The organism is Sinorhizobium sp. GQ132, from assembly GCF_059758575.1.
The window spans coordinates 1-57671 of sequence record NZ_JCAXDX010000003.1 but is presented as its reverse complement, the minus strand read 5'-3'; the positions used below and the strand labels follow the sequence as shown (position 1 = coordinate 57671).

Annotated in this window: 49 protein-coding genes and 1 pseudogene (1 of these 50 running past the window's edge); 13 read left to right on the top strand and 37 right to left on the bottom strand. The window is 62.8% G+C overall.

The features are described from left to right. Together AC6CIG_RS08530 and AC6CIG_RS08525 are read left to right on the top strand one after the other, a co-directional pair. Positions 1 to 1222 carry the 3' end of a PAS domain S-box protein gene (locus tag AC6CIG_RS08530; protein ID WP_437408246.1) on the top strand. Its footprint begins 2174 nt before the window's first position, so the window shows 1222 of its 3396 coding nt (coding positions 2175-3396); the start codon falls outside the window, past its left edge; it ends in the stop codon at positions 1220 to 1222. A 122-nt stretch (positions 1223 to 1344) separates the two neighbouring features. Next, positions 1345 to 3027 carry an ABC transporter permease gene (locus tag AC6CIG_RS08525; RefSeq protein ID WP_100669503.1) on the top strand — a complete coding sequence of 561 codons (1683 nt, stop codon included), beginning with the start codon at positions 1345 to 1347 and terminating at the stop codon, positions 3025 to 3027. Positions 3028 to 3033: 6 nt separating this feature from the next. Here AC6CIG_RS08525 and AC6CIG_RS08520 read toward each other — a convergent pair whose 3' ends face one another. After that, entirely contained in the window at positions 3034 to 4986 is a 1953-nt protein-coding gene (locus AC6CIG_RS08520) for an acetoacetate--CoA ligase (RefSeq protein ID WP_437408245.1), read from the bottom strand. Positions 4987 to 5158: 172 nt separating this feature from the next. Here AC6CIG_RS08520 and AC6CIG_RS08515 point away from each other — a divergent pair, with 172 nt between their 5' ends. Beyond that, positions 5159 to 6985, top strand: coding sequence for an AsmA family protein (locus AC6CIG_RS08515; RefSeq protein ID WP_437408244.1), 1827 nt, complete (start codon positions 5159 to 5161; stop codon positions 6983 to 6985). A gap of 203 nt (positions 6986 to 7188) precedes the next feature. Here the strand turns inward: AC6CIG_RS08515 and AC6CIG_RS08510 are convergent, their stop codons facing one another. The 5 genes from AC6CIG_RS08510 to AC6CIG_RS08490 form a co-directional block, all read right to left on the bottom strand. Continuing rightward, positions 7189 to 8010 (bottom strand): ABC transporter permease subunit, encoded by an 822-nt coding sequence (locus AC6CIG_RS08510; RefSeq protein WP_100669509.1) that lies wholly within the window; start codon positions 8008 to 8010, stop codon positions 7189 to 7191. A 3-nt stretch (positions 8011 to 8013) separates the two neighbouring features. Next, on the bottom strand, positions 8014 to 8925 hold the full coding sequence (locus tag AC6CIG_RS08505; protein ID WP_018094269.1) for an ABC transporter permease subunit: 912 nt from the start codon (positions 8923 to 8925) through the stop codon (positions 8014 to 8016). 4 nt (positions 8926 to 8929) lie between these two features. Next, a complete protein-coding gene (locus AC6CIG_RS08500; protein ID WP_437408243.1) occupies positions 8930 to 10072 on the bottom strand; it encodes an ABC transporter ATP-binding protein in 1143 nt (380 codons plus the stop codon). Between the two features lie 112 nt (positions 10073 to 10184). After that, positions 10185 to 11279 carry a polyamine ABC transporter substrate-binding protein gene (locus tag AC6CIG_RS08495; protein WP_018094267.1) on the bottom strand — a complete coding sequence of 365 codons (1095 nt, stop codon included), beginning with the start codon at positions 11277 to 11279 and terminating at the stop codon, positions 10185 to 10187. Positions 11280 to 11555: 276 nt separating this feature from the next. Continuing rightward, complete coding sequence (locus AC6CIG_RS08490; protein WP_437408242.1) at positions 11556 to 12968, bottom strand: helix-turn-helix domain-containing protein; 1413 nt, start codon at positions 12966 to 12968, stop codon at positions 11556 to 11558. A gap of 228 nt (positions 12969 to 13196) precedes the next feature. Here AC6CIG_RS08490 and aceA point away from each other — a divergent pair, with 228 nt between their 5' ends. Both aceA and AC6CIG_RS08480 read left to right on the top strand, forming a co-directional pair. After that, entirely contained in the window at positions 13197 to 14486 is a 1290-nt protein-coding gene (aceA, locus tag AC6CIG_RS08485) for an isocitrate lyase (protein ID WP_100669517.1), read from the top strand. 109 nt (positions 14487 to 14595) lie between these two features. Then, positions 14596 to 14835 carry an SMc00767 family acetate metabolism repressor gene (locus tag AC6CIG_RS08480; protein WP_003527087.1) on the top strand — a complete coding sequence of 80 codons (240 nt, stop codon included), beginning with the start codon at positions 14596 to 14598 and terminating at the stop codon, positions 14833 to 14835. A 164-nt stretch (positions 14836 to 14999) separates the two neighbouring features. Here the strand turns inward: AC6CIG_RS08480 and AC6CIG_RS08475 are convergent, their stop codons facing one another. After that, positions 15000 to 15875 (bottom strand): LysR family transcriptional regulator, encoded by an 876-nt coding sequence (locus AC6CIG_RS08475; RefSeq protein WP_437408241.1) that lies wholly within the window; start codon positions 15873 to 15875, stop codon positions 15000 to 15002. Between the two features lie 104 nt (positions 15876 to 15979). On the opposite strand from AC6CIG_RS08475, the gene AC6CIG_RS08470 reads away from it, so the two are divergent. Next, positions 15980 to 16123 carry a hypothetical protein gene (locus AC6CIG_RS08470; protein ID WP_411934684.1) on the top strand — a complete coding sequence of 48 codons (144 nt, stop codon included), beginning with the start codon at positions 15980 to 15982 and terminating at the stop codon, positions 16121 to 16123. A gap of 101 nt (positions 16124 to 16224) precedes the next feature. Here the strand turns inward: AC6CIG_RS08470 and AC6CIG_RS08465 are convergent, their stop codons facing one another. Together AC6CIG_RS08465 and AC6CIG_RS08460 are read right to left on the bottom strand one after the other, a co-directional pair. Continuing rightward, positions 16225 to 18750 (bottom strand): methyl-accepting chemotaxis protein, encoded by a 2526-nt coding sequence (locus AC6CIG_RS08465; protein ID WP_437408240.1) that lies wholly within the window; start codon positions 18748 to 18750, stop codon positions 16225 to 16227. 748 nt (positions 18751 to 19498) lie between these two features. Continuing rightward, a complete protein-coding gene (locus AC6CIG_RS08460; protein WP_437408239.1) occupies positions 19499 to 20683 on the bottom strand; it encodes a BaiN/RdsA family NAD(P)/FAD-dependent oxidoreductase in 1185 nt (394 codons plus the stop codon). A gap of 124 nt (positions 20684 to 20807) precedes the next feature. Between AC6CIG_RS08460 and AC6CIG_RS08455 the strand changes: the two genes are divergently transcribed. The 5 genes from AC6CIG_RS08455 (at position 20808) to edd (ending at position 27849) form a co-directional block, all read left to right on the top strand. Beyond that, the gene (locus AC6CIG_RS08455) at positions 20808 to 22244 is read left to right on the top strand and encodes a glutamine synthetase family protein (RefSeq protein WP_411934686.1); all 1437 of its coding nucleotides are present in this window, start codon (positions 20808 to 20810) and stop codon (positions 22242 to 22244) included. 16 nt (positions 22245 to 22260) lie between these two features. Continuing rightward, positions 22261 to 23547 (top strand): NAD(P)/FAD-dependent oxidoreductase, encoded by a 1287-nt coding sequence (locus tag AC6CIG_RS08450; protein ID WP_437409577.1) that lies wholly within the window; start codon positions 22261 to 22263, stop codon positions 23545 to 23547. Between the two features lie 197 nt (positions 23548 to 23744). Beyond that, the gene (gene zwf, locus AC6CIG_RS08445; RefSeq protein ID WP_018094259.1) at positions 23745 to 25220 is read left to right on the top strand and encodes a glucose-6-phosphate dehydrogenase; all 1476 of its coding nucleotides are present in this window, start codon (positions 23745 to 23747) and stop codon (positions 25218 to 25220) included. A gap of 8 nt (positions 25221 to 25228) precedes the next feature. Next, on the top strand, positions 25229 to 25927 hold the full coding sequence (gene pgl, locus AC6CIG_RS08440) for a 6-phosphogluconolactonase (RefSeq protein WP_437409576.1): 699 nt from the start codon (positions 25229 to 25231) through the stop codon (positions 25925 to 25927). Between the two features lie 101 nt (positions 25928 to 26028). Continuing rightward, positions 26029 to 27849 (top strand): phosphogluconate dehydratase, encoded by a 1821-nt coding sequence (gene edd / locus AC6CIG_RS08435; protein WP_437409575.1) that lies wholly within the window; start codon positions 26029 to 26031, stop codon positions 27847 to 27849. Between the two features lie 768 nt (positions 27850 to 28617). Here edd and AC6CIG_RS08430 read toward each other — a convergent pair. From AC6CIG_RS08430 to AC6CIG_RS08405, 6 genes are all read right to left on the bottom strand, one after another. Continuing rightward, positions 28618 to 29028 (bottom strand): hypothetical protein, encoded by a 411-nt coding sequence (locus AC6CIG_RS08430; RefSeq protein WP_100669535.1) that lies wholly within the window; start codon positions 29026 to 29028, stop codon positions 28618 to 28620. A gap of 102 nt (positions 29029 to 29130) precedes the next feature. Further along, positions 29131 to 30219, bottom strand: coding sequence for an ABC transporter ATP-binding protein (locus AC6CIG_RS08425; RefSeq protein ID WP_437412881.1), 1089 nt, complete (start codon positions 30217 to 30219; stop codon positions 29131 to 29133). 19 nt (positions 30220 to 30238) lie between these two features. Continuing rightward, entirely contained in the window at positions 30239 to 31888 is a 1650-nt protein-coding gene (bglA, locus tag AC6CIG_RS08420; RefSeq protein WP_437412883.1) for a beta-galactosidase BglA, read from the bottom strand. Positions 31889 to 31923: 35 nt separating this feature from the next. Then, complete coding sequence (locus AC6CIG_RS08415; RefSeq protein ID WP_275596752.1) at positions 31924 to 33066, bottom strand: carbohydrate ABC transporter permease; 1143 nt, start codon at positions 33064 to 33066, stop codon at positions 31924 to 31926. 1 nt (position 33067) lies between these two features. Beyond that, entirely contained in the window at positions 33068 to 34078 is a 1011-nt protein-coding gene (locus tag AC6CIG_RS08410; protein WP_003529835.1) for a carbohydrate ABC transporter permease, read from the bottom strand. Positions 34079 to 34227: 149 nt separating this feature from the next. Next, entirely contained in the window at positions 34228 to 35586 is a 1359-nt protein-coding gene (locus tag AC6CIG_RS08405) for an ABC transporter substrate-binding protein (protein WP_018094251.1), read from the bottom strand. 317 nt (positions 35587 to 35903) lie between these two features. On the opposite strand from AC6CIG_RS08405, the gene AC6CIG_RS08400 reads away from it, so the two are divergent. After that, positions 35904 to 36935 (top strand): substrate-binding domain-containing protein, encoded by a 1032-nt coding sequence (locus AC6CIG_RS08400; protein WP_026168534.1) that lies wholly within the window; start codon positions 35904 to 35906, stop codon positions 36933 to 36935. Between the two features lie 94 nt (positions 36936 to 37029). Here AC6CIG_RS08400 and folD read toward each other — a convergent pair whose 3' ends face one another. Next, a complete protein-coding gene (gene folD / locus AC6CIG_RS08395; protein WP_026168533.1) occupies positions 37030 to 37929 on the bottom strand; it encodes a bifunctional methylenetetrahydrofolate dehydrogenase/methenyltetrahydrofolate cyclohydrolase FolD in 900 nt (299 codons plus the stop codon). A 318-nt stretch (positions 37930 to 38247) separates the two neighbouring features. On the opposite strand from folD, the gene AC6CIG_RS08390 reads away from it, so the two are divergent. Beyond that, on the top strand, positions 38248 to 39237 hold the full coding sequence (locus AC6CIG_RS08390) for a glycosyltransferase family 2 protein (RefSeq protein ID WP_437409442.1): 990 nt from the start codon (positions 38248 to 38250) through the stop codon (positions 39235 to 39237). Between the two features lie 35 nt (positions 39238 to 39272). Here the strand turns inward: AC6CIG_RS08390 and AC6CIG_RS08385 are convergent, their stop codons facing one another. From AC6CIG_RS08385 to AC6CIG_RS08285, 21 genes and pseudogenes are all read right to left on the bottom strand, one after another. Then, positions 39273 to 39839 carry a hypothetical protein gene (locus AC6CIG_RS08385; protein WP_275596755.1) on the bottom strand — a complete coding sequence of 189 codons (567 nt, stop codon included), beginning with the start codon at positions 39837 to 39839 and terminating at the stop codon, positions 39273 to 39275. Next, complete coding sequence (locus AC6CIG_RS08380; RefSeq protein ID WP_003529850.1) at positions 39839 to 40207, bottom strand: hypothetical protein; 369 nt, start codon at positions 40205 to 40207, stop codon at positions 39839 to 39841. Before AC6CIG_RS08380 ends, AC6CIG_RS08385 begins: the two co-directional genes overlap by 1 nt. A gap of 124 nt (positions 40208 to 40331) precedes the next feature. Beyond that, the gene (locus tag AC6CIG_RS08375; protein ID WP_018094248.1) at positions 40332 to 40886 is read right to left on the bottom strand and encodes a rod-binding protein; all 555 of its coding nucleotides are present in this window, start codon (positions 40884 to 40886) and stop codon (positions 40332 to 40334) included. Between the two features lie 101 nt (positions 40887 to 40987). After that, positions 40988 to 41396: pseudogene (locus tag AC6CIG_RS08370) on the bottom strand (hypothetical protein). A 4-nt stretch (positions 41397 to 41400) separates the two neighbouring features. Continuing rightward, positions 41401 to 42153, bottom strand: coding sequence for a flagellar biosynthetic protein FliR (fliR, locus tag AC6CIG_RS08365; protein WP_437409440.1), 753 nt, complete (start codon positions 42151 to 42153; stop codon positions 41401 to 41403). Beyond that, the gene (gene flhA / locus AC6CIG_RS08360) at positions 42150 to 44237 is read right to left on the bottom strand and encodes a flagellar biosynthesis protein FlhA (protein WP_018094246.1); all 2088 of its coding nucleotides are present in this window, start codon (positions 44235 to 44237) and stop codon (positions 42150 to 42152) included. The genes fliR and flhA overlap by 4 nt, the downstream gene beginning before the upstream one ends. 149 nt (positions 44238 to 44386) lie before the next feature. After that, positions 44387 to 44653 carry a flagellar biosynthesis protein FliQ gene (gene fliQ, locus AC6CIG_RS08355; RefSeq protein WP_018094245.1) on the bottom strand — a complete coding sequence of 89 codons (267 nt, stop codon included), beginning with the start codon at positions 44651 to 44653 and terminating at the stop codon, positions 44387 to 44389. A 6-nt stretch (positions 44654 to 44659) separates the two neighbouring features. Then, on the bottom strand, positions 44660 to 45076 hold the full coding sequence (flgD, locus tag AC6CIG_RS08350) for a flagellar hook assembly protein FlgD (RefSeq protein ID WP_018094244.1): 417 nt from the start codon (positions 45074 to 45076) through the stop codon (positions 44660 to 44662). Next, the gene (flbT, locus tag AC6CIG_RS08345) at positions 45067 to 45516 is read right to left on the bottom strand and encodes a flagellar biosynthesis repressor FlbT (RefSeq protein ID WP_003529861.1); all 450 of its coding nucleotides are present in this window, start codon (positions 45514 to 45516) and stop codon (positions 45067 to 45069) included. Before flbT ends, flgD begins: the two co-directional genes overlap by 10 nt. Further along, complete coding sequence (gene flaF / locus AC6CIG_RS08340; RefSeq protein WP_003529863.1) at positions 45513 to 45860, bottom strand: flagellar biosynthesis regulator FlaF; 348 nt, start codon at positions 45858 to 45860, stop codon at positions 45513 to 45515. The genes flbT and flaF overlap by 4 nt, the downstream gene beginning before the upstream one ends. A gap of 37 nt (positions 45861 to 45897) precedes the next feature. Continuing rightward, a complete protein-coding gene (locus AC6CIG_RS08335; protein ID WP_437409439.1) occupies positions 45898 to 46941 on the bottom strand; it encodes a flagellar hook-associated family protein in 1044 nt (347 codons plus the stop codon). Positions 46942 to 46943: 2 nt separating this feature from the next. Beyond that, entirely contained in the window at positions 46944 to 48362 is a 1419-nt protein-coding gene (gene flgK, locus AC6CIG_RS08330; protein WP_437409438.1) for a flagellar hook-associated protein FlgK, read from the bottom strand. An 84-nt stretch (positions 48363 to 48446) separates the two neighbouring features. Beyond that, on the bottom strand, positions 48447 to 49655 hold the full coding sequence (locus AC6CIG_RS08325; protein ID WP_437409437.1) for a flagellar hook protein FlgE: 1209 nt from the start codon (positions 49653 to 49655) through the stop codon (positions 48447 to 48449). A gap of 91 nt (positions 49656 to 49746) precedes the next feature. Further along, the gene (gene rem, locus AC6CIG_RS08320; RefSeq protein WP_018094240.1) at positions 49747 to 50418 is read right to left on the bottom strand and encodes a transcriptional activator Rem; all 672 of its coding nucleotides are present in this window, start codon (positions 50416 to 50418) and stop codon (positions 49747 to 49749) included. 271 nt (positions 50419 to 50689) lie between these two features. Then, positions 50690 to 51253, bottom strand: a complete 564-nt coding sequence (locus AC6CIG_RS08315) for a transglycosylase SLT domain-containing protein (RefSeq protein WP_033047239.1) — start codon at positions 51251 to 51253, stop codon at positions 50690 to 50692. Then, positions 51192 to 52631 carry a flagellar hook-length control protein FliK gene (locus AC6CIG_RS08310; protein ID WP_437409436.1) on the bottom strand — a complete coding sequence of 480 codons (1440 nt, stop codon included), beginning with the start codon at positions 52629 to 52631 and terminating at the stop codon, positions 51192 to 51194. Before AC6CIG_RS08310 ends, AC6CIG_RS08315 begins: the two co-directional genes overlap by 62 nt. Beyond that, entirely contained in the window at positions 52628 to 53947 is a 1320-nt protein-coding gene (gene motC, locus AC6CIG_RS08305; RefSeq protein WP_437409435.1) for a chemotaxis protein MotC, read from the bottom strand. Before motC ends, AC6CIG_RS08310 begins: the two co-directional genes overlap by 4 nt. A gap of 3 nt (positions 53948 to 53950) precedes the next feature. After that, positions 53951 to 55129 (bottom strand): flagellar motor protein MotB, encoded by a 1179-nt coding sequence (locus tag AC6CIG_RS08300; RefSeq protein WP_437409434.1) that lies wholly within the window; start codon positions 55127 to 55129, stop codon positions 53951 to 53953. Beyond that, positions 55126 to 55773, bottom strand: coding sequence for a hypothetical protein (locus AC6CIG_RS08295; protein ID WP_437409433.1), 648 nt, complete (start codon positions 55771 to 55773; stop codon positions 55126 to 55128). Before AC6CIG_RS08295 ends, AC6CIG_RS08300 begins: the two co-directional genes overlap by 4 nt. Positions 55774 to 56126: 353 nt before the next feature. Continuing rightward, the gene (locus AC6CIG_RS08290; protein ID WP_437409432.1) at positions 56127 to 57092 is read right to left on the bottom strand and encodes a flagellin N-terminal helical domain-containing protein; all 966 of its coding nucleotides are present in this window, start codon (positions 57090 to 57092) and stop codon (positions 56127 to 56129) included. A 294-nt stretch (positions 57093 to 57386) separates the two neighbouring features. After that, a partial coding sequence (locus tag AC6CIG_RS08285; RefSeq protein WP_498322616.1) for a flagellin occupies positions 57387 to 57671 on the bottom strand: 285 nt, incomplete at its 5' end.

Sequence of the window (57671 nt, the reverse complement as noted above, 5' to 3'; positions counted from 1 at the left end):
CTGGGAAGGAAAGAGCGCGCTGATGCTTGCGCTGACCCCGGCCGGCGCAAGCGAAGCGGAGAAGCAGGCGCTCGAAGACGAAGGAGCGGCAGAAGCAAGCCGGCTCCGGATGGAGATCGACGAGCTTCGATCGATTCTGGAGACCGCGACCGATGGGGTCGTGGTCCTCGGACGGGACGGCGACATCCGGACGATGAACCGCTCCGCAAGCGCGCTCTTCGACTATGACGAGGCCGATATGCGCGGAAAGCCGTTCGCCGCGCTCTTCGCCCATGAGAGCCAGAAGGCGGTGATCGACTATCTCCAAGGCCTTTCCGGCCACGGCGTCGCAAGCGTGCTCAACGATGGACGGGAAGTGATCGGCCGCGAGGCCGCCGGCGGCTTCATTCCGCTGTTCATGACCATCGGCCGGCTCTCCTCCTCCAACGGTTACTGCGCCGTCATCCGCGACATCACCCAGTGGAAGCGGACCGAAGAGGAACTTCGCAACGCCAAGCGCGCCGCCGAGACGGCAAATGCTCACAAGACGGAATTCCTGGCCCGGGTCAGCCACGAGATCCGCACGCCGCTCAACGCCATTATCGGGTTTTCCGACATGATGGCGAGCGAGCATTTCGGCCCCATCGGCCATCCGCGCTATATCGAATATGCCGGCGACATCGGCCGGTCGGGACGGCATGTCCTCGACATCGTCAACGATCTGCTCGACATCTCGAAGATCGAGGCCGGCGAGATGGATCTCGACTTCGGCGCCGTTGATCTCAATGAGGCCGTTTCCGAGGCCGTGTCGCTGGTGCAGCCGCAGGCCAATAGCCAGCGCGTGATCATCCGCACCTCGCTGTCGGGCTCCGTGCCCGAAGTCGTCGCCGACGACCGTTCGATCAAGCAGATCGCCCTGAACATCCTCGCGAATGCCATCCGCTTTACGCCGTCGGGCGGCCAGATCGTCGTGTCGACGTCCTACGAGGCCAATGGCAGCGTCATGCTGAGAATCCGCGACACCGGCATCGGCATGACCCGCAACGAGCTCGACCAGGCTATGAAGCCCTTCCGTCAGGTCACGACCGGCGGCCGCAAGCGTGGCGACGGCACCGGCCTCGGCCTGCCGCTGACGAAAGCGATGGCGGAAGCGAACCGAGCGCAGTTTGCCATCACTTCCGCCCCGAACGAGGGCACACTGGTGGAAATATCCTTTCCCTCACAACGCGTCTTGGCCAATTGAAACCGAATGCTGTAAGGAAATGTTGACCTGAAGGAACCAGTTTGTCGGTTCTCGAAGGTTGAGGAAACTGCGGGCCGTTTCCTCACTCGTCATTTCGATCGGCATTGCTTCGGACGGATCGTTTGCACTTCACCGCCAAAAGCCTCAAGCGGCGCTACGCCAGCTCCGGCACCGGCCTTCACCATCCGCTGCTCACCGGCTGGGCCGGACTCGCCTCCGCGGTCGTGCTCATGCCGATTCTTGCCATTGCGTGGCTCGCCATTTCCGGCGGCACCGCAGACTGGCCGCATCTCATCGAAAACGTCATCCCGCGCGCAACCGGTCGCACGCTTCTCCTGGTCCTGTTCACAGGCACCGCCACCGCCGTGATCGGCATCGTCACCGCCTGGCTGGTGGCAACCTATGAATTTCCGTTGCGGCGCTTCCTTTCCGCGGCCCTGGTGCTGCCGCTTGCCATACCGGCCTATCTTTCGGCCTATGCCTTCGGGGAGTTGCTCACCTTCACCGGCCCTGTGCAGGGGCTGATCCGAGCCCTCTTCGGATTTCAGACGAGCCGCGATTACTGGTTTCCCGACGTGCGCTCCCTTGGCGGCGCCGTGCTCGTGCTGAGCTCGGTGCTCTATCCCTATATCTATCTCGCCTGCCGCTCGATGTTCCTCATGCAGGGCCGCGCCGCCGCGGACGTGGCCCGGACGCTCGGCGCCGGACCGCTGAAGGTCTTCTTCCGCGTCCAGCTTCCGATGGCGCGGCCGGCGATCATGATCGGCCTCACGCTCGTTGCCATGGAAACGCTGAACGATATCGGGGCGGTCGAATTTCTCGGCGTGCAGACCCTGACCTTCTCCATCTTCGACACCTGGCTCAACCGCGGCAGCCTCGCCGGCGCGGCGCAGATCGCCTGCATCATGCTGGTTTTCGTCATTGGGCTGATGATGGTCGAGAGGGCGGCGCGCCGCAGACAGCGCTTTGCGAGCCAGAAGACCACGGCCGCAGTTCACGACGCCGCGAGGCTGAAACTTTCCGGCTGGAAGAAATGGGCAGCGACGGCCGCCTGCCTTTTGCCGACGCTGTCGGGCTTTGCCGTTCCATTCCTCGTTCTGGGCGACTATGCCCTGAAACGCCTCGACCAGTTCCTGGCACCCCGCCTCCTGAGTGCGCTGCTAAACAGCATCCTCGTCTCCGGACTGACGGCGTTTGCGACCGTGCTCCTGGGTTTCGTGCTCGCCTATGCCGCGCGCACCGGGCGTTCGCGCATCATCGATATCGCCGGGCGGCTCGCCTCCTTCGGCTATGGCGTGCCCGGAACGGTCCTGGCAATCGGGGTGCTCTTTCCGCTCGCGGCCCTGGACAATGCCATCGACGCCGAGATGCGGGGGCTTTTCGGGATTTCCACCGGCCTGCTCATGAGCGGCACCGGCTTTGCCATCATCTATGCCTGCACGGTCCGGTTCCTGACCATGGCGGAAGGGACGCTCGAAGCCGGCTTCCAGAAACTGTCGCCGCATCTGGACATGGCCGCACGCGCGCTCGGGCGCACGAGCGGCCAGACGCTGCGGGCGGTCCTCCTGCCCATGATGCGGCCCGCAGTGCTGACGGCCGCGCTCCTCGTCTTCATAGAGACGATGAAAGAGCTTTCCGCGACCATCATGCTGCGTCCGTTCAATTTCAATACGCTCGCGACGCTGGTCTACGAGGATGCCTCGCGGGCGAAGGTGGAAGACGCCTCCGTTGCGGCGATGATCATCGTCCTGGCCGGGATGGTCCCCGTCATCCTGGTGTCCCGGTCGCTCGAACGCAGGTCATAGACGAATTCAGCTCTTGAGTTCCTCCAGCCCCGCGAAGAGGTCGAGAGCGTCCGGGTTCGCCAGCGCTTCCTTGTTCTTGACCGGACGGCCGTGCACCACGTCGCGCACAGCCAGTTCGACGATCTTGCCGGACTTGGTGCGAGGTATGTCGGCGACGGCGATGATCTTCGCGGGCACGTGCCGCGGCGAGGCGCCGGACCGGATGCGGTTCCTGATCTCCCTTGTCAGTCCTTCGGTCAGCTCGACTCCGGAGGCCAGCCGCACGAACAGGACGACGCGGACATCGTCCTCCCAGTCCTGGCCGATGCACAGTGCTTCGGCGACTTCATCCATCTGTTCGACCTGATTGTAGATTTCCGCCGTGCCGATGCGCACGCCGCCGGGATTCAATGTCGCGTCGGAGCGGCCGTGGATGACGATGCCGCCATGCGGCGTCCATTCGGCAAAATCGCCGTGGCACCAGACGTTGTCGAAGCGGTCGAAATAGGCGGCTCGATACTTCGCACCGTCCGGATCGTTCCAGAACATGACTGGCATCGACGGAAACGCCCTGGTGCAGACGAGTTCGCCCTTTTCGCCGCGCACCGGCTTGCCTTCGTCGTTCCAGACATCGACGGCGAGGCCGAGGCCGGGGCCCTGGATCTCTCCGCGCCACACCGGCTTCAGCGGATTGCCGAGCACGAAGCAGGAGACGATGTCGGTGCCGCCGGAAATCGAGGCGAGCTGGACATCGGCCTTGATGCCGTCATAGACGAAGGAGAAGCCCTCCGGCGAAAGCGGCGAGCCGGTGGACGTGATGAGCCGCAAGGACGACAAGTCGTGCGTCTTTGCCGGGGTGAATCCACCCTTGCGCACGGCGTCGATATATTTCGCCGACGTGCCGAACACGGCAAAGCGTTCGGCGGCGGCATAATCGAAGAGTACGTTGCCGTCGGGGCAAAAAGGTGAGCCGTCGTAGAGGCACAGCGTTGCGCCTACGGCGAGGCCCGAGGCCAGCCAGTTCCACATCATCCAGCCGCAGGTGGTGAAATAGAACAGCCGCTCGCCGTCCCTCAGCCCGCAATGGAAGCGATGTTCCTTGAGGTGCTGCAGCAGCGTTCCGCCGGCAGAATGGACGATGCATTTGGGTACGCCGGTCGTGCCCGAGGAGAACAGTATATAGAGCGGGTGGCTGAACGGCAGGCGCTCGAAGGCAAGCGGTCCGGCCTGGAATTCGGCGATGAAATCGGCAAGCGTCACCCCGCCATCGACGGTCGGCGCAAGCGCGGCACTGTCTCCGGCATAGGGAACGATGACGGTCGGCGCCCCGAGCGCCTTGGCCACCGCACGCAGCTTCGCGTCCACGTCCTGCCGCTTGCCGTTATACCAGTAGCCGTCGCAAACGACGAAGAGCTTGGGGGCGATCTGGCCGAAGCGATCGAGAACGCCCTGCTCGCCGAAATCGGGCGAACAGGACGACCAGATCGCGCCGACCGAAGCGGTCGCAAGCATGAGGGCGATCGTCTCCGGCATATTCGGCATCATAGCGGCGACGCGGTCGCCGACGCCGATCCCCTGCGCCTTCAGCGCCTGTTGCAGACGCGACACCAGGGCGCGCAGTTCGTCCCAGGTCAGCCGATAGCTCACCTGGTCCTCGCCGCGGAAGATCAGGGCATCGCCGTTCCCCGACTTGCGCAGCAGGTTTTCGGCGAAATTGAGCTTCGCTTCCGGAAAGAAGCGGGCGTCGAGCATCCGGTCGCCGTCGACGAGAGCCCTTTCTCCGCCTTCGCCGATCACCTTGCAATGCTCCCATACGGCGGTCCAGAAATCGCCGCGCTCGGTCACCGACCAGTCATGAAAGGCATCATAGTCGGAAAAGCTGCGCCCGAAGCGCTCCCCGCACCAGGCGATGAACTCAGCCATCGGGCTGCGCTCGAGAATTTCCCTGTCCGGAATCCATAAAGGCCGTTCTGCTTGCATGCTTTCCTCCGCTCTTCGGACTTTTCTATATCATGCTGCAGCGCGGAACAAACAGTGCGGATGCGGCTCCGCATGATCGCGACGGCGACATTTCCATGTCAGCGGCATTTGCTTTATGCAGGCTGAAGTCCTATCCAAGCGGCTTACCCGAGGCGATGGCAGTCCGACCGAAATGACGAGGAAGATGTTCCAGATATTGGGCGATTCGCGCCTGTGGGCGCGGCTTCGCCGGCGCCACCTCGTTTGGTCGGCCGCCCTAGGCATCGCCCTCGCCGCCGCATACAATGCCGCGCTGCCGCTCGTGGTTTCGACGACCGAGGCCCGCGCGGCGATGGAGCGGATGCTCGACGACTGGTCGGGCGGGAAAAGCACGATCAGCGGCGAGCCGGAAGTCCGGTTCTGGCCGGAACCCGTGGTGACGCTCCCCGCAACGACGATCGTCTCCACCGGACCCGAGCCGCGCCCGCTCGCCGAGATCGGCCGCATCACCGCTTCGTTCAGCCTGCTTTCCGCACTTCGTGGCGAACAGGCTCTTGACGAGATCACGCTCGTCGATCCGGTCCTCACGCTCGAGCGCGGGGCCGACGGCGCGTTCAACTGGCAAAAACCGGACTGGCTGGTGCCGCCGGGCAATACCGTGCCGCGTGACGAGGCTCCCTTCGGAGACATCACCATCGAGAATGGCCGCTTCCGCGTCGTCGACCACATGGCGCCAACCGGTGAGGGCATAGACGTCGCGGGGATTTCGGGTACCCTCAAATGGCCTTCCTTCGGAGGGCGGCTGAGCGCACAATTCTCCGCGCTCATCGGCGGCGAAGCGGTGGGCTGGGCCTTCGTATGCGAGGAGCCGCTCGCCCTCTTCGCCAGGCGCAACGCCGCTCTCAAGACATCGCTCACCTCGGCTCCGTTGACCTTTTCCTTCGAGGGTATCGGCAATTTCTCCACCCAGCCTTTCGCCTTCGGCCATCTGCAGATGTCCGCACCTTCGCTGGCAGCGCTTGCCGCGTGGTACCGCGGGGCTCCGGATGCGGGATTGCCTCCGGGCGGGTTCAGTATCGATACGAGGGTGACCACCGGTGAGACGGCGTTGAAGCTCGAGGACCTGCAGCTGGCGGTCGGCGAAGCCACGGCGACGGGCGTTCTGGATGTGCAATTGCCCTCCGGCAAGGAGCCGCGCGTGGAAGGCACGCTCGCCTTCGACCGGATCGACCTCAACGGCTTGCCCCTGACAACGCTGAAGCCGGCACAGGAGGACGACCGCGGATGGCGGATGGCCCAGGCTCTTGTCGGGGGCTGGCGTCTGGATGTCCGGCTGTCGTCCCAAGAAGTCCTGGCCGGTCCGTTGCACCTGACCGATGTCGCTGCCGGAGTGATGATCGACGGAAGCCGGGTTTCGCTCGACATCGGCGACAGCACCTATGCGAATGGCAGGCTGAGCGGCCGCGCCGTGCTCTCAGAAAAAGGGGTGGGGCAAGGCGGCAAGCTGCAGATGAACCTGAAAGACGCCGACTTCGCTGCCGTCCTCGACAGCTTCGGCCTCAAGGGTCCCGTTCCGACCGGCCGGGGCGTTCTCAGCGTCGAACTTGCCACCGGCCGCCCCCTCTGGGAGACGGGGCTCGCCGATGTCTTCGGCCGTCTCGATTATTCGCTCACCAACGGCAGGCTCGCCGATTTCGACGTTCACGCCTTCACCGATCTCGTGCGCAAGGGGGAATTCTTCTCCCTGTCGCAGGCAAGCGACGGCACGCTCGAGTTCCAGACGGCGGACATCGAGACGAGCTTCGGCAGCGGCACCGCACGGCTGGACCGGGCCGCTTTCGTCGGCCCCGCCGGCAATATTTCGGTGACCGGCGTCGTCCCCTATCGAAGCGGCAGTCTGGCCCTGGCGGGAACGCTCGCGGACCCCGAGGCCAACAAGGAACCGCTGCAATTCTTCATCGGCGGCTCCTGGCCGAACGCAGTAATCTCACCGCTTTCGGTTCTCCTCAGTCCACAGTAACATCTTTGAGACAATGCACTTCCGGACGGAAAACCGTTACACACTTTTCGTGGAAGTGCTTTGAAGCCTGTTGAGATTGGTGGTTTTCGCAGCGGCTTGTTTGATCTCCTCCCCCCTGTGCTCGTGAGAGATGAGGAGGAAAAGAGATGGCACTCCTCCGAGCAGCCGTCACAAACGCGAGATGAACCTCAACACGCCCTCGCTCAACCAATCGCCGCGAAGGCTGCTCGCTCGTCCTTTTCGCGCTGGACTTCACGACGCTTCGTGACGATCGATGCGACGATCACACCCAAAGCGACGATACCGATCAGGATCGTGCAGATGGCATTGATTTCCGGCGTCACGCCCAGGCGGACCTGGCTATAGATCTTCATCGGCAGCGTCGTGGCGCCCGGCCCGGTCGTGAAGCTTGCAATCACGAGATCGTCGAGCGAAAGCGTGAAAGCGAGAATCCAGCCGGAAAAGACGGCCGGCGCGATCACCGGCAGCGTGATCGCGAAGAAGGTCCTGACCGGGGTCGCGCCGAGATCGAGCGCCGCCTCCTCGATCGACTGGTCGAAGCTCAGAAGACGCGACTGGACCACGACCGCGACGAAGCACATGGTGAAGGTGATATGGGCGAGCGTGATCGTCCAGAAACCGCGGTCGAACCCGATCGCCACGAAGAGCAGCAGCAGCGACAGGCCGGTGATCACCTCCGGCATCACCAGAGGCGCATAGACCATGCCGGAAAAGAGAACACGGCCGCGAAATCGGGTGTAGCGCACCAGCGCGAGTGCCGCCAGAGTTCCGAGGACGGTCGCACAGGTCGCCGAAAGGAGCGCCACCCGGATCGTTACCCAGGCCGCGTCCAGAAGGCCCTGGTTATGCCAGAGCTGACTGTACCACTTGGTCGAGAAGCCCGCCCAGACGGTGACCAGTTTCGACTCGTTGAAGGAGAAGATCACCAGGAGCACGATCGGCAGATAGAGAAAGCCGAAGCCTAGAACGACCGAGGCGATGTTGAAACGGGACCACTTCTCCATAGCTCACCTCCCCTCGCCGTCGGTTCTGGCCTGAATGTTCTGGAAATAGACGATGGGTATCACCAGGATCATGAGCAGGATGATCGCCACGGCAGACGAAACCGGCCAGTCGCGATTGGAATTGAACTCGCTCCACAAGGTCTTGCCGATCATCAGCGTTTCCGAGCCGCCGAGGAGGTCGGGAATCACGAACTCGCCGACAGCCGGAATGAAAACGAGCAGGCAGCCGGCCACGACGCCGGGGAGCGACAGGGGAAAGGTCACGCGCCAGAAGGCGGCGGCAGGCGTGCAGCCGAGGTCCTGGGCGGCCTCGGTCAGCGAATGGTCCATCTTCTCAAGCGCCGAGTAGATCGGCAGCACCATGAAGGGCAGATAGGAATAGACGATGCCGATATAGATCGCCCAATTGGTGTTGAGGATGATGAGCGGCTGATCGATCAGGCCGACCGCCGACAGAAACTGGTTGAGCAGGCCCTCCGGCTTCAGGATGGCGATCCAGGCATAGACGCGGATCAGAAAGCTCGTCCAGAAGGGCAGGATCACCATCATCAGCAGCGTGGGTCGCAGCGAACGCGGCGCTTTCGCCATGCCATAGGCGATCGGATAGCCGATCAGGAGCGTCAGCAGGGTCGAGATGGCGGCGATGACGACGCTCGATATATAGGCGTTGAAATAGAGGACGTCCTCGGTCAGCCATACGTAATTGTCGAGCGAGAATTCGCCGAGCTTCTCCACGATGCCGGAAAGGCCGCCCGCCAGGTCGAAGACTGGCATATAGGGCGGCATCGCGACGGCCGTCTGCGACAGCGAGATGCGGAAGACGATGAAGAAAGGAATGAGGAAGAAGAACAGGAGCCAGGCATAGGGAATGATTATGACCAGGCGGCTGACGATGGCTGAGGCGAGTTTCGCCATGGCTTCAATCCTTCAAAACGACGCCCGCATCTTCACCGAAGGAGATCCAGACCTGCTGGTCGTAACCGAGCGGGTCCTCGACCGCTCGCGCCGCGTTCAGCGATGACGCCTTGACGACCTTGCCGTCCTTCAGCCGGATGTGAAAAACCGTCATGTCGCCGAGATAGCCGATGTCCCATATCTCGCCCTCGGCGGCGTTCACCGGCGCATGCGCCGGCGGCTGTCGGCCAATTCTGATCTTCTCGGGCCGGATGGCGACGGCCGCCTTTGCGCCGTTTCCCGGCGTTTCCGGCGACGCCATCCGGACCGGTATACCGCCCGTCGTCTCGACACGTATATAGCCGTCTTCGGCCGAGGTGACCTTGCCGTCGAATATGTTCACGTCGCCGATGAAATCGGCGACGAAGCGCGAATTCGGCGCTTCGTAGATCTCCGCCGGCGTCGCCACCTGGACGACCTTGCCGTGGCTCATGACGGCGATGCGGTCCGCCATGGTCATCGCCTCTTCCTGATCGTGGGTGACGACGACGAAGGTGAGGCCGAGTTCCTGCTGGAGGTCCATGAGCTCGAATTGCGTTTCCTCGCGCAGCTTCTTGTCGAGCGCGCCGAGCGGTTCGTCGAGCAGCAGCACCTTCGGCCGCTTTGCCAGAGACCGGGCAAGGGCGACGCGCTGGCGCTGGCCGCCGGAAAGCTGATGCGGCTTGCGCCTGGCGAACTTCTCGAGCTTGACGAGCTTCAGCATCTGCCCGACGCGTTCGGCGATGTCCGCTTTCGGCATTCCGTCCTGCTTCAGGCCGAAGGCGACGTTGTTTTCGACCGTCATGTGCGGAAACAGCGCATAGGACTGGAACATCATATTGACGGGGCGGCGGTAGGGCGGGATGCCCGCCAGACTCTGGCCGTCGAGGATGATTTCGCCCGATGTCGGCTGCTCGAAACCGGCCAGCATCCGCAGGAGGGTGGATTTGCCGCAGCCCGAAGCGCCGAGCAGGGCGAAGAATTCGCGCGTGTAGATGTTCAGCGAAAGATCGTCCACGGCGGTGAAGTCACCGAACTTCTTGGTGACGTTCTTGACGGAAATGAAAGGCTTGGAGGCGGGGTCCGCCCATGGCGCGAAAGAACGCCGGATACTTCCGAGAGACTTCATCATCTATCCTCGAATGGCGCAGCCCACAAATGGCCGGCGCCGACACGTCGAGAGTTGAGCGCAGAAACATGCAGAAAATTGCCCGGATTTGAGGTCCGGGCAATTCGTTTTCCTACTGACCAGTGACGATCTTGGTCCAGAGCCGGGTCAATACCCTCTGCTCCTTGGCCTCGAAGGGCGTCGTGGTGAAGAGTTTCTGCATCACGGCATCGGATGGATAGATGGCGGTGTCTTCGAGCACTTCCTTGTCGAGGAACTCCTGCGAGGCCTTGTTGCCGTTGGCGTAGAACACGTAGTTCGAGGCCTTGGCGATGACTTCCGGCTTCATCATGTAGTTGATGAACTCATGCGCCTCGGCGACATGCGGCGCATCGGCGGGGATAGCCAGCATGTCGAACCACATCTGCGCGCCCTGCTCCGGGATCGAGTAGTCGACGGTCACGCCGGCCTTCGCCTCGGCCGCCCGGTCGCGCGCCTGGAAGACGTCGCCGGAGAAGCCGACGGCGAGGCAGATGTCGCCGTTCGCGAGCGCGTTGATATATTCGGACGAATGGAACTTGCGGATATTGGGCCGGACCTTCATCAGCAGGTCGGCTGCCTTTTCGAGGTCCGCCTGGTCGTGGCTGTCGGGATTGAGCCCCAGATAGGCGAGCGCCGAAGGCATGATGTCGGTGGGGGAATCGAGGAGATGGATGCCGCAGTCCTTGAACTTCGCCGCAATCTCCGGGTCGAAAATGACATCCCAGTTCGGCTTCTCGTCCGTGCCGAGAATCTCCTTCATCTTCTCGACATTGTAGCCGATGCCGGTCGTGCCCCACATGTAGTCGACGGCGTATTCGTTGCCGGGATCGTACTGCGCAGTACGCTCCATGACCATGTCCCACATGTTGGAAATGTTCGGCAGTTTCGACTTGTCGAGCTTCTGGAACACCCCGGCAGCAATCTGGCGCTGCAGGAAATAGGCCGTCGGAACGACGACGTCGTAACCGGAACCGCCGGCGAGCAGCTTCGTTTCCAGAATCTCGTTCGAGTCGAACACGTCATAGACGACCTTGATGCCGGTCTCCTTGGTGAAATCCTCGAGGATACTGTCATCGATATAGTCCGACCAGTTATAGACGTTGACGACCCGCTCCTGGGCCGAAGCCAGCATGGTCGATCCCGCAAGCACCGCGGTGGTCAAGGTTGCGACGATGAGTTTGGACATGCAACTCCCCTCTTGATTATCGGCTCGGGACAGTAATTTCTTCTCCAGTGCCGTTACGCCCCGTCTTTTGATTGTGCCGATGCGGAGGTTAGGCATCTTTCTCGATAAGCTCAAGGAGTTAGAGCGGTTCCAGGAAAAAAGTGGTTCGCGGTTTTTCACCCGAAAATTCCCTCCTCTTACCGCACCCTGTCCTTGTCGCAGGGATGGGGAGCGTTTCGGGGAGTTGCTGGCGTCATGACGACATCCGCTGCGGATTGCGTGCCATTTCGCGCAGGCTCACTGAAAGTCGAAGACGCTCAGCCCGGTGGCCATCTCGTCGAGACCGAGCGGTCGGGTGATCGGCGGTTCGGCGCGCGCCAGGCACCCCTGCCGCTCGCAAAGCCGGCAGGCCGGACCGATTGCGATCGCCGGCACGACCGCGGCGGCGCCATAGACCATCTCGCTCGCGAAGGCGGCCTCGCAACCGACGAGGATCGCCGTGCGCCGAACCCGTTCGTGGAAGGCGGCCTGCGGACCGTCGACGGTGCGTGCGACAGTGATGAATTCGGTGCCGTCAGGCATTCCGACGCGATCGACGAGAACCTGGCCCGGCACGGCAAAGGCAGCCTGGACGTTGAGCTTGGGACAGCCGCCGCCGAAGCGGGCATGGGGAAATCCCTGCGCTCCGGCGCGACGCAGCCTGTTGCCGGCGCTGTCGATCTCGATGAGAAAAAACGGAACCCCCGCCGCACCGGGCCGCTGCAGCATCGTCAGACGGTTGGCGACCTGCTCGTAGGAAACCTGGAAACGCGCCGCCAGGACAGCCACATCGTATTTCATCCGCTGCGCGGCGGCGAGAAATGCCGCATAGGGCATCATCAGCGCATGGGCAGCATAGCGCGCGAGTTCGAAGCGGCCGATGCGCCGCGCTTCGGCCGTGGCAAAGCGGAACTGCTCGAGCTCGGCGGCAATCGCCTCATGGCAGGCGATCGAAGCCACCTCGATCGCGATCTCGCGCAGCTGATCGAAGGGCGACAGGCGTTCGGAGACGAAGAGGCGCATCGAGTGGCGGTCGAAGCGGCGGCGCAGGGTGGGCATCACGTGCACCGGCAGCGTCCGCACCGCCAGGCCGTGCTCCCTTCTGAGCCAAGCCTTCATTGCGCCTGAAAGATCGTCTCCGGGCGAGAGGCTTGCATGCAGGGCCTCCGCCGCCTCCTCTATGCGGGCGAAGTGATTGGCCCGTGCCTCGAAAGCCTCGCGGACTTCGTCCATCGGCAGGCGCGTATCCGCAAGTGCCGCCATGTGTCCCTCGCCCGCCAGCAGGGCGGCGAGATCCCTCAGCCGCGACGCCTGTTCGCGGTAGGCGCGATGAAGTTTGACGATGCCACCGGAGACGTTCGGCGCCGCTTCGGCGACCTCCACCAACTCCTGATCCCCCGGCAGTTCGCCGGCAAGCAGCGGATCGGCAAAGACCTCGCGCAGCTGCGCAAGACCGCTGCCCGCCTCGCCCTGGAGCTCTTCGAGGTCGACCTTGTAGACGGAGGCCAGTTTCAAGAGCAGCTGCACCGTCAGCGGCCGCTGGTTGCGCTCGATGAGGTTCAGATAGGAAGGAGAGATGCCAAGCGCCTCGGCCATGGCCGTCTGCGTCAGCTGAAGGCCGTTTCGGATTCGCCTGACCCGCGGCCCGGCAAAGATCTTGTTCTCGGCCATTTGTAATTCCCTTTACAAATTCGGCAAATGATCCGCTTTGACATCTTTTACAAATTTACTTCCGCATACGGTCAAAGGCAAGACAAGCTAACCCGTTTCCAGCCGCTAGCTACGGGAATTCGATAGCAGGTTTATGCAGCGCAATGTAAAAACTGTCACATGATCTTTCGGCCTAGAGGCGCCGAAAGACGAAAGCCGAAGACGAAGCGATTTCACCAGGAGGCAAGTATGACTGATTTTTACAAGCTCGTTCCCAATGCGCCGGAGGGGCGCTTCGACGGAATCGAGCGGCCCTATTCCGCCGAGGACGTGAAGCGGCTCAGGGGCTCGGTGGAGATCCGTTATTCGCTTGCCGAAATGGGTGCGAACCGCCTCTGGAAGCTCATCCATGAGGAGGACTTCGTGAATGCACTCGGCGCGCTTTCCGGCAATCAGGCGATGCAGATGGTGCGCGCGGGCTTGAAGGCGATCTATCTCTCCGGCTGGCAGGTCGCAGCCGACGCCAACACCGCTTCCGCCATGTATCCGGACCAGTCGCTCTATCCGGCCAACGCGGCTCCGGAACTTGCCAAGCGCATCAATCGCACGCTTCAGCGCGCCGATCAGATCGAGACGGCGGAAGGCAAGGGTCTCTCCGTCGATACATGGTTCGCTCCGATCGTCGCCGATGCGGAAGCCGGCTTCGGCGGGCCGCTCAACGCCTTCGAGATCATGAAGGCCTTCATCGAAGCGGGTGCGGCGGGCGTCCACTACGAGGACCAGCTCGCGTCGGAAAAGAAGTGCGGCCATCTCGGCGGCAAGGTGCTGATCCCGACCGCGGCGCATATCCGCAATCTGAACGCGGCACGGCTTGCCGCCGACGTAATGGGTACGCCGACGCTGGTCATCGCCCGCACCGACGCGGAAGCGGCGAAGCTGCTCACCTCCGATATCGACGAGCGCGACCGCCCCTTCGTCGACTACGATGCCGGCCGCACCGTCGAGGGCTTTTACCAGGTGAAGAACGGCATCGAGCCCTGCATCGCCCGCGCGATCGCCTATGCACCGCATTGCGATCTCATCTGGTGCGAGACCTCCAAGCCCGATCTGGAGCAGGCGCGCAAGTTCGCCGAAGGCGTGCACAGGGCGCATCCGGGCAAGCTGCTCGCCTATAATTGCTCGCCGTCCTTCAACTGGAAAAAGAACCTCGACGACGCGACGATCGCCAAGTTCCAGCGCGAATTGGGCGCCATGGGCTACAAGTTCCAGTTCATCACGCTCGCCGGTTTCCACCAACTGAACTACGGCATGTTCGAACTGGCGCGCGGCTACAGGGACCGGCAGATGGCGGCCTATTCGGAACTGCAGGAAGCGGAATTCGCAGCCGAAGCCAACGGCTATACGGCGACCAAGCACCAGCGCGAAGTGGGGACCGGCTATTTCGATGCCGTGTCGGTCGCGATCACCGGCGGCCAGTCGTCGACCACGGCCATGAAGGAATCCACCGAGCACGATCAGTTCCGCCCGGCAGCAGAATGAACGAGCGGGACGCGCGGCACCCCTGCCCCGCCGCGCGTCCCCAACCAGACCTCGAAACTGAAGCGGGTAGAAGAAGTCCCCCGCGACCATCGCCCAAAGGAGCACTCCGATGACTGTACAGACACGCGTCAAGGAACGGGCCGAGGAACAATCGTCGGCCATGACACCGGAACAGCAGGCGGCGATCCGCATGGTCGCCAACGACCTGCATCGCCTCAACCAGGCGGTCATGAAGGCCGTGGACGCCGGCGTCTCCGTCGAACTGGTCCGTTCGGCCCGCCATCACGGCGGCGACGGCAACTGGGGCGATCTGCTGATCCCCGTCATCGTCACCCAGGGACGGCACTGATGGCTGTCGTCACCTGGACAACGGTAGCACTCATCCTTTCCGCCCTGAGTTGCAGCCACTTCAACAGGCAGAGGCCGGCGGTCCGCGAGGTCCGCGCTGGACGAGGTCGACACAAATGAAACGTGACCGGCCGGCCGCAGCGCCGGCCGGTCACGTTTGGAGGCTCATGCCGAATTGCGCGGCGGGCGCTTGCCGGCAAAAAGGTCCGTGTGGCTGCGCAGGAAACGCGTCATCCGGTCTACGACGGTTCGGATGTCGCGCCTGTAGCGATCCTCGTTGTTCATGACGATCCACTGCCGGTGTCTGAGCGGCTCGATCTCGTCTCCCACTCGCTCGAGCAAGGGATCGAGATCGCCGACGAAACAGGGCAGCACCGCCCGTCCCGCGCCGGCTCGCGCGAGGTCCAGCAACGAGCGAGGCCGTGTGACGGTTGCAACGATCCGGCCCGGCGCATGCTCGTGCGGCCATCTCAGATAGGCCGATATTGCATCCTCTTCGGCGACTGCGACCCAGCGTTCCACTCCGCCCGGCGCGTTCTTCTGCCGGTAGGCGGCATAGGCGACTTCGCCCACCGGCCGCGCCGCAAGATAGGTTTCCTCCGGTTCGAAGGCACGGATGCCGATATCGCTTTCGCGATAGGCCAGATTCGCTCGCGCCTCGCCGATCGTCAGAGAAAGGCCGAAAGCGTCCCTTTCCGTGCAGATGGCGGGAAAATTCTCGGCGATCAGCCAGGAGACCCATGTACCGGCCGCGATGCGGACGACGGTCGCCCCCTCGCCCTCCTTCTGCCAGCTTTCGACCTTGCGGGCCGCCGCCTCCATTTCCTGCAGCTGTTCGAAGAGAAAGCGACCGTCTCCCGTCAGCGTGTAGCCGGTCTGGCTGCGGATGAAGAGCGAGCGGCCGGTGCGCTCCTCGAGCTCCAGCATCCGCCGGCCCACCGTCGCGGGGCTGAGCCCCGTCGCCTGCGCCGCCCCCGTCAACCCGCCGGTACGCGCCACCGTGACGAAGCAGCGGTATATGTCCCAGTCCGTGTTTTTCATAGCTGAAAAACATATGGGGAAATCGGCTGTATGTAAAACAATTCCGGGTGCATAAAAAAGGGGATGCCCAAGAATGAAGGAGCATCACCATGGATATGATGGCAATGGCACTGCTGTTCGATATGGCTTCGAGGAACCGTCCCTGGGACGAGAGGTTCGAACCCCCACCGCAGAACCGGCGGCCGCGCTTCGCGAAACGCCTGTTCGCGGCAGTGTTCCGCAAGCGGCAACTGGCGGAAAACAAGTGATGGTTGCGCCGGCAGCTTTACTGTTTCCTGCGCCGGCGGCGTCAAATGAGAGCGCCGCGCATCCGGGATGCGCGGCGCCCCTTCGAAGCGTTTGAATCCGGTTAGGCCGCCCGGTAGCTGTGGTCGGCTGCGGCCGCCGGCTCGAGCCGGAATTGCTCGACGAGCATCATCAGCGTATCAGCCTGATTGGCGAGCGCCCGGCTGGTGCCGGTCGCCTCCTCGACCATCGAGGCGTTCTGCTGCGTCATCTGGTCCATCTGGTTGACGGAACCGTTTACCTCGTTCAGGGCTGCAGCCTGATCGCGGCTGGCGGTGGCGATCATCTCGACATGCTGGCTGATCGTCACGATCTCGGCGCTGATCGAGGCGAGCACCGCGCCCGTTTCCTTGACGAGACGTGAGCCGGAACTCACCTCTTCGGTCGATTTGTCGATCAGCCCCTTGATCTCTCGCGCCGCCTCGGCCGAGCGCTGCGCCAGTTCGCGTACTTCCTGCGCGACGACGGCAAAGCCCTTGCCCGCCTCGCCGGCACGCGCCGCTTCGATACCGGCATTGAGCGCCAGAAGGTTGGTCTGGAAGGCGATATCGTCGATCACTTCGATGATCTGCTCGATCTGACGGGAGGCCGCCTCGATGCGTCCCATGGCGGCGACGGCGCTGGTGACGACCGTTGCCGAACTGTCGGCGCTCCGCTTCGTATGAGACACGGCCTGGTTCGCCTCGTGCGCCCGCTCCGCCGAGGAGCGTACCGTCACGGTGATCTGGTCGACGGCCGCGGCAGTCTCCTCGAGCGAGGCGGCCTGAGCCTCCGTCCGTTTCGACAGCGCGTCGGCGGACCGATGCATGTCGGCGCCACCCTGCTGGATCGCCAGAGCATTGGCGCGAATCTGCGCCAGCGTGTCCTGAAGGCGGACGAGCGATCCGTTGAAGTCCAGCCGCAACTGTTCGAGGCGGCCGGCGAAGGGCACCTCGATCTGACGCGACAGGTCTCCCTGGGCCAGGCGTCCGAGTCCGGCTGCGAGCTCGCTCACCGCAAGATCGATCTGCCTGTCGAGCTCGCGCTTCTCCGCATCGTTGCGGCTGCGCTCGGCTTCCGCGCGGGCACGCTCTTCGGCGCTTTCCGCCTCGATGCGCACCTTGGAGAGCGCATTTTCCTTGAAGACGCCGAGAGCACGCGCCATGTCGCCGATCTCGTCGCGGCGCGTGCCGCCGTCGATCGACGTATCGAGCGCGCCGTCCGCCAACCGCCGCATGGCGGCCGTGATCTGGCCGATCGGCTTTTTCAGCGTGAGCGTGAGCGCTATGCCGGCCAGAAGCGCGATCACGACGCCGGTGATCGTCGCCGCAACGGAGATCTGATTGGCTTCCGCGCGTTCGCTGCCGGCGGCGACCTTCTGCTGCTCGGCAAAACCGGTGAGATCGCTCCAGATCTCGTTGATCGCGGCGCCTGCGGCCTCGAATTCCACAGTGCGCTTATCAGAGATCTCGACCAGCGCAAGGCCATCCTTCTTCATCCCCTCGATGATCGGCAGAAGTGCGCCGGCGGCCTGATCGAAGAAGGTCATGCCGCTCGCGATGCCGCGCAGAGTGGTGAGGTTGGACTGGACTGCAAGGAACTTGTCGAGGAGTTTCTTGCGGCTTTCCTCGCTCGTCGTTCCGAGAAATGCCGCGGCGGCGATCTGGATGTCGGTAAGCGATGTGGAGAGCCTGCGTGTCGCGGTCAGCACCGACTCGGTGCCCGCGATCTTGCCGTCGAGTTCGCTGAATATCTGCGTCGCCTCGCGCATCTTGCCGACGGAAGCTGCCTCCAACCGGAAACTGGCGGTGCGGAAACGGTCGACATATTTGGAAAGGCCGGCGAGCGTTTCGGGGCCGGGCGGCGTCTTGATAAGGGCGCCGATCGCCCCGGAAGCAGAATTGACGGTTTCGGCAAGAGATTTCTCGCCCTTCGGCAAAAGCACGAAGATATCCCGTTGCGTGCGGCCTATGGCCGGGTAGTGGCCCTCTGCGACCTTGAGCTTCTCCTCGACCGTTATCGCCCCGCTCACCTCGGTCGCGAATTCGGCATAGAAGCGGCTGGCGCGCATGAGTTTTTCGGCGTTGCGCAGCATCGTCTTCGCCGCATTCTCGTCCTTGCGCACCGCGTATTGCAGCCGGTTCGCCTCGTCGTTGATCTTCGCCTGTTCGGCCGCCAGACGCGCCAGACCGGATCTCGTGTCGGCCCGGAGCTTCTGCTCGCCTTCATGCAATGTCCAGAGCCCGTCGATGCGGGTCTCGATGTCGCTGGTCGCGGCAATGGCGGCAGCCAGCTCGTCCTGGCCGTTTCCGCCCGCAACCTGCGCCGCAGTTTCGGCCAGGACTTCCTTCTGCGTGACGATTGCATCCTTGAGCATCCGGCGACTTTCGTCGGTCGTCCGCTGCAGGAAGCTGTTCATCTGGGCATAGACGTCCTTGAAGCCGCTCAGCGTCTTGAGGACGCTGTTCGAAATCTCCATGCGGCCCTGCAGCAGTCCGGAGGCATAGAGTCCGGTTATCCCGACGGCCGAGATGCTGACGACGAAGGGCAGGATGAAGAACAGAACCTTCGTCTGAATCTTGAAGCGGGCAAGTATCCTGTCGATGAACATGGAAAACACCTTGGCTACAGCGCGCGTTCGCCTCCCCGATGGCTCGAAGCGCTCCGGGGCGCGTCAGGTGAACGCACCAAAGGCGCTCGGGCGCCACCCGATGCGCAAACAGGCTGATGTTTTTCGGAAAGTCATGCGGCGCACGCCGCCAGCCCGCCAGCAGTCATTGCGGGACCGCGCAGCCGGCTTGGCGGCGAGGACCTGGCGGTGCTCATTTGCTCGCCATAATCGTTTCAAACGATTAAGAATTCCATAAGCGGAATTGGCCCCGTGCGGACGGAATACCGGTCCCCCGGCGTATCGACCGGGCTCGTCGGAAGCGACGCTTTAAAGCCAGGAAAAGAGAGCAACGGCCGTGACGGCAAACAGAGCGAGCGTCGCGAGGTAAGCCGTCAATTCGTTCTGCCCGCGGCTTTTCTCTGCGCGGGCTATGGCTATTGCACGGGGACGGCGGCGTTGCTGGTTCATGGCCTCTTGTCCTTGTCGCTGCAGCACCGAGCGTCTCGGGCGCGCAAAGGTCGCTGCAGCACTACGAGTTGCCGGCAAAGACGGTCTGCCTTTGCCGTTACGATCATGGTGCATCCATCCTGCGGCTGAAGAAAGTCCCCGAAATGGAAACAATGTGGTTTCCGCTTGTTGACTTCCGCTGCCTTCGCGGCTGTCGCGCCATGATAAACAGGTTCAGTAATTTCCGTTATATTTCCCTTAAGAACGGCTGAAGAAGCAAATCACCAATTTTGCCGCACGGTTACACGTCTTGACCGGCGACGAAGCCCGACGCCCAGGCCCATTGGAAATTGTAACCTCCGAGCCAGCCGGTCACGTCGACACACTCGCCGACGAAGTAGAGGCCGGGGATCTCGTTTGCCTGCATGGTCCGGGAGTCGAGCGCACGCGTATCGACGCCGCCGAGCGTGACCTCGGCCGTTCGGTAGCCTTCCGATCCCGCCGGCTTCACCGCCCAGGCCTGGATGGAGCGGGAAAGCGCGTCGATCGCCTTGTCGGAAAGGTCGGCAAGCATGCGCCCCGTCAGCTTCGCTTCGTCCGCGAAGAACTGCGCGAGCCGGCGCGGCAGGATGTCGGCAAGTGCCGTCTGGACTGCCTGGCGGCCGTTCGTCCGGCGCATTCCCTTGAGGATCGAGGCGATATCGATGTCCGGCATCAGCCGGAGGACGATCTCCTCACCCTCACGCCAATAGGATGAAATCTGCAGGATTGCCGGCCCGCTCAAGCCGCGATGGGTGATGAGGACAGCTTCGCGGAAGGCGGCCTTTCCGAACCGCGCCTCGGCATCGGCCGCGACGCCGGCAAGCGCGCCGAGCTTGGTGAGCTGGGCCTGGTCGAGTGTCAGGGGAACCAGCGCCGGGCGGGTTTCGACAACCGGCAAGCCGAACTGCTCCGCGATGCGATAGGCAAGACCCGTCGCTCCCATTTTCGGGATGGACTTGCCGCCGCTTGCCACGACCAGCGAGGCGGCGTCGACCGCGCCGGCGCTCGTCGTCACACGGAACCCGGAGGCGGTCCTCTCAACCTCCCCGATGCTGGTTTCGAGCCTCAGTTGCACTCCCGCCGCCCTCATCTCCGCCATCAGCATGCGGATGATGTCCTTGGCCGAATGATCGCAGAAGAGCTGGCCGAGCGTTTTCTCGTGCCAGTCGATGCCATGGCGCTCGACCAAAGCGACGAAGTCCTGCGGCCGGTATCGGGCAAGCGCCGACTTGCAGAAATGCGGGTTGCCGGACAGGAAGTTCCTGGGGGACGCATGGATATTGGTGAAATTGCAGCGGCCGCCGCCGGAGATGCGGATCTTCTCGCCGGGCGCCCTGGCGTGGTCGATGACGAGCACCCGGCGCCCGCGCTTGCCCGCCTCGATGGCGCACATCATGCCGGCGGCGCCCGCCCCGATGATCACCACGTCCTGCATTTGCGCCACGGAAGCTCCCTTCTGTTTCCGTAACCTCCTTTCCGGTGAGCAGGGCGAATGTCAATCGCGGGCATCTAGCTAATTGTCGAACTGCGGCTATGATTGCGCTATCCGAAGCCAAACCCGGTGATTTATGTCTTCCAAGAGAAGTGTTGCCCAAGAGACAGCAAAGGTCAGCAAGAGTTCGAAGATACCCCTCGCCCTGCATGCCGCCCGTGGCGTGAAGACCTGGACCGAAGCGGTCGACTGGCTCAAGATCCGCGGCATCGAAGATATCGAGTGCATCACGCCCGACCTTGCGGGCGTTGCGCGCGGCAAGATGATGCCGACGTCCAAGTTCACGTCCAATACCTCCCTTGCCTTGCCTTCGGCGATCTACCGGCACACGATTTCCGGCGAATATCCGGAGGAGACAGGGCAATTCCGCTATGATTCCCGCGACAGCGACATCAAGCTCGTTCCGGACCTGTCCACCCTTTCCATCGTTCCATGGGAAAGCGACCCGACGGCCCAGGTCATCTGCGACATCGTCGGCTCCCAGGGCGAGCAGATCAGCTATACGCCGCGCAACGTGTTGAAGCGCGTCATCGAGCTCTACCGGCAGAAGGGCTGGAAACCGGTGGTCGCGCCGGAGATCGAATTCTATCTCGTCGCTCAGAACGACGATCCGGACTATCCGCTGCGGCCGCCGAAGGGCCGGTCCGGCCGCTCGATCCTCGGCGGCCAGGGCTATTCGATTGCGGGCATCAACGAGTTCGACGAGCTCATCGACGACATCTACCATTTCTCCGAAAAGCAAGGCCTCGAGATCGATACGCTGATCCACGAAGAGGGGCCGGCGCAGCTTGAGATCAACCTCAGGCACGGCGATCCGATCGAGCTTGCCGACCAGGTCTTCCTTTTCAAGCGGACCATCCGCGAAGCTGCGCTGAAGCACGGAATCTATGCGACATTCATGGCGAAGCCCATGCAGGGCCAGCCCGGCTCCGCCATGCATATCCACCAATCGGTGATCGACCTCGAGACCGGCCGCAATATCTTCTCCAATCCCGACGGCTCACCCTCCCAGGCGTTCTTTTCCTTCATAGGCGGCATGCAGCTTTACGTGCCGCGGACGTTGTCGATGATGGCGCCCTATGTGAATTCTTATCGGCGCCTCACGCCGGACATGTCGGCGCCGGTCAACACCGCCTGGGGCTATGACAACCGGACCACGGCGTTCCGCATCCCTGTCTCGGATCCGGTCGCCCGGCGCATCGAGAACCGCCTGCCGAGCTCGGATGCCAACCCCTATCTGGCGCTCGCGGCCTCGCTCGGCTGCGGCTATCTCGGCATCATCGAGGGCCTGCAGGCGACACCGCCCACGGAACACACCGCCAATGAGGGCGAAATCGAACTGCCGCGAGGGCTGCTCGAGGCCGTTTCGCTGCTCGAATCGGCTCCCGCGCTGGCGGAGGTCTTCAGCGCCGAGTTCATCGCCATCTATGCCGGCGTGAAGCGTGGCGAGTTCGAAACCTTCATGCAGGTCATCAGCCCGTGGGAACGCGAGTTCCTGCTCCTGAATGTCTGATCCGGAATAGGTTTCCATGACCTGGCAAAGCCCGATTTCGCCCGGATATTCCTGGTACGAGGCGACGACTCCCGAGCGGCCCGCCTTCCCGGTCATGCCGGGCTCCCGCAAGGCCGACGTCGCCATTATCGGCGGCGGCTATACCGGCCTGCAGGCCGCCTGCAATCTCGCCCGGAGCGGGACGGACGTCACCCTGATCGACGCCTGCCGCTTCGGCGACGGCGCCTCGGGCCGCAATGGCGGGCAGTTCGGCACCGGGCAACGTGTCTGGGCCGACGAAACGGAGGAGGTGCTCGGCCGCGAATGGGCGCAGCGGCTCTTCGATATGGCCGAGAACGCCAAGCGCTATGTCCTGGGATTTGCCGAAGAGCACGCGATCGACATCGAATTCATGCCGGGCCAGCTCTCGGTCGGCCACAAGGCAAGCCTCGAAAGGGACTATCGCAACCACGTCGAGGCGATGACCGAGCGCTACGGCTATCCGCACCTTTCCTTCATGGATCGCGAGGAAACCGTGAGCCGGCTCGGCTCCAGCCATTACCACTTCGGTATCCGCGATATCGGGACCGGCCACATCCACCCGATGAAGCTGGTTGTTGGGCTCGTCAGAGAGGCGGCGCTCGCCGGCGCCAATCTCTACGAGGGCACGAAGGCGCTCAAGATCGAGAAGAAGGGCGGCGCGGTCGTCATCGAGACGACGAGCGGCACGATCACGGCCGACCGGGCGCTGATCGCCTGCAACGGCTATATCGGCAATCTCGAGCCCGTGACCGCGAGCCACGTCATGCCGATCCGCTCCTTCATCGGCGCGACGACGGTGCTGCACGGCCATACCGGGATTCTGCCCGGGGGCGAATCGGTCGACGATTCGCGCTTCGTCGTACGCTATTTCCGAAAATCCAAAGACGGGCGACTGCTCTTCGGCGGGCGCGAGGCCTACACTGCCGACAATCCGCGCGACATTTCGGCGCACATACGCCGGCAGATCTGCGAAATTTACCCGGATCTCGCCGATGTGGAGATCACTCACGCCTGGGGCGGCTCGGTCGGCATCACCATGCCGCGCCAACCCTTCTGCCGCGAGGTCATGCCGGGTGTCACCACCATCGGCGGTTACTCCGGCCATGGCGTCATGCTCGCCAATTATTGCGGCAAACTCTATGCCGAGCTCGCGCTCGGCAAGGCCACCGAGCTCGATCTGCTGAAGCAGCTCAAAATACCGGCCTTCCCCGGCGGAACGCGGTTCCGCTCGGCACTCCTGTTCCTGGCGCTCAGCTGGTACGCACTGCGCGACCGGTTCTAAAGGGAAGGCCCTCCGAGATTCCAGACGGTGGGCGCAAAGTCATTGAAATGCTGCATATTTCTGTTCTCCGGGCGGTGATGATATAAGGAACGGTGTGTCGGCAGCCGTGCGGCCAGCCATTTTGTTGCGGTGCACCCTAGCCATTTTAAATCGATTAGATTATACCAGCCCAGACCTCAACGAGATCGAGACATCCCATGAGCAGCCAGATCATTCCCGTCGAACCGTTTGACTATGTGGTGTTCGGGGGCACCGGCGATCTTGCCGAGCGCAAGCTGCTGCCGGCACTCTACCACCGTCAGATGGAAGGTCAGTTCACGGAGCCGACGCGGATCATCGGCGCCTCGCGCGCGAGCCTTTCCCATGACGAATACCGCAAGTTCGCGAGCGACGCCCTGAAAGAACACCTGAAGGCCGGGGAGTTCAACGAGGCGGAAGTCGAGAAATTCACCTCGCGTCTCTACTACGTCTCCGTCGACGCCAAGTCCGAGCAGGGCTGGGACGATCTGAAGAAGCTTCTGGAAGAGGGCAAGGACCGTACCCGTGCCTTCTATCTCGCCGTCGGACCGGCGATCTTCAGCGACATTTCCGAAAAGATCCGCGATCACAAGCTCATCACCAGGAACACCCGCATCGTCGTCGAGAAGCCGATCGGCCGCGACCTCGCTTCCGCGACGGAGCTCAACGACACGATCGGCAAAGTCTTCCGCGAAGAGCAGATTTTCCGCATCGACCACTATCTCGGCAAGGAGACGGTGCAGAATCTGATGGCGTTGCGCTTTGCCAACGCGCTGTACGAGCCATTGTGGAATTCCGCCCACATCGACCACGTTCAGATCACCGTTTCCGAAGCCGTCGGGCTCGAGAATCGCGCAGGTTACTACGACAAGGCGGGCGCGCTGCGCGACATGGTGCAGAACCACATCCTCCAGCTCCTCTGTTTCGTCGCCATGGAGGCGCCGACGTCGATGGACGCGGAGGCCGTGCGCGACGAGAAGCTCAAGGTGCTTCGCGCGCTGAAGCCGATCACCGCCTCCAATGTCGAGCAGGTGACGGTCCGGGGCCAGTACCGCGCGGGCGCATCGTCCGGAGGCCCGGTCAAGGGCTATCTCGAAGAGCTCGAAGGAGGCGTTTCCAATACGGAAACCTTCGTCGCGATCAAGGCCGAAATAAGCAATTGGCGCTGGGCAGGCGTGCCCTTCTATCTGCGTACCGGAAAGCGCATGGCGGGCCGCATGTCGGAGATCGTCATCACCTTCAAGCAGATTCCGCACTCGATCTTCGATCAGAGCGCCGGCCGCATTTCGGCCAACCAGCTGATGATCCGCCTGCAGCCGAATGAAGGCGTCAAGCAGTCGCTGATGATCAAGGATCCCGGACCGGGCGGCATGCGGCTGAGAAACGTGCCCCTGGACATGAGCTTCGCCGAGGCCTTTGCGGTTCGCAATGCGGATGCCTATGAACGCCTGCTGCTGGACGTCATCCGCAACAACCAGACCCTGTTCGTGCGCCGCGACGAAGTGGAAGCGGCCTGGCAATGGATCGACCCGATCCTCAAGGCCTGGGAAGCAACCGGACAGCAGGTGCAAGGCTATACCGCCGGAACCTGGGGCCCGAGCCAATCGATCGCGCTGATCGAGCGCGACGGCCGTACTTGGAACGATGCGATCTAGGGCCGATCATGAGCGCGAACATGCACATATTCGAAAATCCGTCCGCATTGGCCGAGGCCCTCGCGGACGACGTCGGTGCAAGGCTCGCCGCCGCGATCGCTGCGAGAGGCACGGCAAGCTTCGCGGTATCGGGCGGCTCGACCCCGAAGGCCTTTTTCCGGTCGCTGTCGCGTCGCGAGCTCGATTGGTCGAAAGTGACGCTCACCCTCGTCGACGAGCGTTTCGTGCCACCGGAAAACGAGCGCTCCAACCATCGCCTGGTTGCCGACAACCTGCTCAAGGACCGGGCTGCGCAGGCGCGTTTCGTTCCGCTCTATCACCAGGCCGAGACTGCGGAAGCGGCCGCGGCGATCGCGAGCGACAGGACGGCAAGTCTCGGCGCACCCTTCGATGTCGTGGTGCTCGGCATGGGAACGGACGGGCATACGGCCTCGTTCTTTCCCGGGGGGACGCGCCTTGAAGAGGCGCTCGACCCCACGACGCCGCGCGGCGTGATCACCATGGAAGCGGAAGGAGCCGGCGAACCCCGCCTCACCTTCACCTTCTCCAGCCTGCAGGATGCCGGCTATCTGGTGCTGCATATCGAAGGCAGCGGCAAGAAAGAGGTGCTTGCCCAGGCCCAGGCGCCCGGCGACGAGGCAGAGATGCCCATCCGGGCCGTGCTTCGGCGGGCCACATCGCCGCTGCAGATTTACTGGGCGCCCTGAGGCGACCCGGAAAGCGCCGCAACGCTCCCCGCACGCTGTGGCGCTCAAAGCCGATGATCGATGAAGAAAGGAGTCGTAAGACTCCGGAAGAGGATGTGTCCATGTCCGCCGATTCCCGCATAGCCGCCATTACCGCCCGCATCGTCGAACGCTCGAAGCCCCACCGCGAGCCCTACCTCGATCGCGTCCGCAGCGCTGCTACGAACGGACCGCACCGGACCGTTCTCGGCTGCGGCAATCTTGCGCACGGATTTGCGGTCTGTTCCCCCGCCGAGAAGGTGGCGCTTGCGGGCGACCGCGTCCCCAACCTCGGCATCATCACCTCTTACAACGACATGCTTTCGGCGCATCAGCCGTTCGAAACCTATCCGGCACTGATCCGGGAGGCCGCGCACGAGGCGGGCGGCGTCGCTCAGGTCGCCGGCGGCGTTCCGGCAATGTGCGACGGCGTCACCCAAGGGCAGCCCGGCATGGAGCTGTCGCTCTTCTCGCGCGATGTCATCGCCATGGCGGCCGGCATCGGCCTGTCGCACAACATGTTCGACGCGGCCGTCTATCTCGGCGTCTGCGACAAGATCGTGCCCGGGCTCGCGATCGCGGCGCTCACCTTCGGCCATCTGCCCGCGGTCTTCATCCCCGCCGGACCGATGACCACGGGCCTGCCGAACGACGAGAAAGCCAGGGTTCGGCAACTCTTCGCCGAAGGCAAGGTCGGCCGCGACGAGCTCCTGGAGGCGGAGTCCAAGTCCTATCACGGCCCCGGCACCTGTACCTTTTACGGCACCGCCAATTCCAACCAGATGCTGATGGAGATCATGGGCTTCCACCTGCCCGGCGCCTCCTTCATCAATCCCGGCACGCCGCTTCGCGACGCGCTGACCAGGGAAGCGACGAAGCGGGCGCTTGCAATCACCGCGCTCGGCAACGAATTCACGCCCGCCGGCGAGATGATCGACGAGCGGTCGATCGTCAACGGCGTCGTCGGCCTGCATGCGACCGGCGGCTCGACGAACCACACGATGCATCTCGTCGCGATGGCCCGCGCCGCGGGGATCGTGCTTACCTGGCAGGACATTTCGGAGCTTTCCGATCTCGTGCCGCTGCTCGCGCGCGTCTATCCGAACGGGCTGGCCGACGTGAACCATTTCCACGCCGCAGGCGGCATGGGCTTCCTCATCGCCCAGCTCCTCAGGAAAGGCTTGCTGCACGACGACGTCCGTACCGTCTACGGGCAGGGGCTCAGCGCCTATGCGATCGACGTGAAGCTCGGCGAGAACGGCAGCGTCAAGCGCGAGCCTGCGCCGGAGACGAGCGCCGACCCGAAGGTGCTCGCGACCGTCGAGCGCCCGTTCCAGCATACCGGCGGCCTCAAGATGCTGAGCGGAAATATCGGCAAGGCGGTCATCAAGATCTCCGCCGTCAAGCCAGAGAGCCACGTCATCGAAGCTCCGGCCAAGATCTTCAACGATCAGGCGGAACTGAACGCCGCCTTCAAGGCGGGAAGGCTCGAAGGCGACTTCGTAGCCGTCGTGCGCTTTCAGGGGCCGAAGGCCAACGGCATGCCGGAACTGCATAAGCTGACGACGGTGCTCGGCATCCTGCAGGATCGCGGCCAGAAAGTCGCGATCCTCACCGACGGGCGTATGTCGGGCGCCTCCGGCAAGGTTCCGGCAGCGATCCATGTGACCCCGGAAGCGAAGGAAGGCGGCCCGATCGCACGCATCCAGGAGGGCGACATCGTCCGCATCGACGCGATCAACGGCAAGGTCGAGGTGCTCGTCGAGGACATCGCGCTGAAAACGCGCGTGCCGGCGCATATCGACCTCTCCGACAACGAATTCGGAATGGGCCGCGAGCTCTTCGCTCCGTTCAGGCAGATCGCCGGCGCGGCCGACCGCGGCGGAAGCGTGCTGTTTCATTAGGGCCCGTTGCGATTCATTTCGAGTTTATGACGGCTGCTGCGAGATGAATGATGGCGTGGAAGCTCTGGTCGGTTTGTCGGCACGCAGGGCGATGCGCGTCTCATAAGACGCGCGGCGCTGTAGGAAACTTTTTGGAGGACTGCGACGTCTCCTCCCCTCATCCCTGGCTCGTCACAGGGATCCAGCAACGCCGCGTCTGCGGCGCGGAAGAGCCTTTCCAGCCCAAGGACTTGGTCTGGCTGGATTCCTGTGACAAGCACAGGAATGAGGGAGCGGGGATGTGCGGCGACTACATCGAAGCGAAGCGGGACATACACCGGCGTGACTCGCGACCTTCCGCGCCTCGCTATCTTCACGGCTTATGAAGCGCGGCGAGGGGCCGCACCCTCTCGACCCTCATCCCTGTGCTCGTCACAGGGATCCAGCAGCGCCGCGTCTGCGGCGCGGGAAGCGTTCTTTCAGCCCAAGGACTTGGTCTGGCTGGATTCCTGTGACAAGCACAGGAATGAGGGACCGGGATGTACGGCTCCTACAACATTCGCTTGTGAATATGCGAGGGGATGGTCAATCTGTGACGCAATGAAACGCGCCGTTGGCGGTGGCTACGCTGAACTGTCTGCGCCGGCGACAGCGCTCCTTGCTTTCGCGATCTACGCAGTTGGCCTGATGTTTGCGCGACGCGAGTGGTTTTTTGCAGCCGAGTAAGCTACCGAGACGATCCGCGCAGCGGTTCCCCCGGTCCCTTGCGACCGGAGGGCCGCGTCATTCTCAGCGATAGATGTCGAGCGTGCGGTTCCGGTGGTTCGGATGGGTGCTGTAGACGAAGATCCGGTTGAGGTCCCGCTCGCTCAGAAGCCGCAGGAATCGCGCCTCGATGATGTTGTTGGCATGGACCCGCTTCAGAAGGCAGCCGATCAGGGGGATGCGGGCGCTCGGTATGTCCAGATAGAAATTCTGCGGCAGCTGGAACTGGGTCAGAATGCCGATCAGGGCGCTGCTCCTGGAGAGCTTGATGATCTCGCAGCGGCGCGACGAGAGATTCTGCATACCCTTTTCGGTGAATTCGATCCGCGCCTCGTTCCGCGTGTCCTCCATCGGGAAATTCGCCTCCCGATCGTACATGAATGACTCTTCCTTGTTGAGAAAGTGCCGGTTGATCACGGGGGCTGCACTGCTCATCGAACTCGCCTTTTCGCATTTCACTGCGACGACGCTAACCCATGAAATTTAACAGAGGGTTCAGGGCTGCAGGCCGAAAATGCCCCCGGCCCTGCAGCCGAACTACGCCCGATAGCTCTGTCCCTTGGTGTCGAAGAGATGCAGCTTCGCCTTGTCGGCCGTGAACCGCACCTTGTCGCCGCGGCCGACGCGGGCGATACCGGGCATCTTGGCGATGATCGGCTCGTTTTCGACCAGTCCTTCGATGTAGAGCAAGGTCACCTCGCCCAGCGCCTCGACGATCGAGACCGTGCCCTCGAACAGGAAATCGTCGGTCTCGGTCACCTGCAGGTCTTCCGGGCGCACGCCGAAGCTTGCCGTCTTGCCGTTTTCGGAGGCATTGGTCGGAATGTCGAGCGTCACCGATTTTCCGCCCGCGAGCGTGACGGCGGTCTGTTGGCCGGTCGCGGTGATCGTCGCCGGGATGACGTTCATGGCCGGGGAGCCGATGAAGCGCGCAACGAAGAGATTTGCCGGCCGCTCGTAGAGTTCGAGGGGCGCCCCGACCTGCTCGATGTGACCGGCGGAGAGAACCACGATCCGGTCGGCCAGCGTCATCGCCTCCACCTGGTCATGGGTGACGTAGATCATGGTGGTGTCCGACAGCCGCTCGCTGAGCTTGGCGATCTCGATGCGGGTCGCCACCCGCAGCGCGGCGTCGAGGTTTGAGAGCGGCTCGTCGAAAAGGAAGACCTTGGGATTTCGGCAGATCGCCCGGCCGATGGCCACGCGCTGCCGCTGGCCGCCGGAAAGCGCCTTCGGAAGCCGGTCGAGATAGGGGGTGAGCTGAAGCATGTCCGCGGCTCCACGCACACGGCGGTCGATCTCCTCCTTCGATTCCCTGGCGATCCGCATGCCGAAGGCCATGTTGTCGTAAACGGTCATATGCGGATAGAGCGCATAGGACTGGAACACCATGGCGATGCCGCGCTTGGAAGGCGGCACATCGTTGACCCGCTCGCCGTCGATGAACATGTCGCCGGCGGTTATTTCCTCGAGCCCGGCGATCATGCGCAGAAGCGTGGACTTCCCGCATCCGGACGGTCCGACGAAGACGACGAACTCGCCTTCCTTGATGTCGAGATCGATGCCGTGAATTACGTCGACGGCCCCGTAGGACTTGCGGATATCTTTCAGCAGCAGGCCTGTCATGGCACCCTCCCCTCGGTTCTCAGGCCAGACGCGCGAAAAACGCGCCCCAGGCCGGCAGCTTGACCTCGTGATCCAGTATCCCCGTGACGAAGCCGTGGCCCTCGAGCGGCTCCAGCCGCTTCATCGGCAGTTCCTTCGTCGCAGCTTCGTCGCTCATGTTGAACAGGCAAAAGATTCTCTCATTGCCATGGCTGCGCAGGAAGCCGAGCAAGGAGCCCCTGGTCTCGACGAATTCGATCTCGCCCTTGGCCAAGGCCGGATGCGCCTTTCTGAAGGCGAGAAAGCGGCGGTAGTGATGCAGCACCGAGGCCGGGTCGCCCTCCTGCACGGCAACCGCCCGCGGAATGTGGCTCTCGGAAATCGGCAGCCACGGCCTCGCGCTGCTGAAGCCGCCATCGGGCAGACTCTCCCATACCATCGGCGTGCGGCAGCCGTCCCGACCCTTGAAGTCGGGCCAGAACTGAATGCCATAGGGATCCCGGAGATCCTCATAGGCGAGCTCCGCCTCGGCGAGCGCAAGTTCCTCGCCCTGATAGATGCAGACGGTACCGCGCAACGACATCAAGAGGCTGGCGAGCAACTTCGCATGCGCGTGATGATCGGTAACGCCATCGGCCCAGCGGCTGACGTGGCGGACCACATCATGGTTCGAGAAGGCCCAGCAGGCCCAGCCTTCGGGGGCGGCCCTCTGGAAGTCGCGCAGAACCTCGGCCACGCGCTGCGGCGTCAGCCGATCGGGCGCCAAAAACTCGAAGGCGTAGCACATGTGCACCTTGTCGCCGCCCGAGGTGTATTCGCCTGCGATCTCGAGGCCGCGCTGGCTGTCGCCGACCTCGCCGACGGCGGCGATCGCCGGGAACTCGTCCATCACGGCCCGGAAACGCTTCAGGAACTCCAGGTTCTCCGGCCGGTTCTTGTCGTAGATATGCTCCTGATAGTTATAGGGATTGACCGCCGGCGCAGTCGAGGCGTTGCGGCGCTCGGGAACGAGCACGGGGTTGTCGCGCAGTTCGCGGTCATGGAAATAGAAGTTGATGGTGTCCAGCCGGAAACCGTCGACGCCCCGCTCCAGCCAGAAGCGCTCGACCGCAAGCAGGGCCTCCTGAACCTCGGCGTTATGCAGATTGAGGTCGGGCTGCGAGGTGAGAAAGTTGTGCAGATAATATTGCAGGCGGGTGGGATCCCACTGCCAGGCGGAACCGCCGAAAATCGACAGCCAATTGTTGGGCGGCGTGCCGTCCGGCTTCGAATCCGCCCAGACATACCAGTCCGCTTTCGCATTGCTGCGGCTGGAGCGGCTTTCGACGAACCAGGGATGCTGGTCGGAGGTATGTGACAGCACGAGGTCGGTCATCACCCGGAGGCCGAGCCGGTGGGCCTCGGCGATCAGCGCATCGAAGTCTTCGAGCGCCCCGAAGATAGGATCGACATCGACATAGTTCGAGACGTCGTAACCGAAGTCCCGCATCGGCGACGTGAAGAAGGGCGAAATCCAGATCGCGTCCGCGCCGAGCCCCGCAATGTGGGGCAGACGGGCAGTGATCCCCTGCAGATCTCCGATGCCGTCGCCATTGCTGTCCTGAAAGGAGCGGGGATAGATCTGATAGATCACCGCGCCGCGCCACCAATCCCTGTCGGGCTCGAGGATTGAGCTCGTCGTTTCGTTCATTGTCATGCTGTTCAGGATTCCTTGTCTGAAATCGATCAGCCGCCCTTGACCGACCCAGCCAGCAGGCCGCGCACCAGGTAGCGTTGCAGGGCGAAGAAGACGATCAGCGGAACGACGATGGTGATGAAGGCGGAGGCGGTGAGAATCTCCCAATTGCCGCCGCGCGAGCCGAGGAGATTGACCAGACGCCCGGTCAGCACCAGTTTGTCGTCCCCCGCTCCGAGGAAGACGATGGCGACGAGAAGGTCGTTCCAGGTCCAGAGAAACTGGAAGATGGCAAAGGAGGCGAGCGCCGGAAACGACAGGGGCAGAATGATCTTGACGAAGATATCGAAATCGCTGGCGCCGTCGACTCGCGCCGATTCCATGATCTCGCGCGGCAGGCCGGCCATGTAGTTGCGCAGGAGATAGATGGCGAGCGGCAGGCCGAAGCCGGTATGGGCGAGCCAGATGCCCATATAGGTCTTGGCGGACACGCCGAAGAAGGCGCCGACGCCGTTATAAAGCTGCAGCAGCGGAATGAGCGACATCTGCAGCGGCACGACGAGAAGACCGACGACCACGGCGAGCAGGATCGCGCGGCCGGGAAAGGGCATCCAGGCGAGCGCGTAGGCGGCGAAGGCCGCGATCAGAATGGGAATGACGGTTGACGGTACGGCGACGGTCAGCGAATTCAGAAAGGATCTGCCGATGCCCGCAGCACTCAGGACCTCGGCATAATTGTCGAGCGTGAAGCGCGGTGGCGTGGTGGCCGTAAAGAAGATCCGCTGGCCGCGCGAGCCCTCCATCCGCTGATCCGAAACGATCTCGAAACTGCCGTCTGCTTGCACCGTCAGCTTTTCGCCGTCGTTGAGCTCGGCCGTTTCGCCGGGTTTGAATTTGGTGGGTTCGCGGCTGGAAAATCCGAAGGCGGAAACCTCGCCCCGGCTCTCCAGCAGGTTCCCGGAAATCACGAACTTGCCGTCGCGCTCGACCTGGTTCTCGGCCGAGGGCGCGCGGGCGACGGCATTGCGCGACGAGCTGGAAAGGGCCGTCCACCAGCCGGAAACGGCGAGCTGGTCCTTGTCGCGCAAGGAGGAAATCAAAAGGCCGGCCGTCGGCAGGGTCCAGAGCAGGACCAGAAGCAGGACGGAAAGATGTACGGCCCAGGTGAGTGGAGAACGCCTTGACGGATTCATTTCAGTGCCCCCCGGATTCCCTGGTCGCATTGCGGATGTTCCAGATCATGATCGGGACGACCAGGATCATGATGACCACCGCGATCGCCGCGCCCCGGCCGAAGTCGCCGCCGCCGCGGAACATCCAGTCGAACATGAGGTTGGCAAGCACCTGGCTCTGCCATTGCCCGTTCGTCATCGCGAGCACGATATCGAAAACCTTGAGGACCAGGATGGTGATGGTCGTCCACACGACGGCGATCGTGCCCCAGATCTGCGGCACCATGATCTTGAAGAATATCTGCCAGCCATTGGCGCCGTCGATGACCGCCGCCTCGATCGTCTCCTCCGGAATGCCGCGCAGCGCCGCCGAAAGGATGACCATGGCAAAGCCGGTCTGGATCCAGATGAGGATGACCATCAGGAAGAAGTTGTTCCAGAAGGGCAGCGTGATCCAGGCCTGCGGCTCGCCGCCAAGCGCGACGACGATGGCGTTCAGGAGACCGATCTGTTCGGAGCCTGCGGCGCGGTAGTCATAGATGAATTTCCAGATGACGGCTGCGCCGACGAAGGAAATCGCCATCGGCATGAAGATCAGCGTCTTGGCGATATTGCCCCACCAGATGCGATCGGTCAGTGCCGCAATGATCAGGCCGAAGAAGGTCGAAAGCGCCGGCACGACGAGAAGCCAGAGGAAATTGTTGAAGATCGACTGGCGGAATTCGCCGTCATTGATCATCCAGGAATAGTTGCTCAGGCCGACGAAGTTCTGGCCTCCCCGCCCATGAAGGCTCAGCCAGACCGATTGGACGACGGGGTAGACGAGGTAGAGCGTCAGCGCCAGCAGTGCCGGGGCGAGAAACAGCCAGGGACGAATGCTGTTGGCGATACGCAGGTTGCGCGAGGCGACGGCACCGAACTTGCCCTTGGATGGGAAGATCCAGTCGAGAACGAGATTCGTGCTCCAGAAATAGGCTGCGCAGACCAGAACGCCGGCCACCATCGTCAGAATGGCAGCAATCAACTGCTCCATGACACATTCCTCCCCTCTCACGCCTTCGCAGGCGTCTGCAGGCGCTTTGCATAACGGCCGCTGCCGTTTTTATCGGGCGGCCCTCCAGCCGGAGGACCGCCGAATGAGGAACAGGCAGACGATGCCCCCACCGTCCGGCTGACCGGATCTTACTTGATGGAGTCCCATGCCTTCTGTACGCCGGCCGCGACGTCGGCCGAGGACTTGCCTCCGACGAAATCGACCATGCCGGTCCAGAAGGCGCCGGCCCCGATCTTGCCGGGCATCAGGTCGGAGCCGTCGAAGCGGAACGTCGTGGCGTTCAGCAGGATTTCACCCTGTTTCTTCAGCGGCGGATTTCCGTAGACGTCGACATTGACGCTCTTGTAAGGCGTGAGGAAGCTCGTCTGCGCCATCCAGACCTCGTGCGCGATCGGGGTCTTCAGGAACTCGATGAAGGCGCGTGCCGCCGGCGTGTCCTTGGTGATCATCGCAAGGGTGCCTGCGCCGAGGACCGGATTGCCGAGCTCCTTTTTGCTTTCATAGGGCGGCATGTAGAAGAAGTCGGCATCCTCTCCGACGACCTTGCCTTCCGGGAAGAAGGACGGAATGAACGAGGCCTGATGGTGCAGGTAGCACTTCGGCGGAGAACTGAAGAGCCCTTTCGGGCTGTCCCGGAAGTCGGTCGACGCCACCGCCGCTGCGCCGCCGTCGACGAAGGCGTCATTGCGCGCGAACCAGCCGAACTCCTCCAGCGCACCCGTGACCGCCGCATCCGTGAACGGTATCTCGTTCTTCACCCATTTGTCGTAGGTCTCCGCGGGCTGGGTCCGCAGCATCAGGTCCTCGACCCAGTCGGTCGCCGGCCAGCCGGTCGCGCCGCCCGAACCGAGGCCTATGCACCACGGCTTTTCGCCATCTTCGGCGATCTTCTCCGTCAGTGCTTTCAATTCTTCCATGGTCTTCGGCACTTCGTAGCCGGCATCCTCGAAGTTCTCCGGCACGTACCAGACCAGAGACTTGACGTCGATCTTGTACGGGAACGCGTAAAGCGCCGGCGTTCCGTCCTTGCCGTTATAGGTGGAGAGGTCGACCCAGGACTGGCCTGCAGCATAATTGTCGAGGAGCCATTGCTTGGTTTCGTCGCCGAGCGGCGTCAGAAGGCCCTTGGCGGCCAGATCGGCGATGAGACCCGGCTGCGGCAGGATTGCGACATCGGGCGGGCTTCCCGCCTGCGTATCGATGACGATCTGCTGCTCGTAGTTTTCCGAGGAGGAATATTTGAGCTCCACGCCGGTCGCCTCGACGAAATAGGCATAGACGCTCTTGAACAGAGCCTCGTCCTCGCCGCGCCAGGGACCGAAGATCGTGAGCGTCTGACCCTTGAGGTCGTGACCTTTCTTGAACTCCTCCAGGCTCGCCCAGTTGAACCTGGAATCCTCTCCCGGCTTGAACTTCAGGTCGGCGGCGCCCGCAGTCCCTGCAAGCAATGCGAATGCGGCCACGCCGATCAGCAACGATCTCTTCACCTCTTGTCCTCCCCAAAAAGAAGCCCGGGCGGACGCCTCGGGCGAATGTCGAAGCGCGAATTCATGGCTCCATTTATGAGCAGCATTCAAAGCGCTTTGAGCTCGCTAACACTCCATTGCTGCAGAGAAAGAGTCAAGAGCTTTCCTTCTCGTCCGGAATTGTGCGGCATTTTTGCTTTGCGGCAACGTTTTACGGCGCAAGATGCAGGTTTTTCGCTTTTTAGAACCCTATCCCGATGATACAGGACATCAGAGGTGCTTGCCGAAGCAAGAAAAATGAAAAAGATATTCAAAGCGCTTTGGAAGGGATTCTCGCCATGCCGGTCAATCTCAAGCAATTGGCGGAACTGCTCGGTCTGTCCCAGACCACGGTCAGCCGGGCGCTGAACGGCTATCCGGAGGTCAATGCGGAAACGCGGGCGCGGGTGCTGGAGGCGGTGCGCGAGACGGGTTACAGGCCCAACCGCGCCGCACAGCGCCTCGCGACCGGAAAAGCCTATTCGATCGGGCTCGTCATGCCGATCGCATCGGGAATCGATTCGGACATCCATTTCGGTGAATTCCTGGCGGGGCTGGCGGAGGAAGCGGTCGAGCACGATTTCCACTTCGTGCTGAACCCCAGTGCGCCCGAAGACGAGGAGGCGACATTCCGCCGGCTTGCGGCGAGCGGCAATGTCGACGCTGTCTTCACCGCCTATATGCGCGCGAACGATCCCCGCATCGAGATGCTGAAGGGTCTTTCCATTCCCTTCGTGGTGCATGGCCGCTCCATCGGCGGTCCCCGGGACTATCCCTTCCTCGACGTGGACAATACCGGCGCCTTCTACGACGCCGCCAGGCTTCTCATCCAGCTCGGCCACAACCGCATCGCCCTGATCAACGGGCCGGAACACCTCACCTTCTCCATCCGCCGGAAAAAGGGGCTGGTGCGCGCGCTTGCGGAAAAGGGCCTCAACCTCGACGATGCGCTCGTCCATCACTCTGCGATGACTGACGAGCATGGCTATCGGAGCATGCAGCGTTTCCTCAAACGGCCGAACCCGCCGACCGCCGTCCTTTGTTCCAGTACCGTGCTGGCGCTCGGCGCGGTGCGCGCGATCAACCAGGCCGGACTCACTATCGGCACCGACATCTCGCTCATCGCCCATGACGACGTCCTGCCGATGCTGAAGCCCGAGAACTTCAGCATACCACTGACGACGACGCGCTCCTCGCTTCGCGCAGCCGGTGCACGCATCGCCAAACGGCTGATCGGCGGCATACTCAATCAGGCAGACTATCCCGAGCAGGAGCTTTGGCGCGCCGAACTGATCGTGCGCGCCTCGACGGGGCCTGCACCGAACAGGTAGAGCCGCGATCGTTACGCAAACCGCTTCACCCCTCCCCAACCCCTCCCCACAGGTGGGAGGAGTTGCGGATGGACTGTCTAGTCCCAAGCGGCAGTCAGAATTTCGGAGGCTTGCGGCCGGCCATGCGGCAGGCGGCGATGATCGTGTTCGCCATCAGCATCGCGATCGTCATCGGCCCGACGCCTCCCGGGACCGGCGTGATTACGCCTGCGACCTTCGCACACTCCTCGAAGGCGACATCGCCGACGAGCTTCGTCCTGCCCTCGCCGCGTTCGGGCGCCGGGACGCGGTTGATGCCGACGTCGACCACCATGGCACCGGGCTTCACCCAGTCCGCCTTGACCATCTCGGGGCGCCCGACCGCGGCCACCAGGATGTCTGCCTTGCGGCAAACGGCCGCGAGATCCTTGGTGCGCGAATGCGCCGTCGTGACCGTCGCATTGGACGCGAGAAGCAGGGCGGACATGGGCTTGCCGAAGAGGTTGGAGCGGCCGATGACGACGGCGTCGAGCCCGGAAAGATCATCCCCGTAAATCCGGCGCACGAAGACCATGGCGCCGGCCGGCGTGCAGGAGACGAGCCCGCCTTCGAGATCACCGGTCGCCAGCTTGCCGGCATTGACGACATGCAGTCCGTCTACGTCCTTTTCCGGAAGGATCGACTGGATAATCGGTTCCGAGCGGAGGTGTTTCGGCAAAGGCAGCTGCACGAGAATGCCGTGGATGGACGGATCCGCATTGAGCTCGGCGACCAGCGCCGCGAGTTCCTCCTGCGAGGTCTCCTCCGGCAGCGTATGCTGAACCGACAGGAAGCCGCATTCCTTCGCCATCCTGCTCTTCGCCGACACGTAAGTGTGGCTCGCGGGATCGTCCCCGACGATGACGACCGCGAGACCGGCGCGCACGCCCGTTTCGCTTTCCAGTGCGCTCGTGGCGGATTTCACGGTTTCGATGACCGAAGCAGCAACGTCCTTGCCATCAATCACAGTCGTCACGGCGTATCTCCCGATTAGTCCCGAACGCGGCACACTCTAGATCAAGCCGCATCCGGCGATTGCCTGCATGCGCCCTATGCTGTTCCAAACGCATAATTGCAAGTGCCCCGCGCGTATGGAAGCGCCATCCGCTCCTGTGCGGTAATTTCCTTGCACGATGAGAGATCGCCCCGGATCCTGGGTGGCGTATCCACGATTCCGGCTTTTGCATTGCCGAGACCGGGCGTAAAATCCTCATTCGAAAGGCCGTTTTGGATTCAACCTCTGTTTAGGAAGATTTGCTGTACTCATTGCATCGAATCGGCGCGGGCTTTGACGATGACGTCGGACGGCCAGGACAGTTTCATTCATTTTCAGACGAAGCTGGAAGACGCGTCGGATATCGAGCTCGTCGTGATCGTGCCGACGTTCCGGCGTCCGGATCATATCGTCAAGACGCTGAAGACAATCGTCTCGCAAAGGCCCGATGTCCCCCTCGCGACCATTGTCGTCGAAAACGACGCGGACGGATTTGCCGGCGCGCGGTCGGCCAAAGACTTCCTGAGCGGCCATTCTTTCGATTCCGCCGTCGTCGTCGCCCGCCGCCGCGGATATGCCCATGCCTGCAATGCCGGATTGACAGCCGCTCTCGACCTCTTTCCGAGCCTCGGCTTCGCGGCCCTCATCTATGATGACGAGATAGCCGCTCCCGAATGGCTCGATGGTCTGATGGCGGTGCAGGAAGCCCATGACGCGGACATCGTCGGCGGTCCGCAGCTTCCCGTCCTGGGGCATCCCCAGGAGCAGAAGTGGAAGCGGCACCCCGTCTTCGCACCTCCCTACCACGGGAGCGGGCCCGTACCCGTCCTCTATTCCGCAGGCAACGTCCTGATCACGCGACGGGTCCTCGACGGCATGCCGCAGCCGTTCCTGGATCCGGCGCTCAATATCGTCGGCATCGGCGACGCGGATTTCTTCGACCGGTGCAGGGCAAAAGGCTTCTCCTTCGCCTGGGCTGCGGATGCCTGGGTGGCGGAGTCGGTTCCGGCGCATCACACGACGGCTTCCTGGACGCGTGCCCGCAGTATCGAGAAAGGCGCGATCTCGACGCTGATGGAGCACCAGCGCGATGCGACTTTCTCCGGGCGACTGAAAACCCTCTGCACGTCCCTATGGCTGCTCGCCTCATCGCTGCCGGTAGGCCTCAGGCTCTGGAGAGAGACCGGCCTTGCCGCGGCCAGCCTCTATCCTCTCCACGTCGCGATCGGCCGGCTCACGGCCCGGATCGACGCGGCCGATACGCGGGATGGCAATCGCGACAGGGACTGACGCTGTCTCCGGCAAGGCGCGCTGCCCTATCGGCGTCAGTGCGCGCTGGTCGCCTGCACCGCGCTCTCCGGAAGCCGGTCGGAGGCCGCCTGGCCGTTCCTGTCGAGGATCGGCACAGGCTTCTGATAAGGGCGGTTCTGGCTGTTGGCGACGCGTTCCACGTCCTCTTTGGTCAGATATTCAAGCTGCTCGACCAGAACTTCCGAAATGACCTCGCTCCCGAGCTTCCTGTTGAGGCCATCCTTGACCGCAACCTTGAAGCCGGGCAGATCGAACGTAGCGGTATCGGCGACATCGATGAACTTCGAGCCCACCAGCATGTCGTAGAGCTCGTCGGTGACGAGCTGGCGCAGAGGCGCATGCAGCTTGGCGATACCTTCCCGCGATGCCGAGAAGGAGAGCTTCGCAAGGAAGTAACCCTGCACCGCACCGTCCTTGATGGACGGGATCGTTATCATCTCACCGGGGACATATTCCTGCGACGCGCGCCGGTCCGCCTCCGCATCCGAAACCACCGGCGCCGAGGCATGCTGCATCGAAAAATAAACCGACCCGAGCGTGACGGCGCAGACCCAGACCCCGGTAAGGACAAGCTTCAACATCAGAAATCGCTGTAGCGGAATTGTGCTTCGGTATAGATGCCGTCCGCATCCGCGTCCTGGGCGGCGGTCTTGAGGAGATCGACGACGGAGCGAACCGCTTCCAGATGCGCCGCCACCTTCTGCGCGTTGACCTGCAGCTTGCTTCTGAGATGGCGCGTCTGCGCGGCGAAGGCCGGCGAGATCTCACCGGGTCCGGCGTCGCGATGAAGCATGGTCAACTCGTAGAGGCACCGGCTCTTGTGGGCGTTCGAGGTCTTGAGGTCGAATTCGGGGTCCGCACCGATACGGCTGTTCTCATTGTCGATGATCATCTCCAGTCGGCCGAGAACATTTTGGATCCGCAGGTCGTTGGATGCCACAGCTTCCATAATCAACTCCCATATGCACTATCGCAGGGCGCGGGCGGAACGATGCCCAGGCATTTTTTCGCCCGCTTGTTTCCATTGGTATGAATGTATATCGCCAGGCCGCTTCGCGGTCCGGGCGACGGCATCAGGCCTGCTTCTTCTTTTCGTCGTTGGGCAGGAAGGACGAGAGCGCCTTGCGCTCATATTCCTGGACCATGCCAGCGGCGAGGTTCCGGCTGTCGCCGTCGAGCGAGGCGTTCACCCGATCGGTCGCACCGTCGCCTACCATCTGATCGGCGATGCCGATCCCGCCGCCCTTGGCGAGCACGTCGCCGATCTGCTCGGCCATCATGCTCTTCCAGATGTCGCCGGAAGTGCCCTTGCCGAAGACGTTCTCGCTTTCGCTCGGAAGCATGGACTTCACGAAATTCTGCAGGACCATCGCCTCGAATTTCCGATAGGTCTCCGGGATCTTCTTCGCCTCGGCGCGATTGCTGATGTCTCCAAGCCCGCTCGATCCTTCGGAAGAATTGAGCACCGAAGAAACGTGCGCTGCGAAGCCGTCGCCGTTTTCTGCGAGGCTGGTCGCCTGGAAAGCGGCGCGATTCGCCTTGAGCCGCGCCTGCGCCTCCTGGACCTCAGCCGGATCGGCCGCGCGGACGACGTCCATCACCAGATCGCTGGGCGGAGAAATAGCCATGTCAGATCCTCTCAAAGCCGAAGCCGGCATCTCGTTTGCCGGGCAACGCGATGTTCGTGAAGCGGAAAGCCACCCTTGCTGGCTCTCCGGTTGAAGCATTATCACCCGTCAACCTTACCGGAGGCTGGCGCCGCCCGAGACGTGCTGGTCGATCAGGTCGAGGATCGAATTGTCGGCGGCCTCGCGGTCCTCCGACAGCCGGGCGTCCTTCATGTGTTCCTCGAGCCGGTCGCCCTTGGCGCGTTCCTTCATCATGCGGGCTTCATGGACCTGCTGGATTCCGAGCAGCATCTGGTCCTTCTGCACGAGGCGTCCGAGTTGGGAGGCATAGTGACCTGAAAACACGCGATGCATCGGATGGGCCGACCCCATGGCGTCGACCACGACGTCGATCGTTCCGGCAAGTTCGGTCCGCTGCCGGGCGGTCTCGGCCACTTCGCTTTCGGCCATCCGCTCCAGATGCCGCTGGACGGCGACCAGGCGTTTCAGCTTTTCCGACCGCGCCTTCATCGAGCTAGCCACCCTGCATGACGGGCGCGAAGCCGTCGGCGAACAGACGCAGCATCGCGGCGATGCCGAGATAGAGAAGGAACAGGCCGCCCATGATGAGGTAGGGCTGGGAAATGAAGTAGACCGGGATCTGCGGCGCCAGCTTGTTGACCATGCCGATCGCCACGTTGAACAGCAGGCCGTAGATCACGAAGGGGCTGGCGAGCCGGAGCATGATCATGAAGGTCTGACCGAGCGAATTGGTGAGCGTGATCAGCGTACCCTGCGGATCGAAGCCGGCGCCGATCGGCATCACCCGGTAGGACTGCGCGATCGCCTCGAAAATCACGTGGTGGAAATCCAGCATGAAGAGAATCATCAGCCCGGCAAAACCGATCATGCTGGTGAGCTGGTTCTCCGCCGTATCCTCCAGCACATCCGACGACGGCGGCGGGCTGAACCCCATCAGCATGGTCATTGCGGTGCCGGCAAACTGCAGCCCGAGCACATAGTAGCGCGCGACGAGCCCGATCACGGCGCCGATGGCGGTCTCGGTCGCGACGAGATAGAGATAGCTGTGACCTTTGCCCGTCACCTGCGGATAGATATCCGTCCACATGATCGGCAGGATGGCCATGGAGAGCGCCACCGCGATGAACAGCCTGATCTGCATGGGGACGCGCGCCGTCGAGAATCCCGGCATGATCATGACGCAGCCCCCGATCCGGCAGAAGGCCGCAAACAGCGCCAGGACCGTGCCCTCGGGGTCGGTGATCATGAAATCGAGCCGATGATCTTGATCTCGAGTCCCTTGGCGAGCTCGACATGCGAGAGCACGGGCAATGTGGCGAAGAGGCGTTCGATGATCATGCGCACATAAGACCGGGATTCGGGCGAACTTACCAGTACGAAGGGCATGCCGCGATCGAGATGTTCACGGATTACCTTCGTCGCCTGCTCGCTGAATTCCTCGAGATGGCGCGGGTCGATATCGAACTCGACGATCTCACCCTTGGCGTCGCGCTTCAGCGCCTGGTGGAAGACCATGTCCCACTTGTTGCCGAGCCTCAGCACGCGCAGCACGCCGTTGTCGGCGAGGTCGCCGCAGAGCTGCTGCGACATGCGCACCCGCACGTGTTCGACAATCTGCTCGGTCTTGCGCACGTGCGGGGCCAGCTCCGCCACGGCTTCGAGAATCAGATGCAGATTGCGGATCGAGACACGTTCGGCGAGCAGCAGTTTCAACACCGCCTGGAGGCCGGAATAGGACATGTGCGAGGTACAAATCTCGTCCGCGAGCTTGCGGTATTCCGGATCGAGCCGTTCGATCAGCACCTTCACGTCCTTGTAGGAGAGAAGCTGCGGCAGGTTGTTGCGGATCACTTCGCTCAAATGCGTCAGCACCACCGACACGTTGTCGATCGGGTGGAAGCCCTCGCGCTTCAGGTCTTCCGTGAACGTCTCGAGGATCGATACCGCCGGCATGCCGAAAGCCGGTTCCCGTATGTCGTCGCCGGGCACGCTCGGCCGCCGCCCGCCGCCTGTAACCACCAGCACTTCGCCCACGCGGACCGTGTTTGAGGCGATCGTGGTGCCGTGGATGCGGACATGATAGGCCTTGTCGGGAATGGTGATGTCGTCGGAAACCTTGATCTCCGGAACGACGAGGCCGTATTGGAGGGCGAACTTCCGGCGCATCTTGCCGACGCGGAAGGCAAGCTCCTGGTGGGCGCCCAGCAGCCTGGTGGAGACCTGCTTGCCGAGCAGCAGCTCGATCTCCGCGGTCTTCAGCACCGATTTGACCGAATCCTTGTCGCTTTCCTTGCTCTGCTGCGCCTTCGCCGCCTCCTCGTCCCGCTTTGCCGCCTTCTCGGCCTCGATCTGCTTCGGAATGAACCAGCTGAGGAAAGCCATGCCGCCGCCAAGCGCCGCGAAGGGGAGGAAAGGCAGGCCGGGCGTGACGGAGAGCAGGACGATCAGCCCGGAGGCGACCATCAGCGCCCGGGGATAACCGCTGAGTTGGCCGACGACCGCCTGGTCGGTGGAACCGGCGGTGCCGCCGCGCGAGACGAGCAGGCCGGCGGCGAGCGAAACGATCAGTGCCGGGATCTGGGAGACGAGACCGTCGCCGACGGAAAGCTTGACGAATACGTCGGCCGCTTCGCCGACCTCCATGTCATGACGCAGGTAGCCGATAATGATGCCGCCGAAGACGTTGATCGCGGTGATGATCAGGCCGGCGATCGCATCGCCGCGCACGAACTTGGATGCACCGTCCATGGCGCCGAAGAAGGAGCTCTCCTCCTCCAGCTCGCGGCGGCGGCGCTGCGCTTCCTTCTCGTCGATCAGGCCGGCCGAGAGGTCGGCATCGATCGACATCTGCTTGCCGGGGATCGCATCGAGGGTGAAGCGGGCGCCGACTTCGGCGATACGCGTGGCACCCTTGGTGATGACGATGAAGTTCACCGTGATCAGGATGAGGAAGACGATGAGACCGATCACGAAGTCCCCGGACATGACGAGGCTGGCGAAACCGGAGATGACCCCGCCGGCGGCGCCATGGCCCTCATGCCCGTGGGAAAGGATGACGCGCGTGGTGGCGATGTTCAGCGCCAGGCGGATCATGGTCGAGATCAGCAGAATCGTCGGGAAAGACGAGAAATCGAGCGGCCGCTGGATCCAGAGTGCGACCATCAGGATCAGCACCGAGAACGAAATGGAGAAGGCAAGCCCGAGATCGATCAGGAAGGGGGGAATGGGCAGGAACAGGATCGACAGGATCATCACGATCCCGAGCGCAAAGCCGATGTCCCGGCTCTTGGGTGCAAGTTTCGGGATGGTCAGCGTCGCCTGTTGTGCCATGTCTCTTCCGTCTCTTCATGAGAGGCGGGCAGCGATCGTAAGATCTGCCCAAGGGTATGGCAGAGTCCTAGAGGGCCAAGCTTGCGCGAAGGTGGTATGCGGGGGAAATGCCCGGCAGGGCAGAGCGGGGTATTTCGCCGCTCACCGAGCTAAAACCCGCTCTGTATTCGCGAGAACACGATATCTGTGAAGATCGAAATCTGCGCGCCGACGAAGGGCGCGGAGATGGCGGCGGTGACCATCACCGCGAGGATCTTCGGCACGAATGTCAGCGTCATCTCCTGAACCTGGGTCAGGGCCTGGAGGAAGGCGATGCCGACGCCGACCACCATTGCGGCGAGAACGGCAGGGCCCGAGGCCACGATCACTGTCCAGATCGCCGCCTGTACGATGTCGAGGGCATCTGCCTCATTCATGGGAACTCACTTCATTATGACGCCCGGACCGATAACGAGCTCCTTGCCCGTATCGAGCACCGCGATGATTCCATCGGAGTATAGTTTCACCTCCTTGACGACGCCAGTGGTCTTGCCGTCCGCGCTGGTGACCGTCCTGCCGATCACCGCGTCCGCTTCGCTGAGCGCGGTGCGCTGCAGCAGGCTTTCGAGGTTCTTGTTGGTCTTGATCGTCTGCTCCACCTGCGAGAAGGTCGCAAGCTGCGCGATCTGCTGGGTCGCGTCCATCGGCTGCGTCGGATCCTGGTTCTTCATCTGCGCCACGAGCAGCTTGAGGAAGCTCTCGTAGTTGAGCGTCGCCGCGCTGGCGTCGCCCGCCGATTCCGTGGCCGAAACCGTTGGCGTGTAGCTGTTGGACGTGTTGTTGACGCCGCTCACCGCCATGGCGCAATCTCCTTGCGTATCTGTTCGACCGTCGCAGGCGTCAGTTCCTGCGCGTTGAGGATCTGGTCCTCGATCGGATAAAGCCCCCGGATCGCCTTCAGCGCCTCGAAGGCCCGACCCTGCGTGACCAGCCCGTCGATTCGCTTCAACTCGGCCAGCACCTCGTCGTGCTTGAAGCAGTTGAGCAGCATGACGATCGACTTGCGGAACATCGCGGTCGACTGGTCCGCGCCTTCCGGATTGATCAGGATCATCTGGGCGATGAAATAGAGCTGCCGCAGCGGTGTCGTCGCGTCTTCGGGCTGCAGGACGTGGTTTTCCAGGAGGAAGGTCACGTCGTTCAGGAATTCGATCGCGACCTTGCGGTCAACGCGCAGCACTGCGCCGTTTACAAAGATCCTTTCGCCCGATTTCAGCGAAATACGCAGTGTGCTCTTCATTTCAGTCCATCCCTGATGATGGTGGTTATGTCGATTATGCCCTGGAAATTGGAAGACTCGCGTTTGCGGATCTTCTCCGTCTCGTTCAGAATCCAGATTCCGATCGAAATGAGGTTGGCGCGCAGCTCTTCGTTGAGCTGATTGTCCGGCGCGCGCAGATCTTCGATGAAACGGATCCAGAGACGCCGGGTGAAGTAGACCGCTTCGATGGCCTCCCGGGTGTATCCGTCCTTTTCCTTCGCCGCCTGCAAGAGCGCGATGGAACGATCGAGAACCTGCTTCTCCCGATCCTTGGAAACGGCTACGCCTTCCTCCATGATCTCGGCGTATGCAAACTGATACATTCAGACATCCCTCATGCTTGTCCGCATCCTCTAGTCATTAGAGGAAGTCTATCAAACTCAACCGCTGGATCCGCGCCGTCAGTGTGTAGGAGGTCTCTACCTGCGTCAGCAGCGTGTTCATCCGCGTCGAAGCCGCGTAGGTGTCGACGCCTTCGAGATCGGTGATATGTGTGTTGATCAGCTTGATCTGGGCCTGGAGGGAGGTATTCGCCTTTTTCACGCGCGCTTCGGAAATACCGAGAGTGCTGCGCTCCGCCGTGATCTTCGTATTGGCCTGCTCGACATAGCCCAGCGCGGTCTCACCGATATAGGCCCGGACTTCGGAGCTGACATTTGCGTCCATCAGTTCCAGGGCGATGACGCTTGCGAGAGCGAATTTCCGGAAGCCTTCCGTCGTCGCATTCGTGGAGCTCTGCACCACTTCCGTCGTGCTGATGCGGCTCGTCATGTTCTGGCTCGAGGCCTTGGACCAATCCGTGGCCCATTGCGCATCGCTTGCATAAAGCGGCTCGAGCGTGTTGGTGATGAAGTCCTCCATCTCGGCCTTCGTGAAATCGCTCATGGAGGCAATGCCGTTCGCCGACATGTAGGTGGCGAGCGCGGTGTCGAAGGTCGACTTCGCCGCAGCGCCATAATCCTCGAAGGGCCTCACGTCGGTGTTGATGCCGGCAAAGAGAAATTCGCCGTTGAAGGACAGGTTCGCCGCCGAAGAGAAGGCCGACATAGCGCTCTGTATTTCGGTCTTCTGGATCGCGAGCTGATCGGCGGCATCATTGCCCTTGAAGGTGACGAGGGTGTTGCGCACCTGCTGCGCCGCTTCGGCCATCGTGGCGAGAGCGGATTGCGAAGCGGCAAGCCGCTGCGTGACGACGGAATTGGTATCGACGAGCGTATCGAGTCGCGCCAGCTCGCGCTGCAGGCTTACCGAGCGCGCCGCCGAGGAACCGAGCGCCAGCCCCACATCCGCGTGGCGCCCGGTCGTCACCTCGGTCTGCAGCTTCAGAAGTTCCGCCTGCCCCTGTTGGATGGTCAGCCGCATGGCGTTCTGAACGGCCAGGTTCGAAACGAAGGACGTCTTCATGATTACCTCACGGCTTCGAGAAGCGACGCCATCATGGCGTCGACGGTGCTGATCAACTTGGCCGAGGCCTTGTAGGACTGTTCCAGGTCGAGAAGCAGCGACAGTTCCTCGTCGATGCTCACCCCGGTCACGCTGCCGAGCGCCTCCTGCGTGCGCGCCAGCAGCGCCGCTTTGTTGTCATCGGCCCTGGAGGCGCCGCTGCGTATCTGCTCGAACCAGCCGACGGAAGACGCGGCGAATTCCATGATCGAGCTCGTGGCGTCGAGCCCGGTCGCGCCGTCGAACGCCATGTCGCCGTCCAGAGCGGTGATGAGTCCGTCGAGCAGGTCCGTAAAACCGGCATTGCCATCCGGGTTCGAAACGACGCCGTTGAAGCCGCCGTCGCGCAGAAGGAAGGGGTTGGCCTTCGCTGCGGGATTGACCGAAAGGCTCGCGGCGATTCCCGGCTGGACGGCGCCCGCAACCGGTACGGTTCCGCCCGACCAGGTGAAGAGCCCGGGCAAGCCGCCTTCCCGGAAGAGGGTGACGAGGCCGCGCGCCATCTCGTCGAGCTGCGACTGAAACTTCGGAGCGATGTCGTCGCGCAGCTGAAGCAGGCCCGCGAGCTTGCCCTGGGCACTGGTATCGGCACCGCTGCCGGCAGCGAGCGGCACGCCGTCGATGAATATGCCGTTGCCGGTGACGGTAGCATCGTAAGCACTCTTCGGCGCAAACGTGACCTCTCTCGGAAGCGTCTCGAAGAGAACGGTGCCGCCCGAGGTGTAGATGACGGTATCGTTGTTCGCCCGCGTGACGGTGGAAATGCCGACAAGCTCCGATATCTGCTTCAGGGTCTTGTCGCGATCGTCGAGCGCAGCGGTCGCGTCCGTGCCTGCGGCCGTCGCCTGCTTGACGGCGTTGTTCGCCGTCTCGAACTGCGCGAGAAGGCGGTTCAGATTGGCCACCTCCTCGGCGATTTTCTTGTCCGAGTCGAGACGAAGGTCGTGAACGGCGGCCGACGTCTTGCTGATCGAGTTGGCAAGGTCCGATGCATCCGACACCACCGTGGCGGCGATCGTCGCATTGCCAGGCGTCGACGCGAAAGTCTGCAGGCTGTTGCGGAAGGCCGAGAGATAGGTGGAGGGCGACGACTCGTAATCGTTGCCGCCGAGCGCCGATTTCATGATCTCCAGCCCGGACAGGAGACTGCCCTGCGCGGAGGACTGCGAGATGCCGATCAGGTTCTGCTTGAGGAGCGCCTCGTTCTGCGCCCGATAGATCGAAACGATCTGGGCGCCGCCCGGGGTGGTCCCGAGCATCGCCATCCGGCGCGAGTAGTCCGCATTGCCGGAATTGGCAATGTTCTTCGAGACCGTGGCGGTTTGTTGCGCCGTGGTGCTGAACGCGGATTGCGCGATGGCGATTGCAGAAGACAGCGACATGCCGGGGACCGTTTTCTCAGTGCACTCCCGGGAAGAGCCCGTAATGGGCCTTACGTCCGGAAGTGCGTAGGTTCGAAGTTGGAATTACCGCTTCAGATTGACGAGAACTTCGAGCAGTTCCGAACCGGTCTGGAAGACCTTGGAGTTTGCCGTGTAGTTGCGCTGCGACTCGATCATCGCCGTCAGTTCCTCGGCGATATCGACATTCGAGCTTTCGAGCGCGCCGGAGAGGATCTCGCCGAAATCGCCCGAGCCGGCGAAACCGGTGACGATGACGCCGGAGTCGACGCCCTGCGAATAGACGTTACCGGATTCCGGCCTCAGCTTGTCCGGGCTCTGGACATTGGCGAGCGCGATGCGATAGCGCGGATCGAGCTTGCCGTTCTCGTATTTGACATAGACGATGCCGTCGGAGTCGATCTGGTAGCCGGCAACCTTGCTCGGCGCGTTGCCGTCGATGTCGCCGCCGTCGGCGTTGAAGGCGTAGCCGAGCTGCGTCGTCTTCGTCAGATCGATAGTGAGGGCCGAGAGGTTCGCCCCGGTGCCGGGAAGAGCCGCCATCGCCGATGTCGTCAATGTGGCAGGGGTCGCGGTAAGGGATCCGTCCGGGTTGAAATTCAGCGTCTGTGTGCCGAGGACCGTTGACGACGTCCGGTCGACGACCTCGACGGACCAAGCATTCGCCCCGGTTTTCTCGTAATTGAAATCCAGAATGCGGGTATTGCCCTGGCTGTCATAGACGACGAGCGAAGTGGTGGAAACATCGCCCACCGCCGCGCCCGAGGGCAGGTTCGCGCCCATGGAACCCTTGGTCGAACCGGTCGCGATGAGCCCGTCCGAAGCGAGATTGACCCTGGTCAGGCCATCGAATCCGTTGACGACGACGGTCGGGTCGACGCCGGCCTCGTATTCGTAGCCCATCAGCGTGAAGCCGGCGGCATTGACCAGATTGCCTTGGCTGTCCGGAACGAAGGAGCCGGCGCGGGTCAGATATTCCTGGCCGTTGGCGCCTTCGACGATGAAGAAGCCGCCGCCGTCGATCGCCAGGTCGCTGGCCGAGGTGGTGAAGGTCGTCGCGCCCTGCTGCGAGATGCTGTAGCGCACCTCCGTCCGTACGCCGCCTGAATTATAGGATCCGTTGCCCGACGGCAGGATCATCGATGAGAATTCCGTCGATGCGCGCTTGTAGCCGGTGGTGTTGGCATTCGCGATGTTCTCGGCGACTGTGCTGAGCCGGTTGGACTGGGCGTTCATGCCGGACACGCCCGTTCTCATGGTACCGTAGAGACTCATATCGGATCCTCATTTCCTTGTTGCGGCGACACTAGAGACCGGGCCTTGCGTGAACCTGTCTTGAGCTGTTCTCGCCCTGCCGTTTCTGCGCTCAATTCCAGTCGATGCAGTAGCCAAGGAAACGCTTCGAATCGATCGGGTCGAAGCCGAGCTTCTTGCGCAGTTTCTTGCGCAGCTTGCTGATGTGGCTTTCGACGACATTCTCTTCGACGTCCTCGTCGAAGATGCCGTAAATCGCGTTGAATATCTGCGACTTGGATACCCGGCGCCCGCGGTTGGCGACGAGATATTCGAGAATGCGCCGTTCGCGACGGGGAAGCGCGAAGACTTCGCCATTGATCTCCGGATCGCGCCCGTCGGCGAAAACGCGGATGGGACCGATATCCGTGAAGTTGGCGATGGCCGTCAAGCGCCGGCGGATCGCTGCGACGCGTGCGAGGATTTCCCTCGGATGCACCGGCTTGCGGACCACGTCGTCGACGCCGCAGTCGAAGAGCGCAAGCGTGTTTTCCAGCGACGGCGTGTCGCTCATGGCGATGACCGGCGCACGGGAACGATCACGGATCACGCGCGGCAGGGTCAATGTGCTCTCCCCCTGCCCGATCAGGAAGGCTTCGACAGCGTCGATATCGGAATCGGCGGCGGAGCTTACCCACTCGCCGAACTCCCTCGGATCGAAGCCCGTCGAGGGAATGCCCTCGCGGCCGAACAGGGACGCGTAGCCGTCCTTCACAAGAGCTCTATCATCAACCACCACGATCATTCGCCCGCCTCCGAATCAGTATGGATGCCACATTGAGACAGAGGTACGAATCCCGGGAGTCGCGAACAACTAGAGGAAGTTAATGGGGGATTTTAATAGTTGATTAAGAATTCCGTGCCGATTTGGCCTATATCTAGTAGGTGATCGTTAACCTTACCACTAACATGATGTTGAAAAGTTAACGCGATATGCTGAAATCGCTTGCGATCACAATCTGTCCGCATTGTCGCCACAATGAGGCGGCGGTTGCGGCAATGCAATCGTAAGTCGGTTATCGGCAAAACTGCTGCGCGTTCGGGGTCCACTTGCCATAGCCGGTCGCGACCAGGTTTGCGATGACGCGGCAGACGTATTTTTTCTGCGCCGGGTCGTTGTTGGGACCGGCGTGATAGCGAGCGACCGCCATCGTCCAACTCTCGTGCCGGGCGCGCAGATTGGACAGGAAGCGGGCGGCATATTCGACATTCCTGCGCGGATCGAGCATCTCCTCGGGAGAGCTGAAATGCTCGCCGTGAAAGTGGTAGTTGATCTGCATGCAGCCGAGATCGATGAGCTTGGCGCCCTCGGCACGCGCCGCGCCGAAACGTGTGAGAACATCCTGGACGCTTGCCCCGAAATAGGCTTTGCCTTCGATGTTCATCGCATAGGGCTGCAGGGACCCTTTGCGGCCCGTCTCGGTCAATCCGACGGAATATAAGATCCCGGTCGGGACGCCGTATTTGGAGGCCGCGGACGCGATCTCGCGCTCGCACACGCCTGCGCTCGCAAGGGCGCTACATGTAGACGTGGCCAGAGCGAGAACGCTCGGCACCGTCAACCATATCGTCCGTAGCATCATTGCCCGCCCACCTTTCCGCCGCCGCCCGGCCGCCATCCCGCGGCTGACGCCCCTGTCCATCATCACCTGCCCGCTCACGGCCCTCGTAGCCGAGCTGTGACTGAGCCTGAGACTGGGACTGGGACTGGCCACCGCCGCCATTTGCGGAATCTCCTCCGCCGTTGAAGACGATGTTCACCTGGTCGACCGCAAATCCTTGCGCCCGCAGGGCCTTCACCAATTCGCTCTGGTCGTCGCTGAGCTGGCGGAAGGCCTCACCGGTTTCGACCTTCAGATCGACCTGAAGCTCGTCGTCCTTCAGTCTCAGCGTCGCCGTCACCATGCCGAGGTCGACCGGGTGCATCTGGATCTTCAGCGTATTGAGCGTCTTGCCGGCCTGACTCCAGGCTTCGGGCTTCGTCGTCGCGGCGCTCGATTGCAATGCCTCGGCCCATCCGCTATCGCCGGCGATCGCGCTCGTCACCGACGCAGCGTTCTCGTTGAGCGCAAGGCCGAGATAGCGGCGCGCCTCCAGAACGGTCACGGTCTCCACTCCGGATTTGACCGACGATCGGCTGTTCTCCACGGCTGCCCGCTCGCCATCCCGCGAAATGCTCATGGAAACGGCCTGCCCCTTGCCGTCGGCACGGGCGAAGCGGAAAAGCCGATCCGGCTCGCTGTCGCCGTTCATCTCCCCGATCTGCGGATGCTCGCCGTCCGCCGCTTCCGGCGATATGCCGCCCACAGTCTTTGCCAGACCGTCGGAGCCTTCGCGAACCGCCGAGGCGGGCTTTGGCCTGCCTTCCGGATGCGAAGCCGCGGCCGCCGCCGGTGCGGCGCCGGCGAGCATCGACAGGAGATCGGAGACGGTTCCGCTGGCAGGGTCGCCGTTCTCCCCGCCTTCCCTCGCCATTACGACCGACGCTTCATCAACGGTCTCGCGCGAGGTCTGCACCGATCCACGCGAGCGGATCACCGCCCGCTCCGCCGGTTGGTCGATTTCCTCTTGGCCACCTTCACGTTCCCGCGACAGATGCGGCGTGCCGGCAGGGTGGCCGTGCTGCGATGATTTCGGCGCCTGACCCGATGTCACGATCGCGCGCTCGGAGGCGGGCCGAGCGTCGGGCGCCGCAGCATCCGCCATGAATGCCGGATCATCCGCGCCAAAGCCGTCGACCTTCGTCACAGCCGAGGCGTTGCCGCCGTTCGCGACGGGGTCCCGTCGCGCGTCATCGGCAGATGCCTGGCCGCCTTGCCCCTGCGTCCTGCGGCGGCCTGCATCGGCGATCGCCTCGCCAAAGGCCCCCGGTTCGGCCTCTGGCTGACCCCGAACACTCAGCGACTGTGCCGGCCTGTTGGCGGCGGGCGCGCGCAAACTCTCGTCAAGAGGCCTCATTGTCCTTCCCTCTTCAGCAGCGCATCGATCTCGTCGATCTTCGAACGACCGCTGGCTAGAAAGCCTTCGAGCACCGGATCGCCTGGAGCGGCGATATCGGCTTCGGCCGTCCCGGCCTCGGCCGGCATCTCGGTTGGCCTGTCGGACGACCCCTCGAAAGGCTGCCCGAAGGGACTCATGCCGCTTCCGCTTTCCTCCGCAACCAGCTCGCTTTGCTCCCCGGCCGGTCTTTCCGCTATAGGCCCGGGTGCTTGCGCCGGGCTTTCTCCCAATGGTGGCCGGACCACCGCATCGGCAACGGCCTTGGCCGCCTCGCGCAGGGCGCGGTCGCGCGGGGAAAGCTTTTCGTCGGGGATCGCTTCGAGGGCTTCGGCGGCCGAAAAGACATCGGCGGAAGGCACGGCAGCCAGCCCCTCGTAGAAACTCGCAAGCACCTGCGATCGGGAACTGTCATCCCCTGCCAGTTCCTCGGCGCGCCTGGAGGCCAGCCGCGCCAGGGCCTGGTTGCCGGCAATCGCGGCGCGGCGCGCCACCCGCAGATAGACCTCGCGCTGGCGCGCGCTGTCCATGAAGGAGAGTATCTCCGAGACGCGCCCATCGGCCGCCTCGTCGAAATGGGCGACCGCCAGCTCGACGAAGACATCGGCAAACTGGCTCGCATAGGGTGAGGTCAGGTAGCGCCGCGCGTAGTTCAGCGCATAGCGAAAGCCCTTCTCCGGAAGGCCGGCCCGCGCCGCCAGCGAGACCGAACGGCGAAGGGCAGCCTCCTCGATGATGGTGCCCGGTGCCGTCAGGCGCGCCCAATCGTAATGTTTCATCGCCTCGACCGGATCCTGCTGCGACATGGCGTTGCCAAGGATCAGGAACAGATACGGACCGATGCGTGAATTCTTGTATTCCGGGGCGGCCTTGGTGAGATTCTCGACGATCAGAGGGCCCTTGCCGTTCAGATAGTGCCTGAGCGCCTCGGTCACCCGCGAGTCGAAATTGCCCTCGATGTCGCGGTCGGCCAGAAGGTCGAGCGTCGCCGGATTGCCGCCGCTCATGACATAGACGAGAGCTGCGTCGACATTGCGCGGATCGCGAAACGCCGAAGGATCGGCGGCCCTCAGCCGCTCGTCGATCGCGCCGAGCATGAAGCGTTGCATCTCGATCGCCGAATGGTCGCCGAGCACCACCGAATCCTGCACATATTGCAGCGACCTTATCATCTTGTAAGGCGTGAGCTCCTCCTTCCCGCTCGCGCGGGCAGGGCCAAGCGCGAGGGGAGCGGCAAGGGCCGATGCCGCAAGAATGGTGCAGAGCCGCTTCAGCATTTCTCAGCCCTGGCCCGACTGCAGCAGGATTTCGATCCGCCGGTTCGCAGGCGCATAGGGATCGTTCGGCACCTGGAGCCGGCGGTCGGCAAAGCCGCTGATCTGCTTCACGCGCTCCTCCTTCAGGCCGCCGCGCACCAGCATGTAATAGGCGCTCTGGGCACGTGCCGCCGAAAGGCGCCAATTATCGTAGGTGCCATCCTTGAACGGCCGCCCGTCGGTATGGCCGCGAACGGCCACAGCGCCCGGGCGCTCGGCAAGCAGCCTGCCGATCTTTTCCATCGCGAGCACCAGTTCCTTTTGCGGCACGGCGGACCCGACCGCGAACATCGGCGTATCCGTCTGCTCGCTGATCGTCACCAGCAGGCCGCCCTCGGCCGGGGTTACGGCGAGGCTTTCGAGAAGCCGCCCGGCATCGCCCCCGAGTTCCTTTTCGATTTCGGCCTTCAGGGCTTCGGCTTCCTTCTGCGGATTTTCAGCCGGGGCTTGGTTCTCGGGTGCATCCGCGGCCTTTGCACCCTCCGCGCTGTCCGGCGCTTTCGGCCCGGAAGCGGTTTCGCGGGCGCTGTGTGCCGCTGAAGCCATGTCGCTTTCGGCCGTGTTGCCGGCGTCCTTCACTTCCACCTGCTTGGTCCAGAAGTCCGGGTCGAAGGGATCGCGATAGGCTTCGCCCCCGGCGGCGCCGGTTGACGGCCCGGACTGGGCCGCCCCGCCGTCGCCCTTGACGCTGATATTCGCCTCGTGGCCCACTTCGCGGGCGATCTCGGACAGGACCGAGTAAGGATTTTCGAAGAAATCGGCATCCGAATATTTGGTCTCTTCGCCCGAGGTCGCCGTCAGCTGATCGCCGGTCTTGGCCGAACCGCCCGACTTGGCCTGTTCGCCGTCGACCTTGGAGCGCTGCTGCGTCTGTTCGCCCTGCGCATCCTTGGCAGGATCCTTGAGGCCCTTTTCCGCCGGCTTCTGATCGGTCAACTGCACCGGATTGAAATAGGCGGCGATCGCCGCCTTGGTCTCCTCGTTCGCGGCGTTGATCAGCCACATGACCAGGAAGAAGGCCATCATCGCGGTCATGAAGTCGGCATAGGCGATCTTCCACCCGCCGCCGTGATGGCCGTCGTGGCTCTCTGCCGAACGCCGGACGATGATGATTTCGTTCTTGCCGTTGCTCTCGTCGTTCATGCCAGAACCTTGCGAACAGTATCGGACCACGCGGCCATTCGCGTCACCAGTATCGCCTCGCCCATTTCGACGGTCAGGTCGACATCATCGCTTTCGACGTGACGGAACGCGGTCGCTTCGGGCAGCAGGGCCTTCAACGCCTCGAAAAGCGCAAGCGGGCCCCGCACCGTGATCGCGATCTCTTCACCGGCAGCGAGGCCGTGCCGGACCATGCCGGCCAGGTTCTCGACCGCGCGCTTGGCGAGCGCCTCGTCCATGACCGGAGCGAGGACGCGCGCCGCCTGGTCGCCGAGCGCGAGCGCCAGCCGATCCGCCATTTCGCCGAAACCGGCGGCGATCCTGGCGGCTGCCTGTTCCTCGAGGCGCTGCTTCAGGGCGTCGATCTCTTCTGCATGGCGCGCCCTGAGATCGGCGATCTCTTTCTGATGTTCGAGAGCGAGTTCGGCACTGGCCTCGGCACGTCCTTTCGCAAAGGCTTCGCTGCGCTCGGCGTCGATATCGATCTCGGGCATGACCGGCTCCGCCCATGCACGGTTCTGCGAAAGGTCGGTGTCGAGATCCGGAAAATATCTCGGCGTTACCCGCGTCAGCTCGATCTTCGGCGGGCTGAAATCCTTGAGATAGCGGGACAGCGACGCGCTCATCGGCACGCCTCCCGGCTCACCTCGGCGAAGGCCGATATTGCCAGCCGCATCTGCGAAGGCTCGCTTGCGGCCCGGAAATCCATAGAGCCCGACACGTCTTGACCGTCTCCTTAGGCCCGTTCGCCCGAATGGCGACGGACCGGCATTCTTGATTCTGCAGCGGTTCGCGGAAGGCGAAGCGCGATGCAAGCGGCAGCCGGAGTGGTTTCCGGCCGGCAATTTCCAACATGACTGCGAAGGAAGGCTATCCGGTCAAACTTGTGCGAAGGTGTTGGACCGCGCCAGGGCAATAGCGCGGTCCAACCATTTTCCCCCGATGCCGATGACCGGCGGCACGGCGGAAAGCGATGTCGTCACTCCTGGAACAGGCGGAGAATGTTCTCGGAGGTGGTGTTCGCGATCGAGAGCGACTGGATGCCGAGCTGCTGCTGCGTCTGCAGCGCCTTCAGCCGTGTCGATTCCTCGTTCATGTCGGCATCGACGAGACGCCCGACGCCCTTGTCGATCACATCCATCAGATTGGCGACGAAGCTTTCCTGCATCTCGATGCGGCTGGTGATGGCGCCAAGCGTGGCGGCGGAGTCGGTCAGCTGGCTGATGAGCTCGTCGACGACGCTGATCATGTCGCCCAATTGCGCACCGGTCGTTGCGTTGTCGATCTCGATCTCGGTCGCGCCCGCGGGAGCTGCACCTGCATCGATGAGATAGTAGTTGCGCGCCGTGCCGGTCGGAGTGGATTGAAGCGCGTCCGCATTCACCGCCTTGGTGAGCATGCCGCGGCTTGGATCGGTGACGTCGATCAGGACGGATTTGGCTGTGTCGTAATTGAGAGTCGAGACCGTAACGCTGCCGTCGGCGCTGCGGTTGAAGGAGGCGACGATGGTCTTTGGGCCGAGGGCCGCAGCCGCATCATTATAGAGCCAGTTCTCGCCGGAAAAGGAAGCGGACTGCGCGGCGGAAGCGAGCTGGTTTTTCAGCTCTTTCAGTTCGGCATTGATCTTGTCCTTGTCGACACCGTCCTCCGTCGCAGCGGTCAGCTTGGCCTTGACCTCGCTCAGCACGTCAATGACGGTATCCATCGCCGAATAGAATGTATCGACTTTGGCGGCGCCCAAACCCAGGGCGTCGTGAACCGCCGAAAGAGCACCATTGTCTGAGCGCATCGTGGTCGCGATCGACCAGTAGGCGGCGTTGTCGGCCGCGGTTTCGACACGGTAGCCGGAGGAAATACGGCCTTGCGTCGTCTCGAGGTTCTGGTTGATGGCGCGCAAGGTCTGCAATGCGGCCATGGCGGCGGGATTGGTCAAGATGCTGGTCATGGGAAACTGCCCTGCTGGGGAGAACGGGAACATCCCGGCAGAGGGCCGGCAACGGACAGTGGGGCGTCATGCGCGCTGCCACATCATTTGCCCTGAGTGACAGACCGCCGTTCTTAATGGATCGTTAACGATCAATGGTTAACGAATGGTTAACGACGGTAAGGGATTATTAAGAGGCGTAAAGGAGTGGTTACGCAGGAGCAACGCGTCGGCCGACATACAGCTGAAAATAACAAAGAACCGCGCCTCTGCCGAAGCGCGGTTCCTGATTTTTAAGTGGACTGCCTAGTCCGATTAACGGAAGAGCGTCAGGATGCTTTCCGATGCGGAGTTGGCGATCGAGAGCGCCTGGATGGCGAGCTGCTGCTGCGTCTGCAGTGCCTTCAGGCGGGTCGATTCCTCGTTCATGTCGGCATCGACGAGGCGGCCGACACCGGAGTCGATGGAGTCGGTCAGCTTGGAGACAAACTCTTCCTGCAATTCGATGCGCATTCCGATCGAACCGAGGTCCGCGGCGGCACTGGTCATTGTTTCGAGAGCTGCATCAACCATCGAGAGCATGCCGGCAAGCTGAGTAGG

Coding starts and splice junctions, on each gene's coding strand:
- AC6CIG_RS08495 (WP_018094267.1), bottom strand. CDS start 11,279: ATGTCCAAACTCATCGTCGCAACCTTGACCACCGCGGTGCTTGCGGGA.
- AC6CIG_RS08385 (WP_275596755.1), bottom strand. CDS start 39,839: ATGTTGAAGCTTGTCCTTACCGGGGTCTGGGTCTGCGCCGTCACGCTC.
- fliQ (WP_018094245.1), bottom strand. CDS start 44,653: ATGAATGAGGCAGATGCCCTCGACATCGTACAGGCGGCGATCTGGACA.
- fliR (WP_437409440.1), bottom strand. CDS start 42,153: ATGATCACCGACCCCGAGGGCACGGTCCTGGCGCTGTTTGCGGCCTTC.
- bglA (WP_437412883.1), bottom strand. CDS start 31,888: ATGAACGAAACGACGAGCTCAATCCTCGAGCCCGACAGGGATTGGTGG.
- AC6CIG_RS08390 (WP_437409442.1), top strand. CDS start 38,248: ATGACGTCGGACGGCCAGGACAGTTTCATTCATTTTCAGACGAAGCTG.
- flgD (WP_018094244.1), bottom strand. CDS start 45,076: ATGGCGGTGAGCGGCGTCAACAACACGTCCAACAGCTACACGCCAACG.
- AC6CIG_RS08325 (WP_437409437.1), bottom strand. CDS start 49,655: ATGAGTCTCTACGGTACCATGAGAACGGGCGTGTCCGGCATGAACGCC.
- AC6CIG_RS08465 (WP_437408240.1), bottom strand. CDS start 18,750: ATGTTCATCGACAGGATACTTGCCCGCTTCAAGATTCAGACGAAGGTT.
- AC6CIG_RS08400 (WP_026168534.1), top strand. CDS start 35,904: ATGCCGGTCAATCTCAAGCAATTGGCGGAACTGCTCGGTCTGTCCCAG.
- zwf (WP_018094259.1), top strand. CDS start 23,745: ATGAGCAGCCAGATCATTCCCGTCGAACCGTTTGACTATGTGGTGTTC.
- flbT (WP_003529861.1), bottom strand. CDS start 45,516: ATGAAGAGCACACTGCGTATTTCGCTGAAATCGGGCGAAAGGATCTTT.
- AC6CIG_RS08380 (WP_003529850.1), bottom strand. CDS start 40,207: ATGGAAGCTGTGGCATCCAACGACCTGCGGATCCAAAATGTTCTCGGC.
- pgl (WP_437409576.1), top strand. CDS start 25,229: ATGAGCGCGAACATGCACATATTCGAAAATCCGTCCGCATTGGCCGAG.
- AC6CIG_RS08415 (WP_275596752.1), bottom strand. CDS start 33,066: ATGAATCCGTCAAGGCGTTCTCCACTCACCTGGGCCGTACATCTTTCC.
- flgK (WP_437409438.1), bottom strand. CDS start 48,362: ATGTCGCTGTCTTCTGCAATCGCCATCGCGCAATCCGCGTTCAGCACC.
- rem (WP_018094240.1), bottom strand. CDS start 50,418: ATGATCGTGGTGGTTGATGATAGAGCTCTTGTGAAGGACGGCTACGCG.
- AC6CIG_RS08425 (WP_437412881.1), bottom strand. CDS start 30,219: ATGACAGGCCTGCTGCTGAAAGATATCCGCAAGTCCTACGGGGCCGTC.
- aceA (WP_100669517.1), top strand. CDS start 13,197: ATGACTGATTTTTACAAGCTCGTTCCCAATGCGCCGGAGGGGCGCTTC.
- AC6CIG_RS08295 (WP_437409433.1), bottom strand. CDS start 55,773: ATGAGCGCGTCGCTGTCCCGCTATCTCAAGGATTTCAGCCCGCCGAAG.
- AC6CIG_RS08430 (WP_100669535.1), bottom strand. CDS start 29,028: ATGAGCAGTGCAGCCCCCGTGATCAACCGGCACTTTCTCAACAAGGAA.
- AC6CIG_RS08490 (WP_437408242.1), bottom strand. CDS start 12,968: ATGGCCGAGAACAAGATCTTTGCCGGGCCGCGGGTCAGGCGAATCCGA.
- AC6CIG_RS08520 (WP_437408245.1), bottom strand. CDS start 4,986: ATGCAAGCAGAACGGCCTTTATGGATTCCGGACAGGGAAATTCTCGAG.
- AC6CIG_RS08315 (WP_033047239.1), bottom strand. CDS start 51,253: ATGCTACGGACGATATGGTTGACGGTGCCGAGCGTTCTCGCTCTGGCC.
- AC6CIG_RS08290 (WP_437409432.1), bottom strand. CDS start 57,092: ATGACCAGCATCTTGACCAATCCCGCCGCCATGGCCGCATTGCAGACC.
- AC6CIG_RS08410 (WP_003529835.1), bottom strand. CDS start 34,078: ATGGAGCAGTTGATTGCTGCCATTCTGACGATGGTGGCCGGCGTTCTG.
- flaF (WP_003529863.1), bottom strand. CDS start 45,860: ATGTATCAGTTTGCATACGCCGAGATCATGGAGGAAGGCGTAGCCGTT.
- AC6CIG_RS08335 (WP_437409439.1), bottom strand. CDS start 46,941: ATGAAGACGTCCTTCGTTTCGAACCTGGCCGTTCAGAACGCCATGCGG.
- AC6CIG_RS08480 (WP_003527087.1), top strand. CDS start 14,596: ATGACTGTACAGACACGCGTCAAGGAACGGGCCGAGGAACAATCGTCG.
- AC6CIG_RS08475 (WP_437408241.1), bottom strand. CDS start 15,875: ATGAAAAACACGGACTGGGACATATACCGCTGCTTCGTCACGGTGGCG.
- AC6CIG_RS08510 (WP_100669509.1), bottom strand. CDS start 8,010: ATGGAGAAGTGGTCCCGTTTCAACATCGCCTCGGTCGTTCTAGGCTTC.
- edd (WP_437409575.1), top strand. CDS start 26,029: ATGTCCGCCGATTCCCGCATAGCCGCCATTACCGCCCGCATCGTCGAA.
- AC6CIG_RS08450 (WP_437409577.1), top strand. CDS start 22,261: ATGACCTGGCAAAGCCCGATTTCGCCCGGATATTCCTGGTACGAGGCG.
- AC6CIG_RS08375 (WP_018094248.1), bottom strand. CDS start 40,886: ATGGCTATTTCTCCGCCCAGCGATCTGGTGATGGACGTCGTCCGCGCG.
- AC6CIG_RS08300 (WP_437409434.1), bottom strand. CDS start 55,129: ATGAACGACGAGAGCAACGGCAAGAACGAAATCATCATCGTCCGGCGT.
- flhA (WP_018094246.1), bottom strand. CDS start 44,237: ATGGCACAACAGGCGACGCTGACCATCCCGAAACTTGCACCCAAGAGC.
- AC6CIG_RS08455 (WP_411934686.1), top strand. CDS start 20,808: ATGTCTTCCAAGAGAAGTGTTGCCCAAGAGACAGCAAAGGTCAGCAAG.
- AC6CIG_RS08310 (WP_437409436.1), bottom strand. CDS start 52,631: ATGAGGCCTCTTGACGAGAGTTTGCGCGCGCCCGCCGCCAACAGGCCG.
- AC6CIG_RS08500 (WP_437408243.1), bottom strand. CDS start 10,072: ATGAAGTCTCTCGGAAGTATCCGGCGTTCTTTCGCGCCATGGGCGGAC.
- AC6CIG_RS08505 (WP_018094269.1), bottom strand. CDS start 8,925: ATGGCGAAACTCGCCTCAGCCATCGTCAGCCGCCTGGTCATAATCATT.
- AC6CIG_RS08515 (WP_437408244.1), top strand. CDS start 5,159: ATGACGAGGAAGATGTTCCAGATATTGGGCGATTCGCGCCTGTGGGCG.
- motC (WP_437409435.1), bottom strand. CDS start 53,947: ATGCTGAAGCGGCTCTGCACCATTCTTGCGGCATCGGCCCTTGCCGCT.
- AC6CIG_RS08470 (WP_411934684.1), top strand. CDS start 15,980: ATGGCACTGCTGTTCGATATGGCTTCGAGGAACCGTCCCTGGGACGAG.